Genomic DNA, 57,671 nt, shown 5'->3' with positions numbered 1-57,671 from the left:
CAACAAACTTTGCCTGCACCCATTCCGCTGCGATAGCCGCATCTTCAGGTCCCATTGTAAAGTTATCTCCAATTGGAAGAAATGCTACGTCAGGCTCATGGCGACCAATTAACTTTAAATCAGAAAATAAAGCCGTATCTCCAGCATGATAAATTGTCTTTCCTTCAATCGTTAAAAGCAAACCAGCCGGCATTCCTGTATAAATAATTTTCTCATTATTTTCTGTATAACTTGAACCGTGGAAAGCTTGTGTCAATTTTACCGTACCAAAATCAAATGTATAGGCTCCGCCTATGCTCATTGGATGTACGTTTAAGCCTTGCCAGCTAAGATATGTAGCTAATTCTGCTACTGCCACAACAAGTGCACCGCTGCGCTTAGCAATTTCCACCGTGTCGCCTACATGATCATTATGGCCATGAGTCAGTAAAATCACATCTGCTTTTACATCTTCAGCATTTAAATCTGTTAATTCATTTCCAGTGATAAACGGGTCAATTAAAATTGTTTTTCCTTTTGTTTCAATTTTAACAACAGAATGTCCATGATAAGAAACGTGCATCATATATTCTCTCCTTTTACACTAACCTTTTCTATATTCTACCCGTCTGTTTTGGTTACAAAACAAGTGAATACGCGGCTATCATATCACAAACTGCGCAAAAACATGCCTTATTATGCTTGCTCTAATAAAGTTGTTGCATCAGCATAAGTGAGACCGTGTGCATCTGCAACAGCCGCGTAAGTGACAAACCCATTTAGGGTGTTGATGCCTTGAAGAAGGGAAGGGTTTTTTAAGCACGCTTTTTTATATCCCTGATTTGCTATTTGCAGAGCATAAGGAACCGTTACGTTGGTCAGCGCTAAGGTCGACGTACGTGGAACAGCTCCAGGCATATTAGCAACAGCATAATGCAAGACCTCATGCTTCGAATAAGTCGGGTTATCGTGAGTGGTAATGCGATCAGTTGTTTCAAAAACCCCCCCCTGATCAATAGCAATATCAACTACAACGGACCCTTTTGACATCGTTTGAACCATCTCCTCGGTGACAAGCTTTGGCGCTTTAGCTCCTGGTATGAGAACCGCTCCTATCACTAAATCTGACTCTTTTACAGATTGTGCGATATTGTAGTGATTTGACATTAATGTCGTCACTTCTTTACCAAATAAATCATCAAGCTGGCGAAGGCGATCAGCGTTTAAATCAATTATTGTAACATCAGCCCCTAATCCGACCGCAATTTTAGCAGCGTTGGTTCCTGCTACTCCTCCTCCAATAATTGTTACTTTTCCTCTTTGCACGCCTGGAACTCCACTTAATAAAATCCCTTTGCCACCTTTGGTTTTCTCCAAAAATTGAGCTCCAATCTGAGAAGACATTCTTCCTGCAACTTCGCTCATCGGAGTTAACAGAGGCAAGCTTTTGTTTGGAAGCTGTACAGTTTCATAAGCGATGCCTATCACCTTTTTATCAATCAATGCTTTCGTTAATGCTTCTTCAGCTGCCAAATGTAAATAGGTAAACAAAATAAGTCCTTCACGAAAATATCCGTATTCTTCTGAAATCGGTTCTTTTACTTTCATAACCATTTCAGCATCCCATGCTTCTTTTGCAGTATTTACGATAGAAGCCCCTGCATTTGTGTAATCTTCATCATGGAATCCAGAGCCTTCTCCTGCCTGTGTTTCAATATATACATCATGCCCACCGTTAACTAAAGCTGTAACACCAGCTGGAGTAATAGCCACGCGATTTTCATTGTTTTTTACTTCTTTCGGCACTCCAATTTTCACCTTTATCCCTCTTTTCTTATATCAGTGATTAACTAAAAAAGAACGCCACACCAAATCCTTTAGAAAACCGGATTTACTATGACGTTACCTTTCGATAGAGCTCAGCATAATCCTGCTTTTCTTAGTCTATATACAGTATATGCATCTAGTTATTCATATAGTTCGTTCTCACTCTGTGCTTCTGGATTTTCCACTACAGAAGCCATAGCATCGCCAATGACGCCGCTTGAATAAGAATCCATTAGCTGTCTTGATGTCTCTTTTTCTCCTTCAAAATCATATTCATATACATGCTGCGGATGTTTTTTGTCTTTCATATGTCACTTCTCCTTTTTCACTTTATTTTCTTTACGAATGTAAACTTTACTTCATAATCCCTTACATGATCTTTTCTATTTTCTTCTTAAATGCTCTAGTTATACCATTTATCTCACATCAAAAAACGCCCGCAGATTTTTCTGCGGACGTTTTGATAACTTTTTTATATCGATGTTTTTTCATGCAATTCATCTTTAGCTAGCTGAATTGCTTTTTTTACTTGTTCAAATCCTGTTCCTCCCGCGCTATTGCGGCGATTAACAGCTGTTTTTGGACTTAATACATGATAGATGTCTTCCTCGAATAAATCTGACGCTTCCTTATATTGTTCAAGCGGCAAATCCATTAGGTAGATATTTTTCTGAATACAAACGAGAACCAGTTTCCCAACCACTTCATGTGCTTCACGAAACGGCATACCTTTTGAAGCAAGATAGTCAGCTAACTCCGTTGCATTTGAAAAATCTTGTTTCGTAGCTTTTTCCATAACATTTGTTTTTACTGTCATTGTTTCGATCATGCCAGCAAAAATGGTCAAACATCCTTCAATCGTTGTAACCGTATCGAACATGCCTTCTTTATCTTCTTGCAAGTCTTTGTTGTATGTTAAAGGCGTGCCTTTTAACACAGTCAATAGGCTAAATAAATGACCATATACTCGTCCTGTTTTACCACGAATTAACTCCGCCATATCAGGATTTTTCTTTTGAGGCATAATACTGCTGCCCGTTGCGTACGTATCATCCATTTCAATAAATTGAAATTCTTGACTAGACCATAAAATTAACTCTTCACAAAAGCGAGATAAATGCATCATTAAAATAGAACTGTTGCTTAAAAACTCTAAAATAAAGTCACGATCGCTGACAGCATCCATACTGTTTTGATAAATTCCATTAAAGCCTAGAAGCTCAGCGCTATAGTGACGATCAATTGGGAATGTTGTACCAGCTAAAGCTCCTGCTCCCAAAGGAGATAAATCAATACGCTTCAGCGATTCTGCATAACGTTCAGCATCGCGCTTGAACATTGAAACATAAGCCATTAAATGATGAGCAAAAGAAACCGGCTGCGCGCGCTGCAAATGTGTGTAGCCTGGAAAAATGGTTTCAACATGCTGATCTGCTTTTGTAAGCAATACATCTTCTAGATTTTCAATCAGACCTACAATTTGCTGAACATGCTTTTTTAAATATAAGTGCATATCTGTAGCAACTTGATCATTACGGCTTCGACCCGTATGAAGCTTCCCTCCAACCGGACCAATTTCATCAATTAATAACTTTTCTAAATTCAAATGAATATCTTCATATTGAGCAGAAAATGTTAATTCTTTCTTCTTAGCTTTTTCAAGCAGTGTTTGAAGGCCTTTTTTAATTTGTGACGCTTCATCTCCAGAAAGAATACTGCATTTCTCAAGCATTGTTACATGTGCTAAACTGCCTTCAATATCTTCTTCTACAAGATGCTGATCAAATGAAATCGACGCACCGAACTCGTCAATCCATTGTTCAGGGCGTTTCGTAAAACGCCCTCCCCAAAGTTTGGTCATACCGTTGTCACCTTCTTTTGATTTACCATGCTGCTCACTTGTGTTGGAAGTCCCCATAATGAGATGAAACCAACTGCTGCATTGTGATCAAATTCATCTTCTTTTGTATATGTTGCAAGTTTTTCATTGTATAAAGAATTAGGAGATTTACGTCCCTCTACGATAGCATGCCCTTTAAATAGTTTTACTCTCACTGTTCCGTTCACATATTGCTGCGTATCTTTTAAGAATGCAAGCAGTGAATTTGTTAATGGAGAGAACCATAAACCTTCATAGATAACTTCTGTTAATTTTTTTTCAATCACTGGTTTAAAGTGCGCTACTTCTTTCACTAATGTTAAATCTTCAAGCTCTTTGTGTGCTTTAATTAATGTCATAGCAGCTGGACACTCATACACTTCACGTGATTTAATTCCCACAAGACGGTTTTCTACATGATCAATACGTCCGACTCCGTGCTTACCTGCAATTTCATTCAATTCTAGAATTAACTGAGCTAGCGTGTAAGATTGACCGTTTAATGATACTGGAACACCTTCAACGAATTCAATTTCTACTACATCCGCTGTGTCCGGAGTGTTTTCAAGAGAAGCCGTTAGGTCATATGCTTCTTCAGGTGGAGCTGCCCAAGGATCTTCAAGAACGCCACACTCGTTACTTCTTCCCCACAAGTTTTGGTCAATTGAAAATGGGCTGTCTAAGTTAATTGGAATTGGAATATTTTTTTCTTTTGCATACTCGATTTCTTCTTCACGAGACCATTTCCAATCACGAACAGGAGCTAAAACTTCTAAGTGTGGATTTAATGCTTTAATTGATACTTCGAAACGCACTTGGTCATTTCCTTTTCCCGTACATCCATGTGCGACAGCTACTGCATTTTCTTGCTCTGCTACTTCTACAAGCTTTTTAGCGATTAGCGGTCTAGATAGTGCAGATACTAATGGATATTTCCCTTCATATAATGTGTGTGCTTGAAGTGCTGCTAACGCAAATGTATTGGCATATTCTTCTTTTGCATCAATCACATATGATGATACCGCTCCAACTGTTAATGCTTTTTCTTTAACGAATTTTAAATCTTTTCCTTCGCCTACATCTAAACAGCAAGCTACCACATCGTACCCTTTTTCCTGTAACCATTTAATTGCAACTGATGTATCTAAACCTCCGGAATATGCTAAAACAACTTTTGGATTACTCATTATCTATTCCTCCTACAAATTATATATATATTAATACAACCGTTTTAATTTTTATTCATTTAATCTACTATTACTTTAACAACTTTTTAATCTATTTTCAATAGTTATTCAAAAAAAAGTATATAAATTCACATTTATTTTAATTTAATAGGATAAAATCTCTTAAAATACTGTAAAAATAGACATGAATGAATATACCTTTCTTACATACCGTGTATATTTATATGCATAAATCAAGTATAAATGATTTATTTTTCACTTACAGTAGCTCTGGCTTTTGTCATTGTATAAAATGGAAGGGAAGAGGTGAAAAAATGGAGCGCTTTTTTACTTATGACAACAGACTCGGTATAAAAATTCCTGCTCTCGAAAGAGAATGGACATTCTATTCTGAAAAAGTTCAGCAGGATATCCTCCTAACATGGGAATCCATTCGGGGGCAGATTCCAGACAAAATTCAATCTTTAGAAAAGAGTATTAATCAAAAACAAGCGGCGTTAGAAGATGAGACTAATTTTATCCGCTCCTGTGAATTAAATAGCGAGATAGGAGAACTTGCTTCTATTATTAATGATTTGTGGATTTGGTATCGAACAAATGAGGAAATATCAAAAAAAGTTCACGGATAGACAAAAAAACGAGTCTCATGAAAAATTAATGAGACTCGTTTTTCTTATCCAGCAAATAGCGGTATTGGTAAAAGCGCTTCGCATAATCTGTCACTTGTTTGGCCATTCGATAATTCATCCCTCCGCCAACCATCATACTCACAATCGGCAAACGATTATAAACTTTTCGCTTCGCAGCAAATATAGCTAGCGTTTTCCCAATTTGCACAACGATTTTTTGCAGCCACGTTTTATCTACAATTTGATCAACACCTTCATAAAAATACGGGTCAAATTCTTGCCTTAACTCACCCTTTAATTGATGCCACCCCTCAGCCTGAAGGTGTCTAGGTAACGTTGCTGCATGGAACACTTTTAGCGTTAGCATAAGCTCTGAAGGAGTCTGGATATGATAGCCGTAGCTCATTGCTGCCTGTTGCACCGCTTGAATATTCATGCATAAAACAGCAGGTATATCAATACCGACTAGCAGCGATTGTCCCGTTCCTGAAAGTGCTCCTTGACTCAGCGCATACAACCGAAGCTTGGCCATTTGCTGTTCGCATATATAAGAGAGCTGATCTACTTGAAGGGAATTCATTTCTGACAGATCTGTGATATCCTCTTTGAATACACGAGCGGTTTCAATAATTCGTTTTGTCGCTTGAGTTTGCATTTCCGTACCTTGAATTAATGCGGTTAACTGAAAGAGTCCCTCATCAATTTTATGTAAATAGGTCTCACGAACAGAAGCTGGAATTAAGTTAAGCCCTTTTTCTAACCACTCTTCGTACAATAACTCCATCTCAGTTGCTTCTACACTCTGTAAGCTCTCTTCCCATTTATACATTTCTTCTAAAAGCTGTTCTTCGCGATTCGTTAGTATCATCATGTCACCCTTTCAAGAAATAAGTAGTTTTATTTTTATTATAACAAATAATGCATCCGTTACATTTTGCTTCCTATATTATTTCTTTCTTCTATACGTTGTAAACCTTCTTTCAATCGTCAGCTACTTACGCTATATAAAAAAGCTGATTTCCTAACAAGGAAATCAGCTTTTCGTTAGTTTGCCTGACAATTTATGAGAATTCATGCATTGAAGAGGCACTTTATGAACTTAAATATTCGCTAAACGAGTAACGTCACGTGCAATCATAACTTCTTCGTCTGTAGGAATAACCATAACTTTAACTGGAGAATGAGGGTAGCTAATAAATGCTTCTTCTCCTTGTACACTATTTAAAGCTGGATCCCAATAAACGCCCATGAACTCTAAACCGCGAAGAACGCGAGCACGTACAACATCACTGTTTTCTCCAATACCTGCTGTGAAGATGATTGCATCTACACCAGACATACGAGCAGCATAAGAACCGATATATTTATGAATACGGCTAGCAAATACTTCAAGTGCTGTTTCAGCGCGTTCATTGCCTTCAGCGCTTGCTTTGATTAGATCGCGTAGGTCACTAGAAATACCAGATACACCTAAAAGACCACTTTCTTTATTTAATACATTTAATACTTCGTCAGCAGTTTTTCCTGTTTTCTCCATAATAAATGGAATTAATGCAGGGTCAATGTTACCTGAACGAGTTCCCATTGCTACACCAGCTAATGGTGTGAAGCCCATTGATGTATCAATTGACTTGCCGCCTTCAATTGCAGCGATACTTGCACCGTTACCTAAGTGACAAGAAATTAAGCGCAATTGTTCGATCGGACGGCCAAGAAGCTCAGCTGCACGCTCAGAAACATATTTATGAGATGTGCCGTGGAAACCGTATTTACGAACGCCATACTTTTCATAGTACTCGTACGGTAAGCTGTACAAGAATGATTTTTCTGGCATTGTTTGATGGAATGCTGTATCGAAAACTGCTACAGCTGGAACATTTGGAAGAATATCTTGGAACGCTTTAATTCCCACAATGTTTGCTGGGTTGTGAAGCGGTGCTAAATCAGATAAAGCTTCAATTTCCGCTAGTGTTTCATCTGTGATTAAAACAGAATCAGCAAATTTCTCTCCGCCGTGTACTACACGGTGACCTACACCAGTGATTTCATCGTATGATTGAATGATGTTTTGAGAAAGTAACTTTTCAACTAAAATTTTAACTGCAACAGCATGGTCAGGGATTTCTGTAATATCCGTTTGTTTTTCACCATTTACCGAGATCGTGAAAACAGCGTTATCTAAACCAATTCGTTCTACTAAACCTTTTGTTAATACCGTCTCACTTGGCATTTCAAATAATTGAAACTTAAGTGAAGAACTGCCGGCGTTGATTGCCATGATTTTTGACATAAAAAAACAGCTCCTTCTTTATTATACGTGCATCATAAACATAACGAACAGAACATAAAAGTGTAATCTCTACAATATTCTATGCATTTCGACACGATTTCTATCCTTATTCATTTAATCATTCACGACAATAGATTTCAAGAGCTATACATCATGAAAACGCTACCGGAAAATATTCATTATTTTCGAAAAAGACTTACTTTTTATTCACTCGGAACCATTGGTCCATTTGAGCCATAATATCACTCATTGCTTCCCGATTGCTGAACTTCGGCAAATTTACAAGCAGCGCGTTCTCAGGTGCTGTTACTCCTTCTCCCTGCTTTTGAAGAACCATAATACTTTTAGCAGCCTGCTCTTGTTTGAACATTGAAAGTGGCAGCTGAATAATCCCTTGCACGATTGCTTCCTCTTTTAGCAACGGCTGTAATAAATGAGACTGTTCAGATTCAAACAAGTTATTTGGAATAAGGGCTACTACGTATCCTCCATCTTTTACATGACGCAAGCTTTGTTCAATAAATAAGTGATGAGCATAGGTGTGACCTTCTTCAGCTCTTACCTTATACTCTTTTACCCCTTCGTCGTTTGGATAATAACCAACCGGAAGGTCACAGACAACTAAATCAACAGGATCAATAAAAAGCGGCTGTAAGCTGTCTTGATTGAATAATTGAACGCCGTGCTTCTGTAAATTTGCATTTACATATGTTAATTGAAGTAATAAATCATCCACGTCTACACCGTATACGTGTTCAATTGACGCAGCGTGTGTGTTTAAAATGGTTGTTAATAAGTTCCCTGCTCCTACTGCGGGATCTAAAAGCGTATATTTATCTTTTCCTGTCATGAACTTTCCAACTAGATAGCTGACAAATAGTCCTACAGCATCAGGCGTCATTTGGTGGTTAGGCTGAACTGCTTCTTTCATGCCTTTTAAAATAGCTAGCTGATACGCTTTTCGAATCGTTTCTTTTTCAAAATGATCAAGCGTGATTGAATCGTATTCTTTTTTTAAACGTTTTTTAGTTACCTCATCTAGCTCTTCTTGTAAAATAGTTCCTTGAAACAAATTTTCTCCCGTTTCAGCTACTGCTTCTAAATATACGCAGTTTAGTTCTTTTCTTAAAATAATAGCTGTTTGATCAATTACACCAAATAGCTTTTCCATACTAGCTAACTGACTCATATTCTGCCTCCTGTGTAATGAAATAATATCTATATAAATGAGTAAACGTCCTATTTGGAACATCATATTTTATCATAAAAACTTCTTAAAACACAAAGAAGGCGAAAAACATTGTTTTCCGCCTTCTGCCGAACGCCACTGACAATCTTACTTAGCTGTTTTAGCTGCTTCGATTGCTGCTTCGTAGTTCGGATGCTCAGTTACTTCTGGTAAGTACTCAACATACATTACGTTGTCATTTGAGTCTACTACAAAGATTGAACGAGCTAATAAGCGTAATTCTTGAATAGCTACACCATATGCTTCTCCGAAAGATAAGTCGCGGTGGTCAGATAAAGTTTGAACATTATCAATGCCATTAGCACCGCACCAGCGCTTTTGAGCAAAAGGTAAATCTACGCTTACTGTTAATACTTTTACGTTATCTAATTTAGCTGCTTCTTCGTTGAAGCGGCGAGTTTGCGCATCACAAACTCCAGTATCAATAGAAGGAACTACACTGATTAGGCGAACAGAACCCTTTGTGCTGTCAAGCGTTACTTCTGATAAATCATTTGCTAAAACCGTAAAGTTTGGCGCCTTGTCTCCAACCTTCACTTGATTTCCTAATAATGTTACATCGTTACCTTTAAATTTAGTCACGAATAATTCCTCCTTTAAATAAGTATGTACACTGTTCATATTAGCTTGTCTGTCTCTATATTGCAATTAAATGACATACAAAACATGGAGCTGTATCCTAAAAAATAAGCGCAATAAAAAAAAGACTTTGCCTGCTTCTTTTACGATTTAAAGAAGCAGGCAAAGCTTTATATTATTTCTACAAATTAAAATCATTTGAACTGTCATGATGCTGATTTTGTTGATTGTGCTGATCCTGCTGATGATTGTTGCGCTTGAACATTTGCTGCACGCGTTCAATTGCTTGAGGTGCTGTATCTAGAATCTTTTCATATAAATGTGTACTTTCGTTAAGGTGAAGCATTTTAATTCCGCTTCCACTCACAATTAAAAAGGCGATGGGCGTAATTGATACACCGCCACCGCTTCCTCCGCCAAACGGATGACCTGATTCTTGCTGATGCTGTCCTGGAGAAGATGGTGCATGTCCTTCTACTCCAAACTCGCTTCCGCCCGCTGCAAAACCAAACCCTACTTTTGAGACAGTTAAAATAACACTGCCATCAGGTGTTTCCACAGGATCACCAATGATTGTATTAACATCAATCATTTCCTTTAAATTTTCCATAGCTGTCGACATTAAACTTTTAATTGGATGTTCTGCCATTAAGATAACCTCCTTATGTTTTCACAGAGTGTGTCTTGTTCTTATTTGACGACTTCCATCTTTTGCGACGCTTTTTGGACGTATGCCGCCAGTATCTCAAGGTCCGTAAACCTACTAGAATAGCTTGACCAACTCGAAAAGAAATTATGCACTCAAATACCGTTTCTGACCAAAGATGTTGAAATACAGGAGTAACGCTCATGACAGGCATATCTTTTAATTTCATATAACGGCTGATTATACCAACTATGCCCCCCTTTGCAGACCATACAGCCCCGGTAAGGACGCCTGTTAACGCAGCGTCACCTAAGCCGAAACGGCTGTGCCATCTAATATCACTTACCGTCACTTTCTGTAAGAAACGACGAAAAATTTTATGAAAACCGACTACCTGTTCAAGGAATTGCTTCGCATTTTCTAACATGCTTAGCCCGTCTTCTACAGAATAATCACTCCATGAATTCTCGTCTTCTTTTCCTTGATCACCCATTCCTTTCTTCTTTTCAACAAGCAAACGAGGAGAATCTTTTTTCACTTTCACTACCGGAATTTCATATGTATAGCGAATAAGACCAAACCAAGCCCTGAGTCTCACTCTGTAATAATCGTTATCTCGGACATGGTGAAGATCTACAAATAGCGTGATTTTTGTCCATACAATAAGTACAATAACAATTAAAAGTGCTAGCAATATCCATAAAAGCCATAGCACATCCTTCACTCCTTCTTAGCTTCACATTATCTCCAAAACACAGAATATTAAACCTTATGGAAACAATAAAAAGAGGTTGAGATATAACGAAATGAATCCAATCTCAAGACGAACAAATGGGATACATGAGCTGAACCGCTTGTGACACCGCAGTTGATTTCCGTGCAAGACTTCGCTTTCCGCGGACGGGCGCTGAGCCTCCTCGTCGCATACACTCCTGTGGGGCCTCACTGCTCCGCTTTTCCCGCAGGAGTCTTCGCCTTGCCCTCCAATCAGCAGCTAGAAGAATCTAAACTAATAAAACCTGCGTTTACCATAAAAAAAATGAACCACTAATCAAAAGTCTTGATTAGTGGTTCGTTTTTCACTTCGTCTAAAATCCTTTTATTCTAGCCTCTTTTGATTATCTGCTGATTGTACCTTCGTGTATGACAGTTGTATCTGCGTAGTAATCGTGTGCTCCTTGCTTCTTAGGTAAAAACGCAACTAATAAATAGCCAAGTAAAAAAACTGTTTTAGAAATATAGCGTCCAACTCCTTCACGAAACAGCACAACAGGCCAAGTTAAAGTGGAGTCTTTCAGCGATACTACTTTAAGCCCAAACACCATCTTTCCAAGCGTTTGTCCAAAATACTTGGTCATTAAAACAAAATAACCATAAAAGATAATAACCGTTATAATCGTATAGGGAGAAAAAAATCCATCTCCTCGAGAAATACCTGCTAAATGGAAAATAGGCTTGATCAGCAGAGAGTTCAAGCTAGCTACCACAGCTAGATCTAAAAGATATGCCCAAAAGCGCATCCAAAAGCCTGCATAATGGAAGTCACTACCTATTGGCGTACTTACCGCTGGCTCATGTTTTATATTGTCGTTTGATTCGGTTGAATGAGACTGATTTTCCATGTTCCCACCTCTATTCTGCATATAAATACATCAGACGCGGAGAGCTTGGCTGCGCAAATGTTTTTAACATTGCAGTAACTTGTTCATCTCCACCTATTACTTTTTGCATGCTCATTGAAAGCCAAGAAGGCAGTCCGAATCCTTGATTGTATTGAATTACTTGTGCACCTTTTAACTTATAATCTTTCTCCATTCCTGTTACCGCATCTTCAAAATAGCCTAGTTGATCGACCAGCTTCAGCTCTTTAGCCTGACGTCCATCGTACACTCGTCCATCTGCGAGAGAACGCACTTTTTCTTTAGACAAGTGACGTCCCTCAGAGATAACATTGACAAAACCATCGTACGAGTTGTCTACAAGTGTTTGCATAATTTCTTTTTCTTCTCCGGTCATTTCTCTTGTTGGAGACATAATATCTTTATGAGCTCCGCTTTTAATCACGACAGATTCTACTCCTAGTTTATCAGCCAGCTTGCCGTAGTTAACGCTTTGCATAATTACACCTAGTGAACCTGTTAAAGTGTCCGGGATTGCATAGATTTTGTTAGCCGCTGTTGAAATGTAATAGCCTCCTGAAGCAGCCATTGATCCCATTGAAATATACACTGGCTTTTTCGTTTCTTTCTTCAGCTCTTCAATTTTTTTATGTATTTCAGCACTTTCAACGACGCCGCCGCCCGGTGAATTCACCTTAATAATGACTCCTTTAACTGTCTTATCATTTTTTGCAGCCTCTAGCTGCTTTAAAAATGCTTGGTGGTTATAACCATTTTGGGACATAAGCGGAGAGGAACCGCTTCCTGTATCTTGAATCGTTCCATTGACCTCTAGCACTGCAATTTTCTTAGCTGCATTCCCTTTTTCAATAACTGTTTCTGATAGTTCGCTGTCGTCTCCTCCAAAGATGCCTGCCAGACCGTCATCTTTTTCTTCTTTGACTGAAAAACCAATATTAACAATCGCAGAAAAAATGAATAAGCAGGCCGCAATTAAAAGAGCAATCCACCTTTTTTTATTCATGAAAATCCTCCTTTTAGGTGTCAGAATTAAAAGATTATTCTTTTAATTCTTAAAGCAATAATGCTATAATTATTGTAACAAACTTTTTTTAAAAAGTTTACTTTATCGCTAATATTTTACATATCAGACAAACAAGGGGGAACTATCTATGCCAAATCGTCGCAACGTTTATTTCTTTCATCCAAAAAACCAGGAAACAAAGGCGCTCGTAAGTCCACTTATTGAACTTGCAAAACAATATGACTTTCAAGTAGTAGATCATTTCGACAGCGCTAACATCATTGTAAGTATTGGCGGTGACGGAGCTTTCTTACAGGCTGTCCGTCAATCTGGCTTTCGAGATGACTGCTTATATGCTGGTGTCACAACTTCAGATCAACTAAGCTTTTACTGCGATTTTCATATCGATGAAACGGATAAAATGATTGAAGCTATTACGACAGAAAATATAGAAGTACGTCGATTTCCCGTTTTACAAACTCAAATTGATCAAGGAACTTCTTTTTATTGCTTAAATGAATGTTCGATTCGATCAGGAGTTATAAAAACACTCAGTCTAGATGTTTTTATTAATGAAAATCACTTTGAAACATTCCGTGGGGATGGGATGATTATTTCAACACCAACAGGCAGTACGGCTTATAATAAATCGGTAAGTGGAGCCGTAGTTGATCCGTTAATACCTTGTATGCAAGTCAGCGAATTGGCATCGTTAAATAATAATAACTATCGTACATTAGGATCTTCATTCATCCTAAGCGCTGAGCATACGCTCACTTTAAAACTATCCAATGACAACAATCACAGTCCAATTATTGGAATAGATAACGAAGCATTAAATGCACGTCAAGTTGATCAAGTTCAAATTCGTTTAAGCGACCGTCAAATTAAAACGGTTAAGCTGAAAGATAACTCTTTCTGGCAACGAGTTAAGCGTACGTTTCTATAATAAAAAGCGCCCTTGGGCGCTTTTTATTTTTGATATATAATTTCTCCATTAATAGCAGTCATCTGCACCTGTACCCCTGGAATATCATCTGCAGGTATCTCAAACAGATCTCTTTCTAATACGGTAAAATCAGCTACATAGTCCTTTTGAATATATCCTTTTTTATGCTCTTGATGAATGGCCTGCGCGCTTCCTAATGTAAACAGCTGAACAGCTTCAAATACAGTGAGTCGCTCAGAAGGTATGTAAACGACCGAGCTGTTCGGAGAAGTTTTTCTAGAAACTGCTGCATGAATCGTTAACATGGGATTGATAGGTTCAATAGGCGCATCCGATCCGCCTGCACACATAACGCCCTCGTCCAATAACGTTTTCCACGCATAGCAATAGTCCAAATGCTCTTCTCCAATTTTTTCAATAACCCATGGAAAATCACTGGCTAAAAACCGAGGCTGGATATCCAGCACAACCGGGAGCTTTTTTACACGATCAACTAAATCTTTTCGTAGGATTTGCGCATGAATAATACGATCTCTTTGCCCTGTTTGAGGAGGATATTGTTCGATGCTTTCTACGACATATTGAAACGCTAAATCACCAATCGCATGAATTGCAACGGTCATATTCAATTCCCTCGCTTTTCTCACTAGCTGTTTTAATTCATCGAGTGATTGAATAGCTACACCTCTTGTAGAAGGGTCGCTTTTGTATGGAAAGCTTAAAAGAGCAGATTGACTGCCGAGCGAACCATCAGCAAAAATCTTCATTGGCCCTATTTCAATAAAAGCGGATGTGTCTTTCTTTTCTTCAACGTATGTATACATATCATCTACAGCTTCATGATGAACAAGTAAATGAGCACGAAACAGCTGCTTTTCTTTATGAATAACGTCTTGAAATGCTTGATATGTACGCAAAAAGCCTCCATAATAATTTAAATCTTCCGTATGTCCACCCGTCAATCCGTGCTGAACACAATCTTTAATAGCTACTGAAAGAGCTTGTCGAATGTATGCTTCCGTTACTTGAGGAATATGAGCCGTTACTAATTCTTGCGCTTGATCAGCCAAAAAACCAGTAGGATTTCCCGCTTCATCCCTCTGGATAATACCTCCTTCCGGGTCGCGTGTTTCAGCTGTAATCCCGGCTATTTTAAGAGCAGTCCCGTTTACTACTAATCCGTGACGACAGACTCGCTTCAACATAATAGGATGTTCTGTTGAAAGTTGATCAAGATCTTGATACTGAATCAAAGAGGAATCTTCCCACTGATTTTCATCCCACCCTTCTCCAATTACCCATTCTCCTTTTGGTGTACTCTCTACTTTTTGCCGAACGCGCATCAGCACGTCTTCCCTAGAAGTAGCTTGAGACAAATCAAGCCTAATGAGCTTTTCACCATGACCAATTAAGTGAAGATGGCTATCTACAAAGCCCGGATACATTGGATATCCTTTGAGGTGTACTTCTTTGTCAATCTCAGCACCCCATTTGATTCTTAGATCTTCTTCTGCGCCTATATCTTCAATGAATCCTTTTTCAACATATACGCTTTCTACATGCTCATCTTCTTTTAGCATCGTATATATTTTGCCCCCGTAAAATAAAGTCCCCATCGCCAACATCTCCTTTACTTTATAAAGCTTGATCTTGTCTCTATTATACGTGACAAAACAAACAAGACAAAAGAGTGAGGTTTCCCCCACTCTTTTTAGCCATCATTATTTAGTTAATATGACTTATTTACCACCAAGTTGTTGCTCAGCCATTTGAACTAAGCGTTTAGTGATTTCTCCACCAACAGATCCGTTAGCGCGAGCTGTTGCTTCTGGTCCAAGATTTACACCGAATTCAGAAGCGATTTCGTATTTCATTTGGTCGATAGCAGCTGCTGAACCAGGAGCTACTAATTTGTTTGTGTTTGCCATGTGTTTTCACCTCCTTGTTGAATATAGATTGTGTCAAAACACATGGCATCATACATTATTTTTTTGGTAATTTTATGAAATTTAACTTTTAAAACAAATCTTCTACGCTGTCCGCAGTATTTGTAGCCGAAGAAGCTGTCATCTCAAGTGTTTCTACATTATTTACCGCTTCTTGAATTAATGTTTCAAAATCATAAAATTGTTCGTATCGATTTATTTTTTCACGCTTTGGCTTCGTTTTTGGTGAGCTTGGCGTAAAAATTGTACAGCAGTCTTCATACGGTCGATTCGAAATTTCATGTGTATCAATTTTGCGGGCAATTTCAACAATCTCCGTTTTATCCATTGTTACAAGCGGACGCAAAATTGGCGTATTAGTCACTTCATTAATCGCATACATGCTCTCAACCGTTTGACTAGCTACTTGCCCTAAGCTGTCGCCAGTTACGATAGCTAACGATTCATTTTTTTCACGAATAAGGTCCGTGATTCGAAGCATCATACGGCGTGTAGAGGTCATGGTATAATTCTCTGGAATTTGCTTTTGAATCGCTTGCTGTACAGCTGTAAACGGTACAATGTGAAGCTTTACTTTTTCGTGATAAGCCGTTAATTTTTGCGTTAAATCGATGACTTTTTGCTTAGAACGTTCACTTGTAAAAGGCGGACTGTAAAAATGAACCGCTTCTATTTCTAAACCGCGCTTCATGGCTAAGTATCCTGCAACCGGGCTGTCAATTCCTCCAGAAAGCATCAGCATCGCTTTTCCACTCGTACCAACTGGAAGACCTCCAGCTCCGCGATAATCAAAACATGTAATATACGTTGCTTCACTTCTCACTTCTACTCGTACATTTACGCTTGGTTCTTTTACGTTTACCTTTAGATGCTCTGTATTTCGTAGAATATGACTTCCTACTGCATAATTTAATTCGTTTGTATCAAGAGGAAATTGTTTATACGCTCTCCGAGTAGATACTTTGAATGTTTTTCCTTCTATATCAAATTCTTTCATTGCTTCTAACGCTGCTTCTTGAATCGCTTCAAGCTCATTTTCAACTTTTAATGCTAAACTAAAGCTTTGAATACCAAAGATTTGCTGAAGACGTTCGATGATAGGCTCGTGATTTTCACCGTTTAAGTGAATATACATGCGGTCTCTTGTGTATTTTACGTGAATATTTTGGAATGCGCTAAGAGCCGTTACGATATTTTTTCTTAGCTGGGCAACAAATTTTTTTCTATTTTGTCCTTTGGTTGAGATTTCTCCGTACCGAATTAAAATGTGGTTATATATCATAATCATTTACCTCATTACTTTCTTTAGATCTTCAATTACTGTGAAAATAGCATTTACAATGGGCGTTACTTCATTATAATCATTTAAGCCTGACAAGCTTAATCGAATGGATTGATCGGCTTCTTCGTAATTTTTACCGATAGCTAAAAGCGTTTTGCTTGGCTTTTTTCGCTTTGATGAGCAAGCAGATGTAGTGGATACAAACACTCCTTTTTCTTCAAGAGCGTGAACAAAAACCTCACCTTTAATACCTTGTGCTGTAAAATTTATAATATGAGGTGCCGAATGCTCATTGGGCGTATTAACCGTGATTCTTTCGTGAGCAGAAAGTTTGTCCATCAGTTCTGCTTTTATTTCCCGCATTTTTTGCTGATTTTGAGCAGCATGTTCAAGTGTTAAACGAAGTGCTTTAGCAAATGCTACGATTCCCGGCACATTTTCCGTGCCTGATCGATGCTGCATTTCCTGAGAGCCTCCGCTAAGCAGCGGATGAAGCTGAACTCCATTTCGTTTATATAAAATTCCCGTCCCTTTTAAGCCGTGAATTTTGTGTCCTGATAATGTGCATAAATCAATTTTATGATCCGCTAAAGAAAGCGGAACTTTTCCAATCCCCTGCACATGATCGACGTGAAAAAGCACCTTGGAATAGTTCGTCAGCATCTGTCCAATTTCTTCAATTGGCTGAATGGTGCCAATCTCATTATTTACATGCATAACAGATACTAAAATGGTTTCATCCGTAATAGCTGATTCAATAGCCGCAGGTGATACAAAACCACTGGAATCTACCGGAACATACGTAACGTTAAATCCTAGGACTTCTAACTGCTTGAATGGTTCATGAACAGAATCATGTTCAATATTTGTCGTAATGATATGCTGACCTCGGCTTTTATATTGCATCGCTACGCCTTTAATAGCCAAATTATTCCCTTCCGTTCCTCCAGATGTAAAGATAATTTCATTTGACGATACGTGCAGCAATTCTGCTACTTGCTCACGCGAACGGCTCAACAAATTCTCCGCCTGTACGCCAAACTGATGGAGGGAGGATGGATTGCCATAATAAGTTGTAGCTACTTTGGTAAAAGATTGTATGACTTCGTTATAGGGTTTTGTTGTAGCGCTATTATCTAAATAAATCAAGGATGCGCGCCCCCTTCTTCATTTTTTCGGAACAACGTATTATCATAACATACCTTAATACTTTTTTAAATTAGGTTTTGCCTTAGTAATCATAACAAGGATAGACGATCTTTTCAAAGCTATTTGCCACTTTATAAGAAAGGTCTCCCCTTGCTTATCCTAACAGTTGCTGCCGTATTTATAGACTATACCATTAGCATTGAAAGAGATACGAGATAGTATGCTAAAGAAAAGCATCATAAAAAAGCTCGTGTCCTTTGGACACGAGCTTTTTAACTCTGTGAAGATACAATACGCTGTATACGATCCAGCGCACCAGGATCTACTTGCTCAATAGCTGCAGATGCCTGTTTTAATGCTTCTTTGTATTCATAATGACGAAATGCTTCTTCTGCTTCTTCTAAAGACTGTGCAATTGAGTGATGAGTACTTCTATAGCGGTTACCGTATTGAATCACTCTTTCAACGAGTCGCGCTTCTTCTAACATTGCCTCTGTTTCATCAAATGTATCCTGAACAAAACCAACTGCATCTTCAAGTAAAGATTGAACAGCTTGAATATTAAGCGGTTTTTCTTTCAGCTTAGCGGTTACTTCATTTAAGATATGAACCGTTTTTTCAAGCTGTACTTTATATTCTTCAGGAACACCAGGAAGGTTGCTTTTTTGAATAAGGCGTCGTGCTTCAATCAACTGAGATTTCAGTTCTTCTATTTTGTCCTTAGCTGAGAGCTCATCTTTGCGAAGAGCTTGTAGCATATCGCTATAGGATTCCTGAGATTCTTTTAATTGGTTAAGCTGTTTGGAAACGTCTTCGAGTTCTTCTTGGATCACACTGTAGGCTAAATTGTGCTCCGCCACCTTGTCCGAAATATTATAGTACAAGTTAGTCAATCGTTTTAGTTCGCGGTCCATTTTATAATATACGTCTAAATCGCGCTCTTTAAAATGATAGCTTTGCTGTACAAATAGCGTTTCTTCACGAAGTTCACGGTTTCGTTCTTGAAGCATACGAAGGAAGTTAGATACCGTATGAGATTCACGGTTCATTTTATGATAGGAGAAAACCTCATGCTCAAGTGAGTCATATAACTGCTCTAAACGTTCGTTCACATCATCTAGTTTTGTAATCGCTTCTTCCACATATAATTCTTCAATATCTGCAATAATTTCAGCAGTTTCTTGTTTTAAAAGCTCTACCGTTTCTTCTACTTGCAGATGATCTAACACATATCCCTGCTCACTCATTTCGTGGAACCCGTCAAGCAGTTCATTGAACTGGACAGGAAGAGTGGTCTGACACTCAACTAACACTTTTGGAATTTGTTCTAAATACGAATCAATAGCTGTTAAATCAGTTTTTAATTGAAGAACAATCTCACGTGCTTGAAGATAGTTTCCGTTAATCGTCTCTTCCTCGTATTTTTTAAACTGCTCTTTAGATGTATTAATTGCGTATTCTAACGTTTTTTCAGCATTTCCATAGGAATACCGATGTGCGAGCAATTTTTTCTTCACATGGCGGTGAAGCTGATTTAATTCCTCAATATCATATCGATTATCTTGTTCGCTACCAATTAAATTTTGAAGTTCAGTGAGTATGTTTTCAATATCTATCTTGGTTTGTTCTAAGGCTTGATCAATATGTATAGATAACTGCTTCGCTTTTTTAAATCGGTATTTATCCGCTGCTTCTTCCGTTTCAAACAGTTCTTTATCAATTTTCGGGAGATTAGTTGATATAATTTCATCCCACTGCTCACGCCAACGTTCAAATAGCTCTTCAGTTTGACCTGTCATGTTCAATTCTTTTACTTTTGAAATTTCCTCTGCAACTGGCGTATTTGCTAATTCGACTTTGATCGTTTCCAGGCGATCAATTTCTTGATAAATCTTTTTACGTGAAAACATTCCGTACACAACTAATCCGATAATAAGTATGATTAGTGCTATAATGAATTCCATACTAAGCCCCCTTACAGTGCGTTCTACATGACAAGTTTCTTATTTATAAAAAGGGTCAATTTAATCCTTTAAATTTTTTTGCGTCAATGTTTTTATGATACCATGTAAAGTCCAACTTTTGAGCAAAAAATTAAATTTTTTTATACAAAATATTGGCATGGAGTCACTTTGTGTCGTTACAATGGAAAAAGAAGAAAAAAGGAGGCATTTTTTATGAAAGTTGACAAACATATTCATACTCCATTTTGCCCACATGGTTCACCTGATTCATTGCAACAATATGTTGAACAGGCGATTTCCCTGAACTTTTGCGAGATTTCGTTTACAGAGCATGCTCCATTACCAAAAAGCTTCAGTGATCCGACGCCTGATCGCGACAGCGGAATGGATCCTGACAAACTTGATCGCTACATTCAAAACGTACAGCAAGTTAAAAAAGAATTTGAGCCCGAGATTCGTATTAATATCGGATTGGAAGTTGACTTTATTGAAGGATTTGAACACGAAACAACAGATTTCTTAAACGAATATGGTCCTTATCTCGATGACAGCATACTTTCTGTCCACTTCTTAAAACATGAAGAAGGATATGATTGCCTAGATTTTAGCGCTGACGTATTTGCACATATTGTACAGAAGTTTGGCAGCGTAAGCAAAGTATATGATAAGTATTACAACACCGTATTACGCTCTATACAGGCCAATTTAGGCGTTTATAAGCCTAAGCGCATTGGTCATATGACGCTCGTACATAAATTTCAAACTCGCTTTCCATATGAAGACACACTTTCACCTATTATTTTAGCAATACTCGATGAAATAAAAATGAAAGATCTGGCTTTGGATTATAATGGTGCAGGGTTGTTTAAGCCTTTGTGCAAGGAAGCGTATCCAGCTCCCTTTGTCGTAAAAGCAGCCCAACAGAAAAAAATCCCTCTCGTATATGGGTCAGACGCCCACTGTGCGAAGGATTTAGGCCAAGGCTATGGAGAGCTCCATTTAGGATAATTGAACGCGCAGTTTGTTTGTCCGTTCATATGGCAAACATACCGTGGTGTGCACCCATTGCTCAAGCTCAATCGCATATTGCTGAACAAAATACGGTTCGTGAGGCAATATATGAAGAACTTCACTTAGGTACTGAGGATGAAGATAAGGCATAGACAGCATGCCCTTAAGCTCAATGATTGTAAAGGAAACGTGCAGCTTTCGAAATTCCTTTTCTTTCATCCCTCTTTCAAGGATTGTTTTTAAGTAGTACTTCTCCTTGGTTAAATACGTAGTCATAACTTCTCGAATTAAAATCGTGTCAAGCGAGATTTCTCTATATACGAGCCGGGCAATATGCCTATTTTCGTGCTGGTAATGTAAGATAGCTCGAATCATCACGATCATACTTTCTGTTGAAGACAGCTTTTTCATTTCTTGGAATGCTTGCTCCAGTACCGCAATATAACCTTCAAAATAAGAAATCACTAAACTTTCAAGCAATCCTTCTTTGCTATGAAAATAATATGAAATATTCGCTACGTTCACTTTCGCTTTTCCTGCAATCTCGCGCACCGACGTACCATCAAAACCTTTTACGTTAAAAAGAGAAACAGCCGCATCAATAATTTTCTCTTTCGTTTTTGACTGTACAGCCATCTATCTACACCTCATTTCGATTTATTTTTACAAAACACATATGATTGCAAAATTGTGTAGAAATCGTTACAGTATTTAAAAAGGATTTTAGTAGCCTCTCTACATAATTCGTGATAGGCTTTTTAGTTCCTGTAATCTTTTATCGACAAAGTAGCGTTAAAACTGACGTTTCCTGATAAAAACTCATTAAATCTTATGTTGAATGGAGGAGAATACATTGTTTAATGTCGAAAACTACAGCGGCTCAAAACAAAAGAATTATGAATTAGTAATTAAGCAATTACGCGCCTTATTAGAAGGAGAAAGTAATACAATTGCTAATCTAGCAAATGCTTCAGCTTTACTAAATCAATTTTTAAATGAAGTAAACTGGGTAGGCTTTTATTTAATGGAAGACGGCGAGTTAGTACTCGGCCCTTTCCAGGGGCTGCCCGCTTGTGTTCGCATTCCACTTGGAAAAGGCGTATGCGGTACAGCAGCTCAAAATCAAAGAACAGAGCGAATTGAAGATGTTCATGCATTCCCTGGCCACATTGCATGTGATGCTGCTTCTCAATCTGAAATTGTTGTACCAATGGTAAAAGACGGTAAACTTTTAGGTGTTCTTGATATTGACAGTCCAATCAAAAATCGCTTTGATGAAATCGATCAACAGTATCTTGAAGAATTCGTCAAAGAACTCACTTCTTTTCTTTGAATATGAATAAGCAAAAAAACCGCTGCAAATCAGCGGTTTTTGCTTATTAAACAAACGTTTGATTAGCCCATCACCACCATTTTCTTACGTTCTTTCTTCTCCTTTCATACTTCAAAAGAATATATCCTTTCTTTTACATTCTTTTAATCTTCAATCTTCCTTGACTTTATACGAGGAAACACCTATAATACTCGTTGTGTGAAATATTGCAGCTTATACAATCTTCTTTATGTTTTTTCATTTTGTTCCTCATTAAAAGGTTGTTTTACAGAAGTAGCAATTCTTTTAACAAGATGGTGTATCGTGTAACTCTCTGCTGCTAGAGCGATGGTACATGAAAACAAAATGAGCATATCGCTAGAATGTGTCTGTTTTTGTTTTGCATAAAATAAAAACACAAACAAGGAGGAGTCATCATGGCTCGTTATACAGGTCCAAGTTGGAAAATCTCTCGTCGCTTAGGTCTTTCTCTAAGTGGTACAGGTAAAGAATTAGAAAAACGCCCTTACGCTCCAGGTCCACACGGCCCAGGTCAACGTAAGAAAATTTCTGAGTACGGTTTACAATTACAAGAAAAGCAAAAATTACGCCACATGTATGGTGTAACTGAGCGTCAATTCCGTAACTTATTCGTTGCTGCTGGTAAATTAACTGGTAAGCACGGTGAGAACTTCATGATTCTTTTAGAAGCTCGTCTTGATAACTTAGTATACCGTATGGGTCTTGCACGCACTCGTCGTCAAGCTCGTCAATTAGTTAACCACGGTCACGTTTTAGTTGACGGTAAACGCGTTGACATCCCATCTTACCGTGTACAACCTGGTCAAGTGATCGGTGTTCGCGAAAAATCTCGCAACCTTTCAATCGTGAAAGAAGCGCTTGAAGTTAACAACTTCGTACCAGACTACTTAACAGTAGACGCTGAGAAATTAGAAGGTACATTCACTCGTCTACCAGAGCGTTCTGAATTATCTGCTGAAATCAACGAAGCACTAATCGTAGAGTTCTACTCTCGTTAATAGTAAAAAGCCGTTCCTTATGGAGCGGCTTTTTTGCTATCTATATAAAAAAAAGGCCTTTCGGCCTTTTTTTATGCGTATTGAATAAGCGTATATTTTTTCTTGCCTCGACGAATCACTGTGAATTGACCTTCAATACGGTCTTCTGCACCTACTGTTTTTTGTAAATCTTGTTCACGCTCACCATTTAAGTAAATCGCACCGTTTGAAATATCTTCACGTGCTTGACGTTTAGAAGGAGAAATTTTACTTTCTACAAGTAAATCAATTAAACCAATATCTTCACCTGTATGCGTGTAAGAAGGAACATCCTTGAATCCTTGCTTAATTTCTTCTGCTGTTAACTCTGAAATACTTCCGCTAAATAAAGCTTGCGAAATACGAATTGCTTGCTCAAGAGCTTCTTCACCGTGTACAAGCGTAGTCATCGCTGCCGCTAGTGCTTTTTGTGCTTCGCGTTTTTCAGGAGCTTCTTTTGCAGAAGCTGCTAATTCATTAATTTCCTCGTGTGATAAGAATGTAAAGTATTTTAAATATTTTATAACATCACGATCATCTGTATTAATCCAGAATTGGTAGAATTCATACGGACTTGTTTTTTCAGGGTCTAACCAAATTGCCCCGCCTTCTGTTTTACCGAACTTCGTCCCGTCCGCTTTTGTTACAAGCGGAACTGTTAATCCAAATGCTTTTGCATCTTCTTCTGATTTACGAATTAATTCTAAGCCAGCTGTAATATTTCCCCATTGGTCGCTACCGCCAATTTGAAGCTTACAGTTATATGTTTGGTATAAATTCAAGAAATCATATGATTGTAAAATCATGTAGCTAAATTCCGTAAATGAAATGCCTGATTCGATACGAGATTGAACAGAATCCTTTGCCATCATATAGTTAATACCAAAGTTTTTACCGATATCTCGTAGGAATGTAATAACATCTAATGAGCCAATCCAGTCATAGTTATTTGCAATAACTGCTGCATTTTCACCTTCTTCGAAATCTAAGAAGCGTGAAAGCTGACCTTTAATACGCTCACTAAACATGGCAACCGTTTCTTTTTCATTTAATGTACGCTCTGCTTTTTTACCGCTTGGATCTCCAATAAGACCCGTACCTCCACCAACTAATGCAATTGGTTGGTGTCCAGCTTGTTGAAAGCGACGTAAAATTAAAACAGGAAGCATGTGGCCGATGTGAAGGCTGTCGGCTGTCGGATCGAATCCACAGTACAAACGAACAGACTCTTTACTCAAAAGTTCACTTAAACCTTTTTCATCCGTTTGTTGGTTAATGAGCCCTCGAAACTCAAGATCTTGTAAAATATCCATGTTATATATTCTCTCCTTTATCTAATTGCTCGTTGCAATTTGTTGAACAACATAAAAAACGCCCCTTCTTAAAAAAGAAGGGACGAAAATATCGCGGTACCACCCTATTTGGAAATAAATTATTTCCCACTTAAATGATGTAACGGTCTACCCGTCTTTTGCTACTGTAAGTTCACAAAAGATGCTCAAGGACGTATTTCATATTTGTCTATGTACTGATTTTCAGCAACCATCAGCTCTCTTAAACAGGGAGACAAGTATTACTTCTTCCTATCACTGCAGTTTATTTTATTTAAAAGTTTACACCCCACAATTATGAATGATTTTATTTTAAAATTCAAGTCCAAAAAAAAGTTCAAACAGCTGGCTGTTTGAACTTTATAAAAATCACTTATTTTCCCTACAAAGATTGAAACATTTACTCCTTAGTCTTCCATCGTTGACAAATCGCCCGTTGGCAAATCTAATTCCCACGCTTTTAAAACGCGACGCATAATTTTACCACTTCGTGTTTTAGGTAGCTTATCTTTAAACTCGATTTCACGCGGGGCTGCATGAGCAGCTAACCCTTTTTTCACAAATTGACGAATATCTTCAATCAGTTCATCTGAAGATTCATACCCATCTCTAAGTGCGATAAATGCTTTAATAATTTCCCCGCGCACAGGGTCAGGCTTACCAATAACACCCGCTTCTGCTACAGCAGGATGTTCAACAAGCTTACTTTCTACTTCAAATGGACCCACGCGTTCTCCTGCCGTCATAATAACATCATCGATTCGGCCTTGGAACCAAAAATAACCTTCTTCATCCATATACGCCGAATCACCTGATACGTACCAATCACCTGGCATAAAATATGACTCATACTTTTCTTTGTTGTTCCAAATCGTATGCATCATAGATGGCCAGCCTTTTTTAATTGCTAAGTTCCCCATTCGATAAGGTGGAAGCTCTTGCCCTTGATCGTCAACGATTGCTGCTTGTACGCCTGGAATTGGTTTCCCCATAGATCCTGGCTTAATTTTCATAGACGGATAATTACAAATCGTCTGACCACCAGTTTCAGTCATCCACCACGTATCATGAATACGTTTTTGGAACACCTTCATTCCCCAGCGTACCACTTCAGGATTTAACGGTTCTCCCACACTTAATACATGTCTGAGATTGCTTAAATCATAGCGTTTAACTAAGTCATCACCAGCACCCATTAGCATACGAAAAGCTGTAGGTGCACTGTACCAAACCGTTACGCCAAAATCTTCAAGTGCTTGATACCATGCATCTGGACTAAAGCGTCCTCCTACAATCACATTGGTTGCTCCAGCAAGCCAAGGACCAAAAATCCCATAGGAAGTCCCCGTTACCCAACCGGGATCTGCTGTACACCAATACACATCGTCATCTTTTAAGTCGAGTACCCACTTTGCAGTTTGATAGTGCTGAAGCATTGCGTTGTGAACATGAAGTACGCCTTTTGGTTTGCCAGTTGAACCTGATGTATAATGAAGCAGCATGCCATCTGTTCTATCTACCCACTCAATTTCCACCTCTTTATTCGCCGCTTCTAATCGCTTTAGAAAATCTAGTTGAATGCCTTCTTCTTCTACATTTTCCCCTACAAGGAGAATGTGTTTTAAAGCTGGCAAATCTTTCACCGGAACGCGGCTCAGCAGTTCAGGCGTTGTAATTAACACTTTTGCATCACTGTCTTGCAAACGATCTTTTACTGCACCTTCCATGAACGCTTCAAATAAAGGCCCAACAATAGCGCCAAGCTTCACCGCTCCTAACAATGCAAAATAAAGTTCCGGAGAGCGAGGCATAAAGATAAACACGCGATCTCCCTTCTCTACGTCTGCTTGTTTTAGCACGTTTGCGGCTTTATTTGACCATTCTTTCATTTCTTTGAATGTATATTTTTCATTGCGCTGCGCATCTCGATAATAAAGCGCAACTTTATTTTTACGCGTAGAGTTTGCGTGCTTATCAATTGCTTCATAAGCTGCATTTAATTTACCTGTTTCATGCCATGAAAATTCCTTCTCCACTTGTGACCAGTCAAAGGTTTGATACGTTTTATCATAGTCCTGTAAGTTGTATACCCCTTCAATTACAGGAAGCGCTTCCACCTTCATCACAAACTCCCCCTTATGTATAAAATTTACAAACCTATTATATAACAAAAATAGACTTTTCACAATTTTATAAAAATTATTTGTCGGAATTGGGATAATAGTCTCCCTTGTTATATGACAACCTTTGTTATAGAAGTGTCGAATTAACAAGAATCTCTTTTAATTTCCTATTCTATGTTTTTTAAAAAACTCCTTTTCTTTTATTTAATTTTTTGAAAACGCTTTAATACAGAGTTTTTTTTGTATTATAATACAGATAAGACTGCTTGAAGGTGGTGATTCATGTGAAACATTCCCAAACATACAATGTGAAAGAACTAAAAACAGCTGTTGGAGCAATTGTTATTGAAGGACCTGTCTCCTCACAGACCTTGCAACAACTTGATTTTCATGAGCAACTAACGGCCTTTCGTCCACCTGAACAGCAAAAAGAAGCATTGATCGAGATTGCCAACTTGCCTGAAGGTAGAATCATTATTGCTCGCCATCATCATACAATCATCGGTTACGTAACCTTTTTATATCCCGATCCTCTAGAACGATGGTCGGAAGGAAATATGGAGAATTTAATCGAATTAGGAGCTATAGAGGTAGCTGCTCCATTTCGCAGCTACGCTGTTGGTAAAAATTTGCTTATCGTATCTATGATGGATGATGCAATGGAAGATTATATTGTCATTACGACAGAATACTACTGGCATTGGGATTTAAAAGGAACAGGGCTAAATGTGTGGGATTACCGCAAAATTATGGAGAAAATGATGAATAAAGGCGGACTTACGTGGTTTGCCACAGATGATCCGGAAATTAGCTCCCACCCTGCTAATTGTTTGATGGTAAGAATCGGGAGCAGAGTCCCTCAAGAAAGCATGCAAGAATTTGATAGCCTGCGTTTTCGAAATCGCTTTATGTATTAAGCTGACCTTTAAGAAAAGGAGCCATGTCTGATGATTGTTGAAGAAATGATGAAAACCGATCTCGTTACCTTAACCCCCGACCATACGATTGCTGAAGCTATGAAACTTTTAGATACACATAAGATTAGACATATTCCTATCGTTAATGACCTTCATCACGTAGTTGGCATCATTTCTGATCGAGACGTAAGAGATGCAAGTCCATCTATTTTAGATAATACTTATACGTCTGCTCTTCTATCCGAGCCCGTGCAGATGATTATGCAAACAGAAGTCATTACAGCTCACCCTCTTGATTTTGTTGAAGAAATTGCAAGTATTTTTTATGAACATCAAATCGGTTGTATTCCCGTCACAAAAAACAAGCGGTTAGTAGGAGTTGTTACCGAAAGAGATCTATTACATACGTTTATTCAGCTTACCGGTACCAATAAACCAGGTTCACAAATTGAAATAAAAGTAGAAAACAAGGCTGGCGTGCTCGCTGAAGTTACATCCCTTTTTGGTTCAACGAGAACAAACATCTTAAGCGTACTTGTCTACCCTGATGTAGATGAACGATATAAAATCCTTGTGCTTCGCATTCAAGCTATTAATCCATTAATTAGTATAAATACATTAAAAGAAAACGGCTATGAGGTGCTATGGCCTAAATTACCGGAGATGACGTAATGACTAGTAATGCTGTATTTATTTATTCAGATGATATTCTTTCGTACAAATTCAGCAATAATCATCCGTTTAACCAGCTTCGTGTTCAACTAACATATGAACTGTTACGGGAATTTGGCGCTTTAGGCAATCAAGATATTGTATTACCGCGGATGGCATCTGATGAAGAACTTCAGCTTGTCCATGATACTAGCTATATTCAAGCGGTAAAATTAGCAGGAAGCGGCGAGCTTTCTGTTGAAAAAGCAGCAGATTTTGGTCTTGGAACAGAAGATACACCTATGTTTCCCAACATGCATGAAGCCAGTGCATTTTTAGTTGGAGGTACACTTACTGCTGTAGATTATGTGATGACTGGAAAAGCTAAGCATGCTCTAAATTTAGGAGGAGGATTGCACCACGGCTTTCGAGGAAAAGCTTCCGGCTTCTGTATTTATAACGATAGCGCGGTAGCCATCAAATATATGCAGCAAAAGTACAACGCGCGCGTTCTCTATGTCGATACAGATGCTCACCACGGTGACGGCGTTCAATGGACATTTTATGACGACCCTTCCGTTTGTACTCTTTCCATTCATGAAACGGGACGCTACTTGTTTCCAGGTACGGGAAACGTTAACGAACGCGGGCACAGTGAAGGCTATGGTTATTCATTTAATGTGCCTGTTGATGCTTATACCGAAGATGAGTCTTGGCTCGACGTTTATAAGACCTCTTTAAAAGAAGTAGCTGCTTTTTTTAAACCAGATGTTATCTTGACACAAAATGGAGCCGATTCTCATTATTACGATCCGCTAACCCATTTATGCGGCACCACGAAAATATACCGTGAAATTCCTAAAATTGCTCATGAAATTGCCCATGAATACTGTCAGGGAAGATGGATTGCGGTTGGCGGAGGAGGTTATGATATTTGGCGGGTGGTTCCTCGGGCTTGGTCATTCATTTGGCTTGAAATGATTGAACGAAAGGCAGAAGGCATGCTTCCTCTGTCATGGCTTGAAAAATGGACAAAAGTATCGCCTCATCCCGTTTGCACGCTGTGGGATGATGAACCTAATATCTATCAGCCAATTCCAAGAAAACCAGAAATAACAGAAAAAAACGCTCAAACTCTTGAGCGCGCTCTTTATCCTATTCGTTCTCATACATCTCATTCTTAAAAAAAGGCTATACAAGCGTATGGCCTTTTTCACTGTGCTTCGGGATCTGAAATAATAATTTCGACGCGTCTATTTTTTTGTAGATTGTCATTAGACGTGTTCGGAACAAGCGGCTTTGTATCTCCATATCCAAGTGCTTCAAAGCGGTTAGCAGAAAGAGAAAAATGGTTCGTTAAATAACGTATGACGCCGCTAGCACGCGCTGCTGATAGTTCCCAATTAGATGGATAACGATAGGTGTGAATGGGTCGATTGTCGGTATGACCTTCTACTTTAATATCATTTGGAATAGTACTGAATAACCTTCCTAATTCATCTAGAAAAGGAGTACCTTTTTTCAAAATGTCTGCTTGTCCTGTTTCAAACAGCACCTGTTCTTGTAAAATGAGCACCACTCCGCGTTCATCTCGCTTAGCAGTAATGACGTGCTGAAGCTTATTTTCCTTCAGGTAGCCCTGCACTTTCGCTAAAATGTTATCCAGCTTTTGAGACTGCTGGCTCTTTTCCACAGAAGCTAATGAGCCACCGCTTGTAAGCGAATTGACAACGGTCTGAAACTTTTGATTATCAACGCTAGACATTGAAAATAGTAAAATAAAAAAAACTAATATTAATGTCACCAAATCAGCAAATGTTACCATCCATTTTGGCGACTGTGCCGAATACCTTTTTCTTCTACGCTTCACGAACGTGTTCTCTCTTTTCTTCCAGCTTTCGTTTTTCAACAGGGGCAAATACTTTTAGCTTTGCTTGCACAAAGCGAGAATTTTGACCCGCTTGCAAGCCGATGACACCTTCAATAATCACTTCTTTAACAAAAAGCTCATGCTCCGTTTTACCAGCTAATTTAGCTGCGATTGGCTGAAAAAACAAGTTTGAAAGCAGCGCCCCGTAGAAAGTCGTTAAAAGAGCAATTGCCATGTTAGGGCCAAGCGACGAAGGAGTATTAAGGCTTTTTAGCATTAATACTAGTCCAACGAGTGTCCCAATCATTCCCCAAGCAGGGGCATAATCGCCTGCTTTTTCAAACATACTTCGACCTCTCGCATGCCTTTCTTCCACTGCAGCTATTTCTGCTTCAAGCAGCTCTCGAATCATTTCCGGTTCTACTCCATCAATAGCTAGCAAAATACCTTTTTTCACAAATGAATCATCGATTTGTTCAAGCTCTGCTTCTAACGATAGAAGTCCTTCTCGACGTGCTTTTTCCGATAAATGTACAAATGTTCCTACAATTTCTTCTACGTTTATTTCTTTCGATTGAAACGCTTGTTTCCCTACTCTTCCCATATTTTTTAATTGTTTTAACGGAAAGCTCACGCACAGCGTACCAAAAATGCCTCCCAGTACAATTAAAATCGATGGCACATCAATAAAAGCTAAAAAACCGCTCATTCCTCCACTTGAAATAACCCCAAACACAACCATAGAGATACCAATTAGTATCCCTATAGGTGTGAGCATATCAATTTTTTTCATATTCTATCTCCCCGTGTCTGAACTTTGGATTCGTTCTTATTCATTCACAGGTATTATTTTGTTGATTGTCTGAACTCGATGCGGTGAGGAAGCTGTACGATGCTGCTGTCTACCGTTTCTTTGTTCATGTATTTCGTTAAGAGACGCATCGCTACTGCACCAATATCATACATTGGCTGTACAACAGATGTTAACTGAGGACGAACCATTGTTGAAAGTCTTGTGTTATCAAAACCGATAACTTCTAGATCGTTTGGTACATTCAACCCGCGGTCTTGTGCCCCGTGAATAACGCCTAATGCCATTTCATCCGTTCCAACGAAAATAGCAGTTGGTTTTTCATCTTCTTCTAATAGTTTTTCAACCGCTTCAATACCTGAATCGTACGTGTAGTCTCCTTCTACAATATAAGAATCACGTACAGGCAATCCGCTTTCAGTAAGAGCACGCTTGTACCCTTTTACTTTTTTCGCATGATTGATCGGTTCTTCTAACGTACCTGAAACGAATGCAATATTTTTATGACCGCTGTCAATTAGTGATTGCACTGCATCAAAAGCTGCTTGTTCATAATCAATAGTGACAGATGGGATTTGGTTAGTTGATTCGATTGATGCTGCAAGGACAACTGGAACCGGTGATTTTTTTAGCTCTTCTACGTGTTCTTCCGTTACATTCCCACTCATGAAGATGATTCCGTCTACTTGTTTACCAAGCATGTTATTTAAAAGGTGAAGTTCTTTATCTTGATTTTGATCGGAGTTACTTAAGATGATATTATATTTGTACATTGTTGCAATATCTTCGATTCCACGCGCTAACTCTGCATAGAAAATATTTGAAATATCAGGAATGATAACTCCTACTGTCGTTGTTTTTTTACTTGCTAATCCACGCGCTACTGCGTTCGGACGATAGCCTAGTCTTTCAATTGTTTCTAATACTTTTTTTCTAGTTGATGGTTTTACATTTGGATTTCCGTTTACCACACGAGAAACCGTTGCCATCGACACGCTTGCTTCCCTTGCTACATCATAAATTGTTACGTTCACAACAAACACTCCTTATCGAAAAACATTTCGTTTATTTTATCCTTATTTCATTTCTTGTATTTACGTATATAAATCCATCTTCCTTTATAGAATGGCTATTTCTAGCTCCTTCACTCTTACATACAGCTTAGATACCCTGTATGCATCTAAATCATTCCTGTTATGCCCTTATTATTACGTGGCAAAGACAATTTTACCAGTTTATATGTAACAATGTAAAAGACGGTGTATATTAAGTAAATAAAAAAAGTGAATCGCGAATTTATATCATATGCAATCACAGAATGATAGCGAATATCTGTAACTACTATACGATACTATGTGCTTCATCGCAACGTATTTACCGCCTTTTTCCGACAAGTTTCACGAGAATTTCATAAATTCTTGTTTTTTGGATTTGCACTTATTCTTTCCTATTTTGACAAAAGTTATCGACTGTTTTCAAAATACGTGATAATTTCGCTTATCTTTATTATAACGAAAGGCAAACAAGCTTGAAACCATTAAGTGCCTCAAACTTGTCATAAAAGTATACGAATTTTTCATTTTTACGTTTTTTTATAAATTCAAGTTACATATAGGTTTTAGCTGCTTCATAAATTCTGTAAATTGCGGGATATCCATTTGCTGAGCTGAATCAGAAAGTGCTACCGCAGGATCTGGATGAACTTCTGCCATAATTCCATCTGCACCGATGGCAAGAGCTGCTTTAGCCGTTGGAACAAGTAAATCTCGTCTTCCCGTTGAATGGGTGACGTCGACTAAAACAGGTAAATGAGTTTCTTGTTTTAAAATGGGAACAGCTGAAATATCCAGCGTATTTCGCGTTGCTCGCTCATACGTACGAATTCCTCGTTCACACAAAATCAGCTGATCATTTCCTTTTGACACAATGTATTCAGCAGCATTAATAAACTCATCAATCGTAGCGGCTAAGCCTCTCTTTAATAAGACAGGCTTCTTCACCGCACCCGCTTCTTTTAACAGCTCAAAATTTTGCATATTACGAGCACCAATCTGAATCACATCTACGTATTCTACAGCTGTTTCAATATCAGCGGGGTCGACAATCTCACTAATAACGGCTAAATCGTATTCGTCAGCTACTCTTTTTAAAATTTGCAATCCTTCTAAGCCAAGGCCTTGAAAATCATAAGGAGATGTTCTTGGCTTGTAGGCTCCGCCTCTAAGCATCGGCACACCCTGCTGCTTCACGACTTTTGCTACGGCTGATACTTGCTCATAGCTTTCAACGGAACAAGGTCCTGCTACAAAACGCTGAAGTCCGTCACCAATTGTTTCTCCTTTTACCGTAACAATTGTATTTTCCGGCTTCTTTTTACGGGATACAAGAAGTGCTTTACGATGATCATCTTCTTGAAGCTCTAAATGAGCTTTGAAAATCTCTTTGAAAATATGTTGAAGCGTAGACGTTTGAAACGGTCCTTCATTCTTGCTTAAAATCGCATCAAGCATTGCTCGTTCACGAACGGGATCAAACCGTTTGGTTGACTGCATGCCTTTTAACTTTCCTATTTCTTGAACAAGCTCGCCTCGCTCATTAATAAGCTTTAACAGTTTCATATTTACTTCGTCAATTTGAGATCGCAAATGCTGAAGATTTGAATTCGTCATGTACGTCCACCCTTTCACTGATTTTAAAAAATCCGTTTAGCAGGGTTACTACATAAGATGATAGATGATGAAGGATATATGTAAGGGGCTTCTCTGCTTTTATGTGCTAAACTACATCTATTGTACGAAAAAGCGGATGAAACCGCAATCAGCTTATAAAAAAAAGAAGTTGAGGCATAGCTAAGCCGCTCCAATCTAAAGGCGAAAAAATGGGATAAACAATCTATTATGGATTGCTTGTCATACAGTAAACCTACGTTCACCCTTTCAATGAAAAAATCCGAACGATTAATGTTCGGATTTTTCTTTTACTAAAATACTTTTTCGGTTAGTGAGCTACGTTTTTCGCTAATTCGTCTTCGTTAATGTTCCAGTGAGAAGCATGCCACTTCACTTTTCCATCTTCAAACAGAAGCGCTTGAGGTGATTCATGCTTCACTTCATACGTCTCAGCGATATAGTTAGATACATCACGTGAATCTTGAACATGAAGATAATAAGAAGGAATGTCTTCATGACTAGAAGCAAATGCTGAAAATGCCTCATGACCAGCTGCACTAATTGGACACGTTGTACTGTGTTTTAAAAATAAAAAGCGATTGTTTTCCTTTACAACTTGTTCGAACTCTTCAACTGTTGAAATTTTTTTCATTTTTTTCACCCTTTCTATACTTACTCTTAAGTTTACATGGTTTGAGCGTTTCCATACAAAAAGAGTGCTCAGCTTTATGTATGATGCTCATAAATTCATTTATAAGGTGGGGTTTTTTTCTGCAATGAAACGATTATTTACTTGTTGTTATCCAACCTAAATTATATACAAAAAAAGCGTTCACCCTATACGGTAAACGCTTTTGATTCTTTATTATGGTCGTGGCACTGTGCTTTCCACTTCATCTAGTGCTTTTTGAGCTTCTGTTAGCTTTTGCTGAACGTCTTCGTTGCTTTGAGACTCAACTTCATCAGCAAGCACTTCTAAGCTTGTTGGCGGTAATGCTTCGTGTTCAGGATCTACTTTACGGAAGTTTTTCACCTTGCCCACTACTTGTGAAGATTGCTCAGACAGTGTTTGTGATAAACCAGCTGTTTTTTCTTTAGCCGTTTGAGCAAACCCTTGTCCTTTTTCAACAGCGCTGTTTTTCGCTTGCTCTGTTTTTAAACGAACGTAAGCTGCCTGCTCATTTAAATCAGAACGGAACTCTTTACCTGATTTTGGAGCAAGTAGTAATGCCGTTGCAGCTCCTACAACTCCTCCAATCACTGTTCCTACTAAAAAGCCTTTATTTGAAGTGTTGTTTGGTTTATTTGGTTTGTTTGACATATGCGTCTCCTCCTTTAAAGTTCATCCTTATGAAAATGAGCGTGAGCGTTGAACCGCTTTTTCTTTTACTTCAACAGGTACAGGCTCTGCTTCAACTTTTTTCTGTTTTCTTAATTTTATACGTTCCCATACGTCTAATGCAACATTGCTCCATTGAACAACTTGAGCAACAGTTTCTTTATTTTCTTCTACTTTCTCTGAAACGCTTGATGATACGCTTTTAATAGACTTATTTAGGTCTTGGATTGAGTCACCTACGCCTTTAACAGAATCCACCACTGTGTTCAGCGCTTCGGATTTACGCTGAATATCTTCAGCTAACAGATTAGTCTTATGTAAAAGTGCAGTTGTTTCAGCTGTGATTCCTGTCATTTGCTTTTCTACACCGTCTAAAGTACCTGCCACTGAATTTAATGTGTGCTGAACGGATTTCAATGTTTTGGACACGGAAACCACCAGATAAAAAATCGCAATGGCAACAATAGCAGCGCTTAAATAAAGAATAATAACCATCTGTGCAAGGCACCTCCTATTTTCTTCTCTCTTGTTATAACTACTTTCCCAATTTTATAAACAATTAAACCTTCTATTCCCTATAGACTCTTTAACTTTACCATATTCTCTCTGCTTTTATTCAGAAAAAGGGAAGATTGTACATTATTTCGCGATATATGAGTTATTTCCCTTCCTAAAGAAAAAAAGGATTTTAAAGCATAAAAACAAACAAAATAAGCTCAGTGGGGTACAATAGAAAGTGAATCACCAATCATTGCTATTTTAAGGAGGCACTATTTATGAAAGACCCTAGGATTGCGACATTAGCTAAAAATTTAATTAATTATTCTGTTCGCCTTCAAAAAGGAGAAAAAGTATTAATCGAAAACTTTGGACTTCAGCGCGAACTTGTGACAGCACTTGTAGATGAAGCGTACAAGGCGGGTGGTTATCCATTTGTACTGCTAAAAGATCATTCTGTAGACCGCGCTCTTTTAAACGGTGCACAAGAAGAGCAGTTCAATATGATGGCAGACTTCGAAGCAAATGTGATGAAAGAAATGAATGCTTATATTGGCTTGCGTTCTGGTTCAAACATTTTTGAACAATCAGATGTTCCGGCAGAGAAAATGAAAATCCAAGGCAATACGATCGGTAAAAAAGTACATAGAGAAATTCGCGTTCCAAAAACAAAATGGGTTGTTCTTCGCTATCCAAACGATTCAATGGCGCAGCTTGCTAAAATGAGTACAGAAGCATTTGAAGATTTTTATTTTGATGTATGTAACTTAGACTATGGCAAAATGAGCAAAGCGATGGATGCTTTGGTTGAGCTCATGAACCGTACGGACAAAGTGCGTTTAACAGGTGAGAATACAGACTTAACGTTCTCTATTAAAGATATTCCTGCAGTGAAGTGTGCCGGGGAAATGAATATTCCGGACGGTGAAGTATACACGGCTCCTGTACGTGATTCTGTAAACGGAACAATTTCTTACAACACTCCTTCTAACTATCAAGGCTTTACGTTTGAGAATGTATCCTTAACATTTAAAAACGGTAAGATTGTTGAAGCAACCGCTAATGATACAGAACGCATCAACGGTATTTTTGATACGGATGAAGGCGCACGTTTTGTTGGCGAATTTGCGATTGGCGTAAATCCATATATTCAACATCCAATGCAAGACATCTTATTTGATGAAAAAATTGACGGAAGTTTCCACTTCACTCCTGGCGAGTGCTACGAAGATGCGTATAATGGAAACAAGTCAAATATTCACTGGGATATGGTGATGATTCAGCGCCCAGAATACGGCGGCGGTGAGATTTATTTCGATGACGTGTTAATTCGTAAAGACGGGTTATTTGTCATTGAGGAATTAAAAGCGTTAAATCCTGAAAATTTAAAATGAGTTTTGAAATAAAAAAGGCACTCTCCTGAGTGCCTTTTTTTTATGATACGGTTTGCTGATATAGTTTTTCAAACTTTTGAATGTCTCCAGCACCCATAAATACTAATACAGCTTCATTATGGTCTTTTAACGATTCAATTGTTTCTTCATTAATTAATTCAGCTCCGCTGATTTTGCTTCGTAAATCTTCAATTGATAACTTACCTTGATGCTCACGAGCTGATCCAAAAATATCACATAGATATACTTTATCAGCGTGCTGTAAGCTTGCTGCAAAGTCCTCTAAGAACGTTTGTGTACGCGTAAAAGTATGCGGTTGGAAAACAGCCACAACTTCACGGTTTGGATACTTTTGACGAGCAGCTGAAATCGTTGCATTAATTTCCGTTGGATGGTGTGCATAATCATCAATTAGCACTTGTTTGCCAACATTCTTTTCACTGAAACGACGTTTTACACCTTGATATGTTTTAAAACGCTCTTGCAGCACAGCAACGTCAATTTCTTCATAATGACAAAGTGCAATAACAGAAAGTGCATTTAAGATGTTATGGTCGCCATACCCTGGAATTTCAAATGATGCGTGGAATGTATTACGAACGAACACATCAAATGTTGTGCCTGTTGTGCTTTTTACGATATTACGTGCTTGGAAATCATTTTCTTCGCCTAATCCGTAATAAAGAACAGGTACCTTCGCTTGAATTTGCTGCAGATGTTCATCATCACCACAGGCAATAATTCCTTTTTTGACTTGAAGTGCCATCTCTTGGAACGCGCTGAATACATCGTCGATATTGGCAAAATAATCAGGGTGATCAAAATCAATATTCGTCATAATTGCATAGTCTGGCGTATAAGATAAGAAGTGGCGGCGATACTCACATGCCTCAAACGCAAAATACTTGCTGTCTTTTACACCTTTACCCGTGCCGTCTCCAATTAAATATGAGGTAGGTTCAGCTCCTTGAATCACATGCGCTAACATACCCGTTGTGGATGTTTTCCCGTGTGCTCCTGTTACGGCTACACTCGTATACTGTTTCATAAAGTCACCTAAGAAACGGTGATAGCGTACAAGCTTGACTCCTTCTTTTGAAGCTGCTTCTGCAATTTCTTCATGCGTATCAGGAAAAGCATTTCCTGCAATTACAGTCATGCCGTCTTTAATATTATTTTTATCAAATGGTAAAACAGGAATTCCCTGCTGTTCTAGTGCTTTTTGCGTAAAAATTTCTTTTTCAATATCCGATCCTTGAACTTGAAAGCCCATATCGTTTAGGATTTGCGCAAGCGCACTCATTCCTGTTCCTTTAATACCTACAAAATGGTAAACTGTCATATAAAGAACCTCCAACATTCGTCTATCTGTAAGACAGTATATGACGGTTATCTAGAATTGCTCTTACAAACGTATATAAATGTCGTTTGATTGCTGATTTCACGATAACATCCGTACATTATATCACTTCTTATAACATAACTCCATGACTCCATTTCTACTCTCTTCCCTTGCGAAACGGCCTTTTATTTTGGCTTCATCACATAGTATATAGCCTGCTGTTTTAAAAACGAGCGCCATGTCATTGCATTTTTTTTGTCATTATATTGCGTTACTAACTGTTCAATGCGTTGTTTATGTCCTAAAAAGAAAGAGTCAATTAACACGTCATATCCGATTGATTTTATTTTTCGAATCCAAATTACTTGTTGTTCCTCTAAATTTGCAAATCTTCCTCTTACATCTTTGATGATAACCTGCTCATTTGTCAATGGGGTATATCCTTTTAAGAAAAAGGAATTAGGTACTTTAGACACAATAATTGGCTCTAGTACACTCGTCAAAAAAAAGGCTCCTTGAATCAAAAACGACTCTGTTTTCTGCTTCGCCTGATCAGCTAAAAAAAGCTGCAGCAGGGTTTTCCCCTGAATGGTTACATATTCAAATGCAAACCACTGAAAAAATAATTGTTCATGGGAATCAGACAGAGGCGCCTCATGAGGCAAGTTTACTAACTCTTTAAATAAATGTGAAGCCCGCACTTTTTCTCGTATATTCGTATAGCGGTTCACAAAAAAGAAATATTGATTGTAAAAGTCGCAAATAGCATTATCAGACTGAAGCTGCTTTTGTTCACGAATTTCATTAAAGTTAATCAGTTCATGATTTTCTTCTGTCATTACTCTTCACTCGTACTCTAATTATTTTAGTTTGTCCTCTTTATACGCCTTCAGCTCATATGTTTCTGCTGGTGAGAAATGATAGCAAACTATCACATGCTAAAAAAGCAACACACACATTATCCTTACATATAGTAAATCATTTTACTAGTTCTGACAAACCTTTTCCTTTTTTTCTTCATGGATTTCTTCCAAAATCTCTACTCAAATTCTGTATAAACGAACTTAAAGCAGAAAAAAAGAGGCGACGGATACAGTGACAGAGCGTTAACTCACACAATGCTGTATCCTGCTGATCTTGCATAGCCTCTTTTTTAACCTACATGTAGAAAAACAGCTTAAAATGTAGAAGTGGCTGTTTGACTTTCCATTTCCTGAAGCTCGTTTTCGGTAATGAGCACATCTCTCGGCTTGCTTCCTCTTGCTTCTGAAATAATTCCTTGCTGCTCCATCATATCAATTAGGCGCGCAGCGCGATTGTACCCCATTCTGAAGCGTCTTTGCAGACTGGAAGTAGATGCACCGCCTTGGTCTAGCACAAACTCGCATGCTTCATAGAAAAGCTCATCTTCTTCATTTGAAGCAAAGCTTTGCTGCTTTTTCAACAAATCTTCTTGATCAAATAGGTATGTTGGCTTCATTTGTTTTTTGACATGATCTACAACGCGGTCAATTTCTTCATCTGAAACAAAGTTCCCTTGAATTCGAACGCTTTTAGAAGAGCCGTTTTCAAGAAGCAGCATATCACCTTTACCTAGTAGCTTCTCTGCTCCCCCTGTGTCGATAATTGTACGTGAATCAACTTGCGAAGAAACAGAAAATGCAATACGCGTTGGCACATTCGCTTTAATTAAGCCTGTAATCACATCTACGGAAGGACGCTGCGTTGCAAGCAATAAGTGAATGCCACATGCTCTTGCCTTTTGTGCAATACGGCAAATAGCTTCCTCTACTTCCCCAGGAGATACCATCATTAAGTCGGCAAGTTCATCAATAATAATAACTAGATATGGGAGCTCCCCGCTTTTTTCATTATGTTCTTTTACACGTTCGTTGTATTTTGTAATATCACGTACGCCCGCATGTGCAAACAATTCATAACGGCGCTCCATTTCCTCTACTGCCCATTTTAAAGCTGTAGTAGCTGCTTTAGCATCCGTGATAACCGGGCTGACTAAATGCGGAATACCGTTGTAAGGAGCTAGCTCAACCATTTTAGGGTCAATTAACATAAGCTTGACTTCGTGCGGGGCAGCTTTATAAAGCAAGCTGACGATAATAGTATTAATACACACGCTTTTACCAGATCCTGTCGCTCCGGCAATCAAACCATGAGGCATTTTATTCAAGTCAGTCACAACCGGCGTTCCTGAAATATCTAACCCTAACGCCACGGTTAAAGGAGAGTTATCTTTTCTAAAAGAAGGATGCCTCAAAATTTCACGAATTAACACCGGCTTACTTTGACGATTTGGCACTTCAATTCCAATCGTATTTTTCCCTGGAATTGGCGCTTCAATTCGGATATCACGCGCGGCTAAGCTCAGTTTAATATCATCTGTTAAATTCGTAATTTTGTTCACTTTCACACCGGGTTCAGGATGTACTTCAAATCTGGTCACGGTAGGACCTTGCGTGACGTTTACGACCTTAGCTCGAACGTTAAAGTTTTTTAATGTCATATCCAAAAGCTCACGCTGCTCATCCGCCCATTGATTATCTTCTTCAATAGCAGCTGGAGGAATGTTAAGCAAGTTCATTCCAGGAAATGCATAAGGAGAAGAAGCCTTTACATTTACAGGTTCTTCAGCTTTTAACGAAGCCTGCGGAACTGCTTCTTTGTTTTTTTCACCGTGAACTTCTTCTTGCCTACTTACTTCCGTTTTTTTTTGCAGAGCTTCTGTCTCCTGCCTTTGGTATGAACCTTGAGACGGCTGACTTTTTTCTCGAGCGCTGTTATTCATCTTTGTGCGGTCTTTTTTCAGCATCATCACGTTAAAAGGCACTAATCGCTTACCGCGACCTCGTTCAGCATTTCCTGGCTGTTCTGCAGGTACAAGAGGTTCTACAGTTGACTCTTGCTGTACTTGTTCTTGTAACTCTTGACTTTCCTGCATACTGCTCTCTTCCTCTTTTATCACCGAATTTTCAAGTTCTTGGTGAACAACAGCCGATGCCGCTTCTGGTTGCCATTCATCAGCTGCGGATTGCGATGAATTTAAACTTTCAGAATTCAGCTCATGTTCTGCTTCCATATGAACACTGTTTGCTGGCTCTTCTAGAATGACGTCACTTTCCTTCTCAGCAGCTGGAGCTTCTTCTTTCTTTCTAGGCTTTAGTGCTTCTACTTCTTCTGCTGCTTGTAAAAACCCTGCGCTTCCGTCCATCAACGTTTCTACTTCTTCAGTCTCATTTCCTATCTCTTGTTGGAGAGAAACTGATGGTTCAGACGGACGCGTTTCCTCTGAAATTGGAACTTCTTCGGGCGCTGTCATACCTTTCGCTAAATCCCAGTCAAGAGTGCTCTCTTGTCCCACTAACGGTTCGACCGCGTGTGATTCTTCAAAAGTTGGCACCTCTTCTTGTTCTTTTACGGCTACTGAAGAACTTGGCTTTTCTTCAGGAAATGATAGCTTCTCTTTTTGATTTTCCTCATATTGCTTCCACTGAGCAAAACGCTGAGAAGACAGTTGCATCATTTCTTCTGTTTCTTGAATCGGTGCTTCTTCGGCTATAGGCTTAGAAACTGGTTTTCTTAACGGCTCTACAACAGCTGTATTCATCGCTCGCCGGTAAATTTCATCTTCAAACGCTGCTTTTGATAACTGTGTACTCGGAAGCTCATATTCTACTACTTCCTCACTTCCGTTTTGTCCAACATTAGAAGGCCGCTTATTAAACCCATAGACAGGTGAAGGAATTTCAGTCGGACGAAACGGACGTTTTCTTACTTGCGGAACCGCTTCTTTCTTTTCAGATACCGTTTTTAACGGCTGAGATACTGACTTAGGCTGTGTTAGCGCCGACTTGCGAACAGGCTCTTGATAAAACGGAGCCGGTGCCTTTTTTGTTACAGGCCTTGGTTCATTTTTAGGCGGTGCTGCCTTTTTTGCTTCTCCCGTATCATCAATTAAAGGAAAACGAAACGTTCCTTTTGGATATTGATAAGCTACTTTTGTATGAACATCTTGCTGTTCTTCACTGTAACTCCGCTTTTGCGTTCTGGCTGAGTGTGGAACAGAAGGTTTTGGCGCTGCTTTCATCACTGGCTTTTGATGAACTGACTGCATTTGTTTAGGCATAGGAGCCTTCTTTTTAGGAATTGTTTTTTCTCTATTTAAAGGGTATTCTTCCGTTGTATTTCCATGTTCGTCTACAACAATTTCTTTCACTTCGTATCCTAGTAAATAATCCATTACTTTTCGTACAAAACCCATTTTTATCACTCTTTCTATCAGACTATCTTACTTCGTTTAGCCTCTTATACCGCAGTGCTGCGATATCTACAAAAAGCTATCCATGCATCCTTTATTTACCTTTGGCCTCAAAGTATTCTCTGAGATGGATATATATACTATCTTTTCATTTATCATTCTATCACGTATGCTTGAACTCTTACTATAAAATCTACTATTTTGCTTCCCTTATTTATACAGTAAAATTCCTCTTTGCAAAAATATTTTTTTGCGTCTAGTTAGCACTCATAATTAAACGCGAAAAAAGCCACTAGTATATACTAGTGGCTTTTAATTTTATCAAACCTTTTTAAGAATTGACAATTGCTTTTCAGCAACTGTAACGCTTTGAAATATACGTGTAAAAAAACATCATGCTTTTGCCCTATAAATCAGTATCGCACTCTGCTTTTATGCTTGAAAAGGTTGACCTACTTCATATTTGTCTTCAAGTACTAGAATTCCTTTTTCTTGAGGAGCGTTCGGAAGCGCCAGCTCTTTAGCAGAGCAAATCATACCTGAAGAAGGCACACCGCGCAGCTCTGCATCTTTAATGATCATACCACTTGGCATAACCGCTCCTACTTTTGCTACCACGACTTTTTGACCTGCGTCTACATTTGGTGCTCCACACACAATTTGAAGTGTTTCTGTGCCAACATCTACTTTACAGATGTTCAGCTTATCTGCATTTGGATGCTTTTCTTTTTCTTGAACGTATCCCACTACAAATTTAGGAGATAAATCCACTTCAAGTTTACCTTCAAAACCGCTTTCGCTAAGTACACGATTTACTTCTTCGACCATTTCTTCTGTTAATTTAAGAGAACCATTTCCCTCTACTTTTAACTTAGAAGAAGCATGAAAGATGTTATAGCCAGCTGTTGTATTTAATTTTTGATCAAAGATACGCACAACGTCGCCTTTTGTTTCAAACGTGCGATTTTCAATTGCGATATCTTCTAGCTTGACGATTAATGTATCGCCGATACCTTCTTTATTATAAAAAAGATTCATAATTAGTCCCGTCCTTTACTGCGATTTTTTCCTAGAATAAAAATAGGTTCTAGCTCACCGTTTTCGTATAAAAATGAAAGAGCTGTGATGGGTACACGTCCACTTGCAAAAAAGCTCATGGTCATTTGCGCAAGAATATCATAACCCGTTTCGTTTTGGATATCAGCTAGAATCAGCACATCTTGATGAGGTACTGCTACAGCCATTGTGCCCGAAACACTAGAAGCAAAATCTTGCAAAAATGCCTCGTTAAGAATTCGGCTTGCATCGTATCCATCGTTCTGATTTACAAAATAAAAGTCATTGCCTGCTACCGTATCTTTTTTATGTGAAATCGGCAAAGAGCGAAGATTAAATTTAGCCATTTCCCGCACTGCGGATAGATCTAAATTTTCCTTACGAATTAGTTTCTCATCTAATAGACGATATGTATTGCCTAAATCAAGCGCATAATAAATGCGTGTTTCAGCTGTATGTTCATCATAAATCAACGGCACGTCTTCATTCGATTTATCTGGAAAAGACGTTGAGCGAATAACTGGATAAATGCGCTTTTCTTTTCCCGTTACTTGCTGTTCATCGTTCATAACACGAAGAGCTTCTTTTATATAATATACCATTTCATCTAGAGCCGCTTCCTTTTTTTCTTCCCATTTTGCAATTAGCCCAGGTAAAGAAATGGTTACACCTTTTTTCGTTTCCTGATGTTCAACGCGCAGCGTATCTTTTTCACGATCAAATAAAAATGACCAATCCGCACCCGTTAATCGCTCTTCTAGTAGTTTTCTCATCTTTTGACTATTCATTTTCGCCATATTTACGCCTCCTTTTCTCATTTTTATGTATGAAGACTGATAGCTGTAGATCGCTATCAGTCTTCACTTTATTTATGCATTTAAGCCGTTAATAAACTCTTCAATTTCTTCTTTTGTTTTACGGTCTTTGCTGACAAAACGCCCTGTTTCTTCTCCGTTGCTGTAACCAACAAAGCTTGGAATTCCAAAGATGCTTAATTCTGCACAAAGATCGATAAAGTCGTCGCGGTCGACATAGTGAAATGTATACTCGCTATGATTCGCCTCAATTTCTGGAAGCACGGGCTCGATTACTCGGCAATCTGGGCACCAGTCTGCTGAAAACATCATGATATGTTTTCCTTCTTTAATGATTTCTTTGTATTGTTCAATTGTTTGCATTTTTTCCATTTTTCTTTCCTCCACTTTTTCTTTTACTTTCGTATTTAAACGGCTAAAGCCCTATACATTATTTAATCCTTCTACATCAAAACATAGTATATGAGTTGTTGCAACTATCATACACTGATGCTTTTCTATTATAAAGGGTTACAAAGAAATTTCCTATTGAACAGCTTGATTTGTCCTAAAATCAAGCTGTCCTTTTAGCATTAAAACAACCTGATAAAACATAGCGGTCCGATCTAAATTCCCATTGGTGAAAATACCGATTGCTCCTTCTTTTTTTCGAATATTCTTTTGGTTTGTATACACTTCCATAGCTTCGGCTAATTCTTTTTTATCATGACGAAGCATACCAGCTACCGCTTCAGGAAGCCGAATACGAGCCCCTCCACCTAAAATCGGTTCAAGATCCTTAGAGGTAACAAGACTTCCCCAATTGCAAAGGAATAAGCCATGAGGCGTTTCCTGCACCCCTCCTTCAAGCCCAATACCAATATCAGCACCTGTCTCTTTCACAGCAGCACGCGCGCGATTAACCGCTCCTTGGATGGTTTCTTCGTCAGAAAAAGGCTGTGGCGACACCCCGGACTGCACGGCTGCCTCTACATATGTAAAAGTATCTCCAAATACTTTTTTTACTGCATTTACTTTTGCTGGATTTTTCGTTCCGATTGCAATTTTCATTTTTTTCTCCTGTCATTATGAAACAAAGCAACCGCAAAAGCAGCTGCTTTGTTCTTTTTTATCCGTTTTGCTTAATCGTATCGAGCGTTGTTTGGTCTGTAGAACGTACAAGTTTGACTAGTAATTCTTTTGCAGCTGCATAGTCATCTACATGAATCATAGAAGCATGAGTATGAATATAACGTGAACATACGCCGATGACCGCAGAAGGAACTCCATTATTAGAAGTATGAACGCGCCCTGCATCCGTACCTCCTGGAGAAACAAAGTATTGATAAGGGATGCTGTTTGTCTCAGCTGTATCTAAAATAAATTCTCTCATTCCTCTATGTGTGACCATCGTACGGTCAAAGATACGAAGTAATACGCCTTTTCCTAATTGTCCAAACGCATTTTTGTCGCCTGATGTATCGTTAGCTGGACTAGCATCTAGTGCATAAAACAAATCCGGTTTAATCATATTCGCAGCTGATTGAGCACCGCGAAGCCCTACTTCTTCTTGCACAGTAGCTCCAGAATATAAGATATTTGGCAATTTTTCATTTTTTACTTCTTTTAATAATTCAATCGCAAGTCCGCACCCATAGCGGTTATCCCATGCTTTCGCCAGTATTTTCTTTTCATTTGCCATTGGCGTAAACGGACAAATCGGTACAATTTGATCGCCAGGACGAATGCCCATTTCTGCTGCTTCCTGCTTACTATCTGCGCCCACATCAATCATCATATTTTTAATGGCCATTGGCTTGTTGCGCTGTGATTCGTCTAATAAATGAGGAGGGATAGAAGCAATTACGCCGGTGATAGGACCTTTTTTTGTAACAACATGTACGCGTTGAGCTAGCAGTACTTGACTCCACCATCCTCCTAGAGTTTGAAAACGAAGCATTCCTTTATCTGTTACAGACGTAACCATAAATCCTACTTCGTCCATATGTCCCGCTACCATTACTTTAGGACCTTTTTCCTCATTATAGCGAACGCCGAATAAACTTCCTAACCCATCTTGAATGACTTCATCTACAAGGGGTTCAATTTGCGAGCGCATAAATGAACGTACTTGATGTTCGTTTCCAGCGGCACCTGGTAACTCCGTTAATGTTTTAAATAGAGATAGCGTTTCATTGTTCATATATACTCTCCTTTATGTATCATTTTCTTTATTGTATCGAAAACCGGAAATAGTTGCTAGTTCGGTCCTTCTCTTCTACAACTCAACTTAACAAAGCATTCGACAATTTGATATAATGATGAAAACATATCCTTAAAAAGCAGGTGAATAACGTGAAATGGACTCAACTAATAGCAGGAGCTGCAGTCGGATTTGCAAGCGCTTATATTCTTCAAAAAAGAAAGTCGTCAATTTCCTCATCGGAAGCCCTTACGATTGTTAAAAGCGCTTTTAAACAAAATGGGGCAATCGATGGCTCATGGATTGAAACAACGACTAAAGTCATTCAAAAACATGGTCTCTCTTTTTATGGTTATACAGGTGGAATTATCAGAACACGTGATGCAAAACAGGAACATTACGAGTTTTTCATTGATAAAAAAAGCGGTTCTATTATTGAATTGACGCTGAATGCACCCGTTTAATTTCGTCAACTATTTCTCCTTTGTTATCCCATTTTACAGCTCGATAAAAAGCATCATGATAAAAACTTAGCCAAGCTTGACTCTCATAGGCATAAGCTAACCACTGCTGCTTTTGTTCAATCGAAGTCATTGGATAATCATCATATGCCATTACCCATAAGACATTTTGATGTGCATGTGTTGGCAAAAGATCGCCCATGTGCACTAAGATGTCATTGTTTCCTTTTAATACAACTACAGCATGACCATCGCTGTGACCTCCGGTATGATGAACCGTTACTCCAGGCACAATTTCATCTTTATCGCTAAATGTTATTACTTGATGCTGAATAAATTCCCAATTTTGTTTCCAATACGTATTTTTAGAACGTATATTAGGATTTCTCATCTCATTCCATTCGATCTCACTAACAAAGATTTCTGCATTCGGAAAAGCAGAGGAAAAATGTCCGTTGCTGCCTTTTGTTAAGCCTGACACATGATCAAAGTGAAGATGCGTCATAATGACATGAGTAATATCTTCGCACGTAAACCCTAACTTTTGTAAATCTTCAGCAATAAATGATTCTTCTGTTACACCAAAATGACGCTTTTTTTTCTCATCCAACATACCATTCCCTATACCTGCATCAATTAACATGAGGTGTTTTTCAGTTTGAACGAGCAAAGGATCAGTCCTCATTGGAATTCGATTTCCTTCTGAGATAGGATATTTTTTTGTCCAAAGCTCTTTTGGAACAACACCAAACATTGCTCCTCCGTCTAAATGATTATTCCCTCCACGAAGCCATGTCACTTTTAATTCGCCTATTGTTAACGTTTCCATTTTACACCTCCATTATATTCCTTTTTATTTTATCACTATCTCCTTCTCTTTTTGAACAAAAAAAGACTGAGGAACTCAGTCTTTTTCGTTCAGGTATTTTACTTCACAGCGATAAATACGGCTGCCTTTTTGTGAAAATTTCTCTTCATATTCCGTCATAACATTGCCTTCAAAATCGCTTTTATGCAAATCTAAGCTAATGTATTTGAGAAGAAGCCCATATTCTGAAAAGCTTGTCAATGAATATTCAAATAGCCCTTGATTATCTGTTTTAAAGTGAATTTCTCCACCATCAACCAGCAGGTTTTCATACATGCTTAAGAACGTTTTGTATGTTAAACGGCGTTTGGCATGTCTCTTTTTTGGCCATGGATCAGAGAAATTGAGGTAAACGCGATCCACGTCATTTTTTGCAAAAAACTCACTAAGGTGGTTAGCATCTACATTCAACAGCTTTAAATTTGGAAGCTCTTCTTCAATCAATCGTTCTAGAGCACTTAAGATGACACTTTCATACATTTCAATTCCAATATAGTTGATATGCGGATTTTGTTTAGCCATCCCTACTAAAAATTGGCCTTTTCCTGTTCCTACTTCAATATGAAGAGGATTTTCGTTTCCAAAAACCTCTTTCCAGTTCCCTTTATACTCTGCTGGGTTTGGAACCACGTATTGGGGATTTTCAGCAATTTTATCTTTTGCCCAAGGTTTGTTTCGTAATCTCATGTTGCACCTCTTTAATGTATTTTGACGCATTGAAAATGTCGGTTATTCGAAACAACCGACATTCTCATGCATAATTGTGTTTAGATAGAAAAAAATAAGAGCATCATACGAGAAAGGATGATGCTTAATGCCTTTAAATGCCGAACACCAAATGAATATATTAAAAGATATTTTATCTAATCATCAAAGTGATTGCTGCGGAACGGTTGCGGAATGTGAACAGGTTGAACGTTTAATTCAATCAATGTTAGCAAAAGGATACGCTAGCACAGACGTACAAGCAACACTACAAAACGTGTATAAATACACGCAAGATGCAAAAAGTGCTGCTCATTTAGACGAACATATTCAAACCAATCAACAAAATTTATCACAATGGGTCCAAGAACTATCTACCTTGTCATAATCTTTGCTACTGTGCTTGAATGTCGTCGACGAGCAAAATCCGAAGATATTCAAGCCAGTAATTCATTTCAGAATGTTCATTTTTCGAACGATGCCATTCAATGAATAAAATGGTTTGACTTATCACATACCACTTCATTCTCTTTTTCAAGTTCTCGGTTAGTTCAACCCCATAATGCTCAAGCCATTCTTCCCACTGAGATGGATTGATGTACCAATAAAGCAATAAACCTAAATCAATAGCAGGATCTGCAATCATCGCTCCGTCCCAGTCGATTAAATATAGCTGCGTATTCTCTCCAAGCATCCAGTTATTGTGGTTCACATCACAGTGACACACAACATATTTATCTGTCTGAACGGACGGAAGCTCTGCTTGTAAATAACTGATTCCCTGCTCTACAATACTTTCTTTTTGAAGTCGCTCGTCCACATTCTCTACAATATCGGCTAGCACGTCTTCGGGAAGAAGCGGTGTTTTCCCCAACCTTTTCAACATATCTAATAACTCGTTTGAATGATGAATTTTACTAAGCAATTCTGTCACTCGACTCGAATTCATATCTTTTGGTTTTAATTCTCGACCATCTAGCCAGTGCTGAGCTGTGATCACATCTCCATTTTCCATTCGTCTTGTCCACACGAGCTTCGGTACAATTCCTTCAGCTGACAATACTGCTAAAAAAGGTGATGAATTACGCTTTAAAAAAAGCTTTCGGTCTTGAAATTTTGCAAAATAAGCTTCTCCTGTCGCTCCGCCAGCAGGAGTAATTTCCCATTCGCTTCCTAATATATCTTCCAACCAATTCACCTTCAATTTCAACACACACATTTCGTTTAAAAATTTCACTCAATAAAGCAATCTATTAAGACATCATGACGTTATTTTCTTAGTAAATAAAAAAGACGGCTATTGAGGATATGTATCAATAGCCATCCTTTATAAATATTATCTCCATCATACTTTTTTCGTCAAGTGGTTGAAGACAATAATTACGTTTGAAATAAAATAAGAACGCTAAGCTTTGAAACGTTTATAGCATTATCCTCTATAGTAGGATACCCATTTTTATATACTTTACAATGATCAAGTGCTATTTTCCATGGTCCTTCTGGCAAAACTACTTTTTGTTCCATTAGGCCTTGATTAAAAAACACAATAATATTCTTCCACGGACCGTAAGCCAATACGTTTGATAAGCAATAGCCAATAACGGATTGCGGCGTATTTAGGAAAGAGACATGCTGCCTAATCGCTGAAGCATCTCCCAAGCGAAATGCACCGTGCTGTTTGCGAATACGAATCAGCTCTTGAACCCAATTCACGTCAGGAGAAAATTTGATCCGTCGATTCCAATCAAGTGCATTAATATCATCGGGTGAATTATAGCTGTTCTCTACGCCTTGTTTAGTGCGGTAAAACTCTTGACCACTATGAAGAAACGGTATGCCTTGCGAAAGAAGTACAATAGCAGTAGCAAGTCGGTGACGACTTCTACGAGTGTCTTCGTCTTCTTCTCCATTTGAATTCGTTAACTTATCCCACAGCGTATGATTATCATGTGATTCAACGTAATTAACTGATTGTGCTGGATTTATAAATAAAGCCCGGCTGTCTTCTTTATCCAGAATGCTCCCCGCTATCACAGATTGCACGGTCTCTTTTTGATGAATATTTCCGCTGATAAAACCTTTTTCATATACATCAAACGTGCTTCCTTTTACAGAATCTCGAAAGCGATCATTAAAATAGCCGATTTGAGGCGTTTGGCGGGCATTCGCCATAATTGCTTTTTGATTATAGGGAAGAGGAGTATTTAAATCCCAGCCTTCGCCAAACACCAAAATAGTAGAATCAATTTCATTTATTTTTTCCCGAATGATGTTCATCGTTTCTATATCTAAAATCCCCATGAGGTCAAAGCGAAGCCCATCAACGTCGTACTCTTTTATCCAAAACAATACTGAATCGATAATAAACTTTTGCGCCATTTTCCGTTCAGAAGCAAAATCATTTCCTACTCCCGTCCCGTTCGAAGGCATCCCAAACTCATCATGTCGAAAATAATAGCCCGGAACAATTTTTTCAAAAGGTGATTCCTCTCGTACAAATACGTGATTATAAACTACATCTATAATAACACGGAATCCCTGTTGATGAAGTGTTGATATTAATTGTTTCACTTCAGCAATACGAGTGGCAGGATTTGAAGGGTCAGCGGAGTAGCCTCCTTCTGGTACATTAAACAACAATGGATTATACCCCCAATTATAAGAAGCATGAGGGTTTAATTCATCTACTCCGCCAAAGTCGTTAATAGGAAGAAATTCAAGGTGGGTCACTCCTAGCTCTTTTAAATAATGAAGACCTGTTGTTTTGCCTGGCTGCCCGCTTGATTGAGTAACAGCTAGGTACGTGCCTTTTTTTTCCATCCCGCTTGAAGGGTGAATAGAAAAGTCGCGAACGTGCATTTCGTAAATAACGGCATCCGTTGGCTGAAGGAAAGGTGGCTTTTCATGGGGATGAACATAAACTGTATGAAGATTTATCAGAACTCCATATTCACTATTTGCTGTAGCTGCAACGGCATAAGGATCCACCGCTTCATTTGTCCGGCCGTTTACATCTATTAAAAATCGATAATAATACCCTTCTTTATCTAAGGGAAGTTTCTTTTCCCATACGCCTTTTCTTTGACGAGCCATGACGTACAGTTCTTCTTTGCCGCTGTTTGCATGTATTAATTTTAAAATCACTGCTGATGCAGTCGGGGCCCAAATTTTTATCATAATATGATCTGAATAAAAGGCTGCACCCAAATCATTTTGATTATAATAAAATCTCTCATCAAACTCTTTGGTTCGTATAACAGCCCCTACCTGCAGCGGAACTTTCTCTCCGTAATTATCACAGATAACGTACGACTGTCCAATTTCTATGCTACCTTCAACCTTGCCTTCATATTTGATAAAACCTTCTAATTCATGTACGTTTTCAATAGAGATGGTCTCATGCATTTGTGTACTTTTAATCACAAAAAAATCAATTTGACCTTCATGATAAGAAGTTGGAACTAAAAGAGTAATACGATCTATTTGATCTAAATAAGCTTGAAACTTATTATCACCAGTCATCCTTTTCTCCTCCTTATGCCAATTACCTCTTTAGTAGCATTATATGTAGTAAACGCAAAAACGAAAGCACTTTCATAGCTTGAATGTTCGTATTATTCACCTGCTTCGAATTCCCGGCCAAAATAAATACTCTGGCTGTGTTCGAGCAATACTTGAGCTGCTTTCATCTGCTTAAACTTTAAAGGTGCTTTAGATTTCCTAAGTTCATAAAACCACTCTTCGTACTTTCTAGCATCTACAAATTCAACCTGATAAGGCTCCGCAGCGTAATCAATATATCCATTTCTGCTCAGTAATATTTTCTTTACGTTATGTTCAATATCGTGAGTACGATAGATGCTTCGGACAATTTGCTCCGTTCGATTTAACCCAATTAAAGGATTTAATATCTTTTTTTGATCTCTTCCTCTTAACTCTGTCCAAAAATTTTCTTTTGAATACTGAAAAACAGCGCTTTTATATGTTTCTATTAAACAAATACAGAGGGTTTCCGTTGGAGTAACAATAACGATATCTCCTTCTACCGGAGCTTTATTAATCATGAAAACAGGCTTGTACATCACGAGACACGTATCAGGAAAGCGCTGAATAAAATAACGGAGAGCTTCATCATGGTAATATTTACGATCTGCTTGTGAGAACTCAAATAAAGTGGATGTAGCCCATTTCATTTGAAGATCAAATACATTTTCTAAAAACAATATTTTCAAGTCTTCCGCTGTTTGTGGAAGAGTTGTGAACCTCAATAGCTCTTGATTTTCCACGCTATCGCTAGAGAACGCTTCTTCCACTTCACACGTTTCTTTTTTTCTTGTAAACCGCTCTTTTGCCTTTTGCAAAAATGAACGTTGATCTTTCGTTTCTTCTTGTACAGGCGGCTCATGTAATAGCCCTTCTTCAAATAATTGCTTTGCTTTCTTCCAATTATGCTTTTTTAAGTGATTAAACTGAGACGTGTAGTGATAAACGTCTTTTTCATAACGGGAAATATAATCCTGCACCTTAAGTAGCTGCGCCACGTTTACATCAATCCCCTAATTAAAATTCCTCTAAAACTTTGTTCGCCGATGATTTCTCTATTATCATCGGCGTTTTCTTTCCTTTGATAAGAGCGATTTTTAAATAACCGCTCTCCATGCTTGTATGTTCATATGCTACTGTGACTGCAAGGAAAAAGATAGTATTTTTTTATATTTAGGTTTGCTAGCAGGATGAACTTCAAAAAGGGCAAACGAACTTACTTGAAACTGTTCTACAATCGACGTTTGCTTTAACTGTTCTTCCAAAAGTCCGGCTTCCCCTCCCCACTTCTTTGCAATCGTAATATGAGGACGATAAGGACGTTTTTCGTACAGGCCGCTTAGATCTTCCCATACGGCCTGTATATCCCTTTGCAGATTCATAAGCTTATCATTTGGCCTAAGGCTTACATAAAGCACTCTAGGCTTGTTATACGCACCGAACACATCGTACTGACCTGTCTGCAGCGAAAAACTTGAATGACGGGAGGCTACTTCTTTTAAGCGCGTAATCAGCTTTTCCTTTTTGTCATCTAAAAACCCTAAAAATTGTAGCGTTATATGATAATCGTCAGAGTATGTCCATTGTTTGAAAGGAAAAGGTATTAATTCCTTTGCCCAATTTTCTGCCTGATGTGCAATGGATACAGGCACGTTGATTCCAATAAAATAATGTTTATCGCCTTTCATCAAATCTCTCCTTTTCTTTTTATTATCTTTCCCCAATTGGTTATGTTCAAAAAGAGCTAGATCTATTTTAAAGGTTTTTTCGGATGAAATAGAGAGGTTTTTCTGAAAATTTGTCATGTGCTTAAAAAATAAGAATTTGTGTTATCATAGAAACAATACAGAGAATTTTTATAAGAAAAGGATGAGAAAAATGAAAGTTGTTAACAATATGGCTGATTTGATTGGAGAGACACCTCTTGTTAAGTTGAATCGTCTTCAACCTGCAGATGGAGCATCCGTTTACTTAAAACTAGAGTTTTTTAATCCAAGCGGTAGTGTGAAAGACCGTGCTGCTTTTAATATGATCGTGGAAGCTGAAAAAGCAGGCTTGCTCAATGAAAATTCTACTATTATTGAACCAACGAGCGGAAATACAGGTATTGGCTTAGCAATGAATGCAGCGGCAAGAGGTTATCGTTCTATTTTAGTTATGCCAGATACCATGACTCAAGAACGAATTAACTTGTTAAAAGCATATGGTGCTGAAGTTGTTCTAACACCGGGCGATGAGAAAATGCCAGGAGCAATTCGCAAGGCAGAAGAGCTTACAAAAGAAATTCCAAATGCATTTATGCCCATGCAGTTTGAAAATAATGCAAACCCTGACGCTCATCGAAAAACGACTGCTAAAGAAATTATCGAGGCAATGAACGAGTTAGGCAAAGACCTATCTGCTTTTGTTGCTACTGCTGGAACAGGCGGAACGATTACAGGAACTGGTGAAGTACTAAGAGAAAACTACCCAAATATGACCGTTCATGTTGTGGAACCAGCCGGGTCTCCTGTATTATCTGGAGGAAGACCTGGGAAGCACAAGCTTGTAGGAACAAGCCCTGGATTTATTCCTGATACGCTTAATGTAGATGTTTACGACGAAATTTCAAAAATTAAAGATGAACAAGCCTACGATATTACGCGACGCTTGGCTTCTGAAGAAGGAATTTTAGTCGGTCCTTCATCTGGCGCTGCGTGCTATGCTGCTATCGAGGTAGCCAAAAAATTATCTCCTGATCAAGTGGTCGTATGTATTGCGTGCGATACAGGTGAACGTTATTTATCAAGTGACCTGTTCTCATTTGAATAATAAAAAAGCGAACGCAAAGGCGTTCGCTTTTTTTATTTAGCTAATTCGTAAATAGCCTGTGCATAAATAGCTGTTGCACGAAGTAAATCTTCAATTACCATGTACTCGTCTTTTTCGTGTGCTACTTCTTCACGGCCTGGGAAAAGAGGTCCAAATGCCACACCCGCTTCCAATGCTCTGGCATACGTTCCTCCTCCAATTGAAATAAGTGTAGGTTCTTCATTTGTTTGTTCTTGGTAAACCTTTTGAAGCGTTTGAATAAGCTCATGTTTTTGATCGACATGATGTGGTTTAGAATCTGTAAAATGTTTGATGGTCATTTGATAAGATTTACTTTTTTCTTTAATCGTATCAATAATATTGTCAATATGAGCTGATACAGGATAGCGAATGTTTAAACCAAAGTGCCCCGCTTCTTCTTGATTGTAAGACATGATTCCAACATTTATCGTTAAATCACCCGTGACCTCATCTTTGCGATTTAAGCCCATTTTTTCTCCTAGTGCATCTTGGACTAAATACGCATTTGCATAACCTACAAACTGATTAGCTTGTTCATCAAGTTCTAATGTGTGTAAAAAGCGAAGAAGCATAAGTCCAGCATTTTTCCCTTTATCAGGCACACTGCCATGTGCTGAAACGCCTTCTAAAGTAAGTGTGTATACACCGCTCTTTTCTGTTATTGAACCTTTTAAAGACTGATCCTTTAAAAATTGATCATATTTATTTTTAATATCCGTTTCACTATGGAATTCAAGAACAGCTGTTGCAAGATCAGGAACCATATTGTAGCGTCGCCCAGAGACAAATGATGTAAGCTGAATGCTTCCTTTTGTTCCTTCAAGTGGCTGCTGGCGAATTTCTACGTCTGTAATGCCTTTTTCAGCAAAAATGATAGGAAAATCGGCATCGGGCGCAAACCCCATAGTTGGCATCTCTTCATGATTGAAGTAGTGGTCCACACATCTCCAGTCACTTTCTTCATCCGTTCCAATGATCATTCGAACCCGTTTAGATAGAGGAAGCCCTAAATCTTTCACAATTTTCATTGCATAATAAGCAGCCATCGTCGGGCCTTTGTCATCGATTGCTCCTCTAGCAAAAATTTTCCCGTCTTTTATTTCACCGCCGTATGGATCAACCGACCACCCGTCTCCTTCAGGAACAACGTCTACGTGACAAAGAATGCCAAGAAGGTCTTTCCCTTCTCCTGCTTCAATATGACCTGCATATCCGTCTACGTTCTTGACGGAAAACCCGTCATTTTTTCCTTTATTTAAAAGAAAGTCAAGCGCTTGAGCAATTCCAGGTCCAAATGGCTCTTCTTGTTTTTCTGTGCTTGTCAAAACACTTTTAATTTGTAAAAAACGCTGCGTCTCAGCTAGAATTTCAGCTTCTCTTTTTTGAACTTCCTCTTTCCAATTAATTGCCGTCATCTGTTTGTCTCCTTTTCCTGCTTTTACAGATTGTATCTATCATTACTATTGGTAAATTTAACTTTATCATACCTTTATATAGAAAGAAATAATTGTCTCTTTCCTTTCATATCAAAGGTTTACAGAGTCAAAATTCCGGGAAATAAATTGTAGGCACAATCGATAAAAACGGATTCTATTTGTTTATTGTTTACATATACTATAAAAAATGTGCAAATAGAGGAAGGAGATGTTACGAAAGGATTACATATTTATATCATTTTTTGTAAATATTGTGTTAATTTGCGTTTTCTCTTTTATTTTTCTGTCGATTTTGTGTACAATAAGAATAAGGACTGAAATAGTGCTTGACATCTCAGAGTTATAAAGAAGTTGTGCCTTACGAAAAACGAATAAGGAAGTGGTTTTTTGAAACCTTCAACTAATCGAATGCTAACTCGTATCAAATCGGTCTATATGTTCATTTGTAAAAATGGAACAGTTACAACGCAAGAGCTCGTAGACGAATTTGGTATTACACCAAGAACCATTCAGCGTGACTTGAATGTGTTAGCATATAATGATTTAGTTCGCAGCCCAAGTCGCGGTACATGGACGACTACGCAAAAGAAGGTCAAGATGTCATCCTAGTAAGTTTATTTCAAGGGTAGTAAGTGATTTATATATAGAGATAAAATTCTACGCAGTAGAAAGTCAAGACTTGGACGAGTGCATAGTCCCCCGCTCCATTTGCACGTCAAGCAGAGTTGGTACTCGTTTAAGTGCTTTAACGTGAAATGTTTCACTTGTCTAACAAAGTGGACAAAAAAAGGAACCATTTTAGACTTAGGTTCCTTTTTCTTTCGCCTCTTCTTAGGCATTTGATTTTTGCAATAAAGCTAGTTCTTCTTCCGTTAACTCCCTATACTCTCCTAAATCTAACGACTCGTCTAACAGCAAAGCTCCCATAGATAAACGTTTTAAATACGTTACTTTTTTTCCTCTTGCTTCAAACATA

57 protein-coding genes and 1 other annotated feature (2 of these 58 cut by a window edge) are annotated in these 57,671 nt (G+C 38.4%); of the genes, 13 read left to right on the top strand and 44 right to left on the bottom strand.

Annotated features, from left to right (window positions below):
* The 5 genes from POF52_RS00575 to POF52_RS00555 all read right to left on the bottom strand — a co-directional run.
* Nucleotides 1-562: the 5' portion of a metal-dependent hydrolase gene (locus tag POF52_RS00575; RefSeq protein ID WP_271990832.1), read on the bottom strand. It extends 116 nt beyond the left edge of the window; the window shows 562 of its 678 coding nt (coding positions 1-562); it begins with the start codon at nt 560-562; its stop codon lies beyond the left edge, outside the window.
* 113 nt (nt 563-675) lie between these two features.
* Complete coding sequence (gene ald, locus POF52_RS00570; protein WP_271989110.1) at nt 676-1,797, bottom strand: alanine dehydrogenase; 1,122 nt, start codon at nt 1,795-1,797, stop codon at nt 676-678.
* A gap of 149 nt (nt 1,798-1,946) precedes the next feature.
* Nucleotides 1,947-2,114, bottom strand: coding sequence for a hypothetical protein (locus POF52_RS00565; RefSeq protein WP_271989108.1), 168 nt, complete (start codon nt 2,112-2,114; stop codon nt 1,947-1,949).
* A 164-nt stretch (nt 2,115-2,278) separates the two neighbouring features.
* Nucleotides 2,279-3,667 carry an argininosuccinate lyase gene (gene argH, locus POF52_RS00560; protein ID WP_013059464.1) on the bottom strand — a complete coding sequence of 463 codons (1,389 nt, stop codon included), beginning with the start codon at nt 3,665-3,667 and terminating at the stop codon, nt 2,279-2,281.
* A complete protein-coding gene (locus tag POF52_RS00555; RefSeq protein ID WP_013059465.1) occupies nt 3,664-4,872 on the bottom strand; it encodes an argininosuccinate synthase in 1,209 nt (402 codons plus the stop codon). Before POF52_RS00555 ends, argH begins: the two co-directional genes overlap by 4 nt.
* A 314-nt stretch (nt 4,873-5,186) precedes the next feature.
* Here POF52_RS00555 and POF52_RS00550 point away from each other — a divergent pair, with 314 nt between their 5' ends.
* Nucleotides 5,187-5,501 carry a hypothetical protein gene (locus POF52_RS00550; protein ID WP_029319996.1) on the top strand — a complete coding sequence of 105 codons (315 nt, stop codon included), beginning with the start codon at nt 5,187-5,189 and terminating at the stop codon, nt 5,499-5,501.
* A gap of 25 nt (nt 5,502-5,526) precedes the next feature.
* Here POF52_RS00550 and POF52_RS00545 read toward each other — a convergent pair whose 3' ends face one another.
* The 8 genes from POF52_RS00545 to sppA form a co-directional block, all read right to left on the bottom strand.
* Nucleotides 5,527-6,372, bottom strand: a complete 846-nt coding sequence (locus POF52_RS00545; protein WP_255323335.1) for an EcsC family protein — start codon at nt 6,370-6,372, stop codon at nt 5,527-5,529.
* Nucleotides 6,373-6,600: 228 nt separating this feature from the next.
* A complete protein-coding gene (locus POF52_RS00540) occupies nt 6,601-7,791 on the bottom strand; it encodes an acetate kinase (protein ID WP_013059468.1) in 1,191 nt (396 codons plus the stop codon).
* A 196-nt stretch (nt 7,792-7,987) separates the two neighbouring features.
* Complete coding sequence (locus POF52_RS00535) at nt 7,988-8,980, bottom strand: class I SAM-dependent methyltransferase (protein ID WP_176583568.1); 993 nt, start codon at nt 8,978-8,980, stop codon at nt 7,988-7,990.
* Between the two features lie 147 nt (nt 8,981-9,127).
* Nucleotides 9,128-9,661: a thiol peroxidase gene (gene tpx, locus POF52_RS00530; RefSeq protein ID WP_271989100.1), complete on the bottom strand. Its 534-nt coding sequence runs from the start codon at nt 9,659-9,661 to the stop codon at nt 9,128-9,130.
* A gap of 139 nt (nt 9,662-9,800) precedes the next feature.
* Entirely contained in the window at nt 9,801-10,268 is a 468-nt protein-coding gene (ytfJ, locus tag POF52_RS00525; protein ID WP_074893754.1) for a GerW family sporulation protein, read from the bottom strand.
* Nucleotides 10,269-10,281: 13 nt separating this feature from the next.
* Nucleotides 10,282-10,980 (bottom strand): DUF2953 domain-containing protein, encoded by a 699-nt coding sequence (locus POF52_RS00520; protein WP_013059472.1) that lies wholly within the window; start codon nt 10,978-10,980, stop codon nt 10,282-10,284.
* Between the two features lie 403 nt (nt 10,981-11,383).
* Entirely contained in the window at nt 11,384-11,887 is a 504-nt protein-coding gene (locus POF52_RS00515) for an RDD family protein (protein WP_271989095.1), read from the bottom strand.
* A gap of 10 nt (nt 11,888-11,897) precedes the next feature.
* Nucleotides 11,898-12,908, bottom strand: coding sequence for a signal peptide peptidase SppA (gene sppA, locus POF52_RS00510; protein WP_128819496.1), 1,011 nt, complete (start codon nt 12,906-12,908; stop codon nt 11,898-11,900).
* A 148-nt stretch (nt 12,909-13,056) separates the two neighbouring features.
* Here sppA and POF52_RS00505 point away from each other — a divergent pair, with 148 nt between their 5' ends.
* Nucleotides 13,057-13,857 carry an NAD kinase gene (locus POF52_RS00505; RefSeq protein ID WP_013059475.1) on the top strand — a complete coding sequence of 267 codons (801 nt, stop codon included), beginning with the start codon at nt 13,057-13,059 and terminating at the stop codon, nt 13,855-13,857.
* Between the two features lie 23 nt (nt 13,858-13,880).
* Here POF52_RS00505 and POF52_RS00500 read toward each other — a convergent pair whose 3' ends face one another.
* The 5 genes from POF52_RS00500 to ezrA all read right to left on the bottom strand — a co-directional run bounded on the left by POF52_RS00500 (nt 13,881) and on the right by ezrA (nt 20,198).
* Entirely contained in the window at nt 13,881-15,473 is a 1,593-nt protein-coding gene (locus tag POF52_RS00500; protein ID WP_271989091.1) for an amidohydrolase, read from the bottom strand.
* Between the two features lie 123 nt (nt 15,474-15,596).
* The gene (locus tag POF52_RS00495) at nt 15,597-15,785 is read right to left on the bottom strand and encodes an alpha/beta-type small acid-soluble spore protein (protein ID WP_013059477.1); all 189 of its coding nucleotides are present in this window, start codon (nt 15,783-15,785) and stop codon (nt 15,597-15,599) included.
* Nucleotides 15,786-15,873: 88 nt separating this feature from the next.
* Nucleotides 15,874-17,085: a tRNA uracil 4-sulfurtransferase ThiI gene (gene thiI / locus POF52_RS00490; RefSeq protein WP_013059478.1), complete on the bottom strand. Its 1,212-nt coding sequence runs from the start codon at nt 17,083-17,085 to the stop codon at nt 15,874-15,876.
* A gap of 6 nt (nt 17,086-17,091) precedes the next feature.
* A complete protein-coding gene (locus POF52_RS00485; protein WP_016765732.1) occupies nt 17,092-18,234 on the bottom strand; it encodes a cysteine desulfurase family protein in 1,143 nt (380 codons plus the stop codon).
* Nucleotides 18,235-18,506: 272 nt separating this feature from the next.
* Nucleotides 18,507-20,198 (bottom strand): septation ring formation regulator EzrA, encoded by a 1,692-nt coding sequence (ezrA, locus tag POF52_RS00480; protein ID WP_016765733.1) that lies wholly within the window; start codon nt 20,196-20,198, stop codon nt 18,507-18,509.
* A gap of 213 nt (nt 20,199-20,411) precedes the next feature.
* On the opposite strand from ezrA, the gene hisJ reads away from it, so the two are divergent.
* Nucleotides 20,412-21,206: a histidinol-phosphatase HisJ gene (gene hisJ / locus POF52_RS00475; protein ID WP_271989083.1), complete on the top strand. Its 795-nt coding sequence runs from the start codon at nt 20,412-20,414 to the stop codon at nt 21,204-21,206.
* Here the strand turns inward: hisJ and refZ are convergent.
* On the bottom strand, nt 21,198-21,845 hold the full coding sequence (gene refZ, locus POF52_RS00470) for a forespore capture DNA-binding protein RefZ (protein ID WP_013085219.1): 648 nt from the start codon (nt 21,843-21,845) through the stop codon (nt 21,198-21,200). The genes hisJ and refZ overlap by 9 nt on opposite strands.
* A gap of 217 nt (nt 21,846-22,062) precedes the next feature.
* On the opposite strand from refZ, the gene POF52_RS00465 reads away from it, so the two are divergent.
* Together POF52_RS00465 and rpsD are read left to right on the top strand one after the other, a co-directional pair.
* Nucleotides 22,063-22,542: a GAF domain-containing protein gene (locus POF52_RS00465; protein WP_271989081.1), complete on the top strand. Its 480-nt coding sequence runs from the start codon at nt 22,063-22,065 to the stop codon at nt 22,540-22,542.
* A gap of 416 nt (nt 22,543-22,958) precedes the next feature.
* Nucleotides 22,959-23,561, top strand: coding sequence for a 30S ribosomal protein S4 (gene rpsD / locus POF52_RS00460; RefSeq protein ID WP_013059485.1), 603 nt, complete (start codon nt 22,959-22,961; stop codon nt 23,559-23,561).
* A 71-nt stretch (nt 23,562-23,632) separates the two neighbouring features.
* Here the strand turns inward: rpsD and tyrS are convergent, their stop codons facing one another.
* On the bottom strand, nt 23,633-24,892 hold the full coding sequence (gene tyrS, locus POF52_RS00455; protein WP_013085222.1) for a tyrosine--tRNA ligase: 1,260 nt from the start codon (nt 24,890-24,892) through the stop codon (nt 23,633-23,635).
* A gap of 75 nt (nt 24,893-24,967) precedes the next feature.
* Nucleotides 24,968-25,178: a binding site (T-box leader), on the bottom strand.
* A 139-nt stretch (nt 25,179-25,317) separates the two neighbouring features.
* The gene (acsA, locus tag POF52_RS00450; RefSeq protein ID WP_047931062.1) at nt 25,318-27,033 is read right to left on the bottom strand and encodes an acetate--CoA ligase; all 1,716 of its coding nucleotides are present in this window, start codon (nt 27,031-27,033) and stop codon (nt 25,318-25,320) included.
* Nucleotides 27,034-27,317: 284 nt separating this feature from the next.
* Here acsA and POF52_RS00445 point away from each other — a divergent pair, with 284 nt between their 5' ends.
* Genes POF52_RS00445 through POF52_RS00435 form a run of 3 tightly spaced genes read left to right on the top strand, consistent with a single transcriptional unit; the run spans nt 27,318 to nt 29,785 of the window.
* Nucleotides 27,318-27,950 (top strand): N-acetyltransferase, encoded by a 633-nt coding sequence (locus POF52_RS00445; protein ID WP_271989078.1) that lies wholly within the window; start codon nt 27,318-27,320, stop codon nt 27,948-27,950.
* Between the two features lie 30 nt (nt 27,951-27,980).
* A complete protein-coding gene (locus tag POF52_RS00440) occupies nt 27,981-28,622 on the top strand; it encodes an acetoin utilization AcuB family protein (protein ID WP_176583575.1) in 642 nt (213 codons plus the stop codon).
* Nucleotides 28,622-29,785 (top strand): acetoin utilization protein AcuC, encoded by a 1,164-nt coding sequence (locus tag POF52_RS00435; protein WP_013085226.1) that lies wholly within the window; start codon nt 28,622-28,624, stop codon nt 29,783-29,785. The genes POF52_RS00440 and POF52_RS00435 overlap by 1 nt, the downstream gene beginning before the upstream one ends.
* Before the next feature lie 29 nt (nt 29,786-29,814).
* On the opposite strand, the gene motS is transcribed toward POF52_RS00435, so the two are convergent.
* The 7 genes from motS to POF52_RS00400 form a co-directional block, all read right to left on the bottom strand.
* Nucleotides 29,815-30,471 (bottom strand): flagellar motor protein MotS, encoded by a 657-nt coding sequence (motS, locus tag POF52_RS00430; RefSeq protein ID WP_080514746.1) that lies wholly within the window; start codon nt 30,469-30,471, stop codon nt 29,815-29,817.
* Entirely contained in the window at nt 30,461-31,264 is an 804-nt protein-coding gene (motP, locus tag POF52_RS00425; protein WP_176583576.1) for a flagellar motor protein MotP, read from the bottom strand. Before motP ends, motS begins: the two co-directional genes overlap by 11 nt.
* A 53-nt stretch (nt 31,265-31,317) precedes the next feature.
* Nucleotides 31,318-32,316, bottom strand: a complete 999-nt coding sequence (gene ccpA / locus POF52_RS00420) for a catabolite control protein A (protein WP_013059493.1) — start codon at nt 32,314-32,316, stop codon at nt 31,318-31,320.
* Nucleotides 32,317-32,874: 558 nt separating this feature from the next.
* Complete coding sequence (locus POF52_RS00415) at nt 32,875-33,951, bottom strand: bifunctional 3-deoxy-7-phosphoheptulonate synthase/chorismate mutase (protein ID WP_271989070.1); 1,077 nt, start codon at nt 33,949-33,951, stop codon at nt 32,875-32,877.
* A 328-nt stretch (nt 33,952-34,279) separates the two neighbouring features.
* Nucleotides 34,280-34,603 carry a bacillithiol system redox-active protein YtxJ gene (ytxJ, locus tag POF52_RS00410; protein WP_013059495.1) on the bottom strand — a complete coding sequence of 108 codons (324 nt, stop codon included), beginning with the start codon at nt 34,601-34,603 and terminating at the stop codon, nt 34,280-34,282.
* Between the two features lie 213 nt (nt 34,604-34,816).
* The gene (locus POF52_RS00405; RefSeq protein WP_271989065.1) at nt 34,817-35,272 is read right to left on the bottom strand and encodes a YtxH domain-containing protein; all 456 of its coding nucleotides are present in this window, start codon (nt 35,270-35,272) and stop codon (nt 34,817-34,819) included.
* 27 nt (nt 35,273-35,299) lie between these two features.
* Nucleotides 35,300-35,785: a DUF948 domain-containing protein gene (locus tag POF52_RS00400; RefSeq protein ID WP_013085231.1), complete on the bottom strand. Its 486-nt coding sequence runs from the start codon at nt 35,783-35,785 to the stop codon at nt 35,300-35,302.
* A 281-nt stretch (nt 35,786-36,066) separates the two neighbouring features.
* On the opposite strand from POF52_RS00400, the gene POF52_RS00395 reads away from it, so the two are divergent.
* Nucleotides 36,067-37,182 (top strand): aminopeptidase, encoded by a 1,116-nt coding sequence (locus POF52_RS00395; protein ID WP_271989063.1) that lies wholly within the window; start codon nt 36,067-36,069, stop codon nt 37,180-37,182.
* Between the two features lie 40 nt (nt 37,183-37,222).
* Here POF52_RS00395 and murC read toward each other — a convergent pair whose 3' ends face one another.
* The 8 genes from murC to POF52_RS00355 all read right to left on the bottom strand — a co-directional run bounded on the left by murC (nt 37,223) and on the right by POF52_RS00355 (nt 46,850).
* Entirely contained in the window at nt 37,223-38,524 is a 1,302-nt protein-coding gene (murC, locus tag POF52_RS00390) for a UDP-N-acetylmuramate--L-alanine ligase (RefSeq protein WP_013059499.1), read from the bottom strand.
* Between the two features lie 185 nt (nt 38,525-38,709).
* Nucleotides 38,710-39,363, bottom strand: coding sequence for a hypothetical protein (locus POF52_RS00385; RefSeq protein WP_013059500.1), 654 nt, complete (start codon nt 39,361-39,363; stop codon nt 38,710-38,712).
* A 338-nt stretch (nt 39,364-39,701) separates the two neighbouring features.
* Nucleotides 39,702-42,800 carry a DNA translocase FtsK gene (locus POF52_RS00380; protein ID WP_271989060.1) on the bottom strand — a complete coding sequence of 1,033 codons (3,099 nt, stop codon included), beginning with the start codon at nt 42,798-42,800 and terminating at the stop codon, nt 39,702-39,704.
* Nucleotides 42,801-43,229: 429 nt separating this feature from the next.
* Nucleotides 43,230-43,835, bottom strand: a complete 606-nt coding sequence (gene ytpR / locus POF52_RS00375) for a YtpR family tRNA-binding protein (RefSeq protein ID WP_271989059.1) — start codon at nt 43,833-43,835, stop codon at nt 43,230-43,232.
* Between the two features lie 2 nt (nt 43,836-43,837).
* The gene (locus tag POF52_RS00370; protein WP_014457994.1) at nt 43,838-44,650 is read right to left on the bottom strand and encodes a DUF1444 domain-containing protein; all 813 of its coding nucleotides are present in this window, start codon (nt 44,648-44,650) and stop codon (nt 43,838-43,840) included.
* A gap of 72 nt (nt 44,651-44,722) precedes the next feature.
* Nucleotides 44,723-45,040: a thioredoxin family protein gene (locus POF52_RS00365; RefSeq protein ID WP_013059504.1), complete on the bottom strand. Its 318-nt coding sequence runs from the start codon at nt 45,038-45,040 to the stop codon at nt 44,723-44,725.
* Between the two features lie 153 nt (nt 45,041-45,193).
* Entirely contained in the window at nt 45,194-45,718 is a 525-nt protein-coding gene (locus POF52_RS00360; RefSeq protein WP_271989055.1) for a DUF84 family protein, read from the bottom strand.
* A 58-nt stretch (nt 45,719-45,776) separates the two neighbouring features.
* On the bottom strand, nt 45,777-46,850 hold the full coding sequence (locus tag POF52_RS00355; protein WP_074893774.1) for a M42 family metallopeptidase: 1,074 nt from the start codon (nt 46,848-46,850) through the stop codon (nt 45,777-45,779).
* 152 nt (nt 46,851-47,002) lie between these two features.
* On the opposite strand from POF52_RS00355, the gene POF52_RS00350 reads away from it, so the two are divergent.
* Nucleotides 47,003-47,314, top strand: a complete 312-nt coding sequence (locus POF52_RS00350) for a PepSY domain-containing protein (RefSeq protein ID WP_025750689.1) — start codon at nt 47,003-47,005, stop codon at nt 47,312-47,314.
* Here the strand turns inward: POF52_RS00350 and POF52_RS00345 are convergent.
* Together POF52_RS00345 and trmB are read right to left on the bottom strand one after the other, a co-directional pair.
* On the bottom strand, nt 47,283-48,140 hold the full coding sequence (locus POF52_RS00345; RefSeq protein WP_271989051.1) for a YtnP family quorum-quenching lactonase: 858 nt from the start codon (nt 48,138-48,140) through the stop codon (nt 47,283-47,285). The genes POF52_RS00350 and POF52_RS00345 overlap by 32 nt on opposite strands.
* A gap of 75 nt (nt 48,141-48,215) precedes the next feature.
* The gene (trmB, locus tag POF52_RS00340) at nt 48,216-48,866 is read right to left on the bottom strand and encodes a tRNA (guanosine(46)-N7)-methyltransferase TrmB (protein WP_013059509.1); all 651 of its coding nucleotides are present in this window, start codon (nt 48,864-48,866) and stop codon (nt 48,216-48,218) included.
* Nucleotides 48,867-48,993: 127 nt separating this feature from the next.
* Here trmB and POF52_RS00335 point away from each other — a divergent pair, with 127 nt between their 5' ends.
* Nucleotides 48,994-49,272, top strand: a complete 279-nt coding sequence (locus POF52_RS00335; RefSeq protein WP_013059510.1) for a YtzH-like family protein — start codon at nt 48,994-48,996, stop codon at nt 49,270-49,272.
* 6 nt (nt 49,273-49,278) lie between these two features.
* On the opposite strand, the gene POF52_RS00330 is transcribed toward POF52_RS00335, so the two are convergent.
* From POF52_RS00330 to thpR, 4 genes are all read right to left on the bottom strand, one after another.
* Nucleotides 49,279-50,073, bottom strand: coding sequence for a phosphotransferase family protein (locus POF52_RS00330; RefSeq protein ID WP_271989048.1), 795 nt, complete (start codon nt 50,071-50,073; stop codon nt 49,279-49,281).
* A gap of 191 nt (nt 50,074-50,264) precedes the next feature.
* Complete coding sequence (gene pulA / locus POF52_RS00325; protein ID WP_271989046.1) at nt 50,265-52,406, bottom strand: type I pullulanase; 2,142 nt, start codon at nt 52,404-52,406, stop codon at nt 50,265-50,267.
* Nucleotides 52,407-52,498: 92 nt separating this feature from the next.
* The gene (locus POF52_RS00320; protein WP_271989044.1) at nt 52,499-53,425 is read right to left on the bottom strand and encodes a hypothetical protein; all 927 of its coding nucleotides are present in this window, start codon (nt 53,423-53,425) and stop codon (nt 52,499-52,501) included.
* Between the two features lie 135 nt (nt 53,426-53,560).
* Complete coding sequence (gene thpR, locus POF52_RS00315; RefSeq protein WP_271989042.1) at nt 53,561-54,115, bottom strand: RNA 2',3'-cyclic phosphodiesterase; 555 nt, start codon at nt 54,113-54,115, stop codon at nt 53,561-53,563.
* A gap of 190 nt (nt 54,116-54,305) precedes the next feature.
* Here thpR and cysK point away from each other — a divergent pair, with 190 nt between their 5' ends.
* The gene (cysK, locus tag POF52_RS00310) at nt 54,306-55,238 is read left to right on the top strand and encodes a cysteine synthase A (protein ID WP_271989040.1); all 933 of its coding nucleotides are present in this window, start codon (nt 54,306-54,308) and stop codon (nt 55,236-55,238) included.
* 32 nt (nt 55,239-55,270) lie between these two features.
* Here the strand turns inward: cysK and pepV are convergent, their stop codons facing one another.
* A complete protein-coding gene (pepV, locus tag POF52_RS00305) occupies nt 55,271-56,674 on the bottom strand; it encodes a dipeptidase PepV (RefSeq protein ID WP_271989038.1) in 1,404 nt (467 codons plus the stop codon).
* A gap of 408 nt (nt 56,675-57,082) precedes the next feature.
* Between pepV and POF52_RS00300 the strand changes: the two genes are divergently transcribed.
* Nucleotides 57,083-57,304 (top strand): DeoR family transcriptional regulator, encoded by a 222-nt coding sequence (locus POF52_RS00300; RefSeq protein ID WP_013059517.1) that lies wholly within the window; start codon nt 57,083-57,085, stop codon nt 57,302-57,304.
* A 222-nt stretch (nt 57,305-57,526) separates the two neighbouring features.
* Here the strand turns inward: POF52_RS00300 and POF52_RS00295 are convergent, their stop codons facing one another.
* On the bottom strand, nt 57,527-57,671 hold the end of the coding sequence (locus POF52_RS00295) for a pseudouridine synthase (RefSeq protein WP_013085247.1). Its footprint extends 572 nt past the window's final position; only the last 145 of its 717 coding nucleotides appear in the window; its start codon lies off the right edge, out of view; its stop codon occupies nt 57,527-57,529.

The sequence above is a fragment of the Priestia sp. AB genome (assembly GCF_028369225.1).
Taxonomy (GTDB): Bacteria; Bacillota; Bacilli; order Bacillales; family Bacillaceae_H; genus Priestia; species Priestia megaterium.
The sequence above is the reverse complement of the archived record's forward strand: the minus strand, read 5'-3'. Positions and strand labels throughout refer to the sequence as shown.

Coding starts and splice junctions, on each gene's coding strand:
- POF52_RS00565 (WP_271989108.1), bottom strand. CDS start 2,114: ATGAAAGACAAAAAACATCCGCAGCATGTATATGAATATGATTTTGAA.
- argH (WP_013059464.1), bottom strand. CDS start 3,667: ATGACCAAACTTTGGGGAGGGCGTTTTACGAAACGCCCTGAACAATGG.
- POF52_RS00555 (WP_013059465.1), bottom strand. CDS start 4,872: ATGAGTAATCCAAAAGTTGTTTTAGCATATTCCGGAGGTTTAGATACA.
- POF52_RS00550 (WP_029319996.1), top strand. CDS start 5,187: ATGGAGCGCTTTTTTACTTATGACAACAGACTCGGTATAAAAATTCCT.
- POF52_RS00545 (WP_255323335.1), bottom strand. CDS start 6,372: ATGATGATACTAACGAATCGCGAAGAACAGCTTTTAGAAGAAATGTAT.
- POF52_RS00540 (WP_013059468.1), bottom strand. CDS start 7,791: ATGTCAAAAATCATGGCAATCAACGCCGGCAGTTCTTCACTTAAGTTT.
- POF52_RS00535 (WP_176583568.1), bottom strand. CDS start 8,980: ATGAGTCAGTTAGCTAGTATGGAAAAGCTATTTGGTGTAATTGATCAA.
- tpx (WP_271989100.1), bottom strand. CDS start 9,661: ATGAACAGTGTACATACTTATTTAAAGGAGGAATTATTCGTGACTAAA.
- ytfJ (WP_074893754.1), bottom strand. CDS start 10,268: ATGGCAGAACATCCAATTAAAAGTTTAATGTCGACAGCTATGGAAAAT.
- POF52_RS00515 (WP_271989095.1), bottom strand. CDS start 11,887: ATGGAAAATCAGTCTCATTCAACCGAATCAAACGACAATATAAAACAT.
- sppA (WP_128819496.1), bottom strand. CDS start 12,908: ATGAATAAAAAAAGGTGGATTGCTCTTTTAATTGCGGCCTGCTTATTC.
- POF52_RS00505 (WP_013059475.1), top strand. CDS start 13,057: ATGCCAAATCGTCGCAACGTTTATTTCTTTCATCCAAAAAACCAGGAA.
- POF52_RS00500 (WP_271989091.1), bottom strand. CDS start 15,473: ATGGGGACTTTATTTTACGGGGGCAAAATATATACGATGCTAAAAGAA.
- POF52_RS00495 (WP_013059477.1), bottom strand. CDS start 15,785: ATGGCAAACACAAACAAATTAGTAGCTCCTGGTTCAGCAGCTGCTATC.
- thiI (WP_013059478.1), bottom strand. CDS start 17,085: ATGATATATAACCACATTTTAATTCGGTACGGAGAAATCTCAACCAAA.
- ezrA (WP_016765733.1), bottom strand. CDS start 20,198: ATGGAATTCATTATAGCACTAATCATACTTATTATCGGATTAGTTGTG.
- hisJ (WP_271989083.1), top strand. CDS start 20,412: ATGAAAGTTGACAAACATATTCATACTCCATTTTGCCCACATGGTTCA.
- refZ (WP_013085219.1), bottom strand. CDS start 21,845: ATGGCTGTACAGTCAAAAACGAAAGAGAAAATTATTGATGCGGCTGTT.
- rpsD (WP_013059485.1), top strand. CDS start 22,959: ATGGCTCGTTATACAGGTCCAAGTTGGAAAATCTCTCGTCGCTTAGGT.
- tyrS (WP_013085222.1), bottom strand. CDS start 24,892: ATGGATATTTTACAAGATCTTGAGTTTCGAGGGCTCATTAACCAACAA.
- acsA (WP_047931062.1), bottom strand. CDS start 27,033: ATGAAGGTGGAAGCGCTTCCTGTAATTGAAGGGGTATACAACTTACAG.
- POF52_RS00440 (WP_176583575.1), top strand. CDS start 27,981: ATGATTGTTGAAGAAATGATGAAAACCGATCTCGTTACCTTAACCCCC.
- POF52_RS00435 (WP_013085226.1), top strand. CDS start 28,622: ATGACTAGTAATGCTGTATTTATTTATTCAGATGATATTCTTTCGTAC.
- motP (WP_176583576.1), bottom strand. CDS start 31,264: ATGAAAAAAATTGATATGCTCACACCTATAGGGATACTAATTGGTATC.
- POF52_RS00415 (WP_271989070.1), bottom strand. CDS start 33,951: ATGACGAATTCAAATCTTCAGCATTTGCGATCTCAAATTGACGAAGTA.
- ytxJ (WP_013059495.1), bottom strand. CDS start 34,603: ATGAAAAAAATTTCAACAGTTGAAGAGTTCGAACAAGTTGTAAAGGAA.
- POF52_RS00405 (WP_271989065.1), bottom strand. CDS start 35,272: ATGTCAAACAAACCAAATAAACCAAACAACACTTCAAATAAAGGCTTT.
- POF52_RS00400 (WP_013085231.1), bottom strand. CDS start 35,785: ATGGTTATTATTCTTTATTTAAGCGCTGCTATTGTTGCCATTGCGATT.
- POF52_RS00395 (WP_271989063.1), top strand. CDS start 36,067: ATGAAAGACCCTAGGATTGCGACATTAGCTAAAAATTTAATTAATTAT.
- murC (WP_013059499.1), bottom strand. CDS start 38,524: ATGACAGTTTACCATTTTGTAGGTATTAAAGGAACAGGAATGAGTGCG.
- POF52_RS00385 (WP_013059500.1), bottom strand. CDS start 39,363: ATGACAGAAGAAAATCATGAACTGATTAACTTTAATGAAATTCGTGAA.
- POF52_RS00380 (WP_271989060.1), bottom strand. CDS start 42,800: ATGGGTTTTGTACGAAAAGTAATGGATTATTTACTAGGATACGAAGTG.
- ytpR (WP_271989059.1), bottom strand. CDS start 43,835: ATGAATCTTTTTTATAATAAAGAAGGTATCGGCGATACATTAATCGTC.
- POF52_RS00370 (WP_014457994.1), bottom strand. CDS start 44,650: ATGGCGAAAATGAATAGTCAAAAGATGAGAAAACTACTAGAAGAGCGA.
- POF52_RS00365 (WP_013059504.1), bottom strand. CDS start 45,040: ATGGAAAAAATGCAAACAATTGAACAATACAAAGAAATCATTAAAGAA.
- POF52_RS00360 (WP_271989055.1), bottom strand. CDS start 45,718: ATGAAAATTGCAATCGGAACGAAAAATCCAGCAAAAGTAAATGCAGTA.
- POF52_RS00355 (WP_074893774.1), bottom strand. CDS start 46,850: ATGAACAATGAAACGCTATCTCTATTTAAAACATTAACGGAGTTACCA.
- POF52_RS00345 (WP_271989051.1), bottom strand. CDS start 48,140: ATGGAAACGTTAACAATAGGCGAATTAAAAGTGACATGGCTTCGTGGA.
- trmB (WP_013059509.1), bottom strand. CDS start 48,866: ATGAGATTACGAAACAAACCTTGGGCAAAAGATAAAATTGCTGAAAAT.
- POF52_RS00335 (WP_013059510.1), top strand. CDS start 48,994: ATGCCTTTAAATGCCGAACACCAAATGAATATATTAAAAGATATTTTA.
- pulA (WP_271989046.1), bottom strand. CDS start 52,406: ATGACTGGTGATAATAAGTTTCAAGCTTATTTAGATCAAATAGATCGT.
- thpR (WP_271989042.1), bottom strand. CDS start 54,115: ATGAAAGGCGATAAACATTATTTTATTGGAATCAACGTGCCTGTATCC.
- cysK (WP_271989040.1), top strand. CDS start 54,306: ATGAAAGTTGTTAACAATATGGCTGATTTGATTGGAGAGACACCTCTT.
- pepV (WP_271989038.1), bottom strand. CDS start 56,674: ATGACGGCAATTAATTGGAAAGAGGAAGTTCAAAAAAGAGAAGCTGAA.